Genomic DNA, 56,266 nt, shown 5'->3' with positions numbered 1-56,266 from the left:
GGGAATTTCCTTTGGAATCCAGCCGCGGGCTCCAGACGCAGATGGCGCACTCGCCGGGGACGATCGCCAGGATGCCGCCGCCTACACCGCTTTTCCCCGGAAGTCCCACGCGGTAGGCAAACTCGCCGGCTGCGTCATACATGCCGCAGGTCAGCATGATGGAGCCGATGCGCTTGGCCTCGCTCCTGGAGATCACCGCGCCTTGTACTCCACGACCATCCTGCGCGAGGAAAAGACCCGCCTTGGCGACTTCCACGCAGGTCATCATGATTGAGCACTGCCTGACGTAGTTCTCGACCACTGCCTGTGCGGGCCGCCGCAGGTTGCCGAATTCCTTCAGGAAGTGGGCGAGGGCCAGGTTGCGGCTGCTGCTGGAGAGTTCACTCCTTGCGGCGATCTCGTCGATGAAAGGACCCGGTTGACCGACCTGGCCGGTGAGGAAACGCAGGACCTGAGCGGCGGCGTCGGGAGATCTTTCCATCAGATGGTCGGTGACCACCAGGGCGCCCGAGTTGATGAAGGGGTTCCGCGGGATCCCGTGCTCGACTTCAAGCTGGACCAGGGAGTTGAAGGAGGTCCCTGACGGCTCGCGCAGGACCCTGGACCACAACGAGCCGGAGTCATCGGCGCTGAGGGCCATCGCCAGCGTGAAGACCTTGGAGATGCTCTGGATGGAGAACGGGAGGTCGGCGTCGCCGGAACTGAATACTTCCCCGGACGTCGTGGCAACCGCTATGCCGAAACGGTCGAACGGCGGGGACTGCAGGTGGGGAATGTTTGCTGGAACTGACCCAGCTTCCGTCCGGGGCCGGTGGCTGCGGACAATGTCATCCAGTAGTAGGCCAATCGGCGGCGAATCAAGTGTTGTCATCATTTCTGGCCCACGTGCTCCTTCTGCGTGCCGGCCCATTCCTGCACATGCAGCAGCGCGACCAGCGAATGGCGGGGATTGCCGAAGTCCAGGTCGGTGATCCGGCTGACCTTGCCGATCCGGTAGTAGACGGTGTTCTTATGCAGCTGCATCCGCTTGGCGCACTCGGCCACGTCGAGTGACGCGTCGAAGAAGGCACGCAGGGTTACGGCCAGTTCCGCGTCATCCCGGAGCAGGGCCCAGAGGCTGCGGTGCCGAAAGGCCGCCGTCGTAAAGTTCTCCACGGCGTCGTGGAAGAGGATCTCGGCTTCGAAGTCGTCCACCTCGGCCACCGGGGCTTCGCCGGACCGGCGCATGCAGGCCAGCAGCGCTTCGGATATTCCGGTCACTGAATGGATGGAGAGCAGATCGGGGACGGTGGGGCCGACGGCGGCAAAGGTGCTGATGCCGAGGTGTTTGCTGGCGTCCCTGACGATTGCCTCGGCCACGCTCCGCAGCCCGGCCCCGGCGTTGGCGGACTGGAGCCCGGGAAGGATCACGGCGGTGTCGCCGTGAAACTGCCCCACAATGGCCGAGGGTTTGTAGGCGGCGGCATGGATGGACGCGAGGTTGGCCAGCTCGCCGTGTTTGAGTGCGGCGTCGTCCTCCTGGGCTTCGGACGCGGACAGGCCAATCAGGATCAGGGCCGCAGGACGGTCCGCTGGGATTTTCTCGCTGTGCGCGCTCGCCGCCGCCTCCGCGGGACCCGAAAGGAGGCGCACGATCCGGTCCTCGCGCATGTGCACGGACTGATGGTTGCGGTACCGGATCAGCTCGGCGGAGGCCCGCGCGGCCGAGCCGGTGAGCACATAGTCGACGTCGTCGCCGAAGCCGGCACCGGTTTCCTGGAGCCAGATGTAGCCCATGATGCGGTCACCGGCGAACAGGCTGATGGCGACGCGCTCCCGCAGGCCGTCCTGGGGCCGGGCGGGAACGCGGACCGGCAGGCGCGTCCGGTGCAGCTCGCGGTAGGCGCCGAGGTCCTTGAGCAGGAGTTCGTATTTGCGCGGGCCGCGCCGGGCCAGAATCGAGGCTTTACGCAGTTCGTCAATGGCATTTGAGACCGTGGAGTAGGCCAGGACCTTGTTGGCGGCGTCCTCGATCACCACGTGGCTGGAGGTCAGGCGGGCCGTGGTCTGGGCGATGGCGAAGAGGTCTTCTTCGAGCAGGGTCAGTACTTCGCTCTGGTAGCTGGGCGGCTGGATCCGGTCCTTGGCGATGGAAAGCAGGCGGTCCCAGTCTGCCGCCGGGTCCACCAGCAGCAGGCCGGTTCCGGCGACGCGCAGCAGCTCTGCCGCTTCCGCCAGTTCCTCCTGGCTGCCCTTGACGGCCAAGACCAGGGGAGGGCTTTTCAGGAGGCGCCGCACTGCCGGCAAGGCGGAGCGTCCGCGCACGCCGATCAGCAGGACAAACGCAGACCCGCCGTCGTAAGCTTCGTCGTCGGCGTCAACGATCAGAAAGCGTTCGATCGCCGCGTCCGTGCGGGACGGCCGGAGCATCAGGCTGGCGAAACCGAGGGGGAGATCCGCGAGGATGTCGTCCACTGTAGCTGCGGCCATGGGCTTCCTTCTGACATCGGCACCCGCCCGGACTGCTTTGTCCGGACACCTCATGCTATCCAGCGGCCATCGCCGAAAGTATGGAAAAGCTCCTAAATTACGCGGCCCGTTTTGGGTCTGTGGACCAAGGCGCACAACCGCGGCAGTGCCGCGGCCACCGACGTGACCGTGTCCGCCGCGGCCCTGGCACGGACAATGGCGGTCGTGGCCACGACGTGCCACGGTGTGAAGGGTCGTTGCCAAAAACTGCCAAATCCGCCAATGTTTGCAAAAACGTTTCCTCAGACGGCTGGGGCTCACATTACGGCTGCTGCCAATGGGGGCGTCAAGAGGGAAGACTTGTTTGGCGTGACGCTTGACACACTGAATCGGAACTCCTTACCCTGAGTGCCAAGTCGTTTTAGCAAAACGATTTTTCAACCCCATTCGATCTCTGAGTTTCCGTTCAAGAGAAAGGGAGCCGACAGCGATGTCCTCTCGAAAAACGATCTCCAGGTTTGCCGGCATTGGCAGCCTTTCCGCGGCTGTCCTGCTGGCCGCCACCGGCTGCGGGGCTGGGGGCCCAGCAGCCGCCCCAGGCAACACCACCTCGGCCGTTACCGTCCTCGTCGAGGCCGGCGGCCACGCCGAACTCGCCGGGGTGGCAGAAAAGTGCAAGGCCGAAACCGGCCTCGAAACAACCTTCGTTGAACTGCCCTACGACGGTCTCTTCAACCGGCTTTCCAGCGAATTCTCCTCCGGAACAGTCTCCTTTGACGTCGCAGCGCTGGACTCCGTCTGGCTGCCGAACTTCAAGGATGCTGTCCAGCCGATCGACGAGCTGTTCACCGCCGAGGCCAAGAAAGACATCTTTCCTGCCCTCGTGAAGGAAGCCCAGATGGACGGGCACTTCATCGGTATGCCGGCCTGGACCAACTCCGAAATCATCCTCTACCGCAAGGACCTGTTCGAGGACGCCAAGAACAAGGCGGACTTCAAGGCCAAGTACGGGTACGACCTCGCCGCGCCCACCACGTGGCAGCAGTACCGGGAGATTTCCGAATTCTTCACGAAGGACGGAATGTACGGCACCGACGTCAAGGGCGCCGTGGAGACCGAATGGATGGCGCACGTGCTCCAGGCGGGCTCGCCGATGGTTCTCGATGCCAACAATAACGTCATCATCGATAACGCCGCCCACAAGGAAGCCCTCGACTTCTACACCAGCCTGGTGAAGTCCGCCCCGACAGGCGCGGCCCAGGTGGACTGGGCAGCGGCACAGAACCTGTTCAACCAGGGCAAGACGGCCATGACCCGGTTCTGGGCCCACGCCTACCGCCAGATCCCCAAGGATGCTCCTGTCTTCGGGAAGGTCGGCACCGCGGCTATGATCGGCGGATCCGCCGGGGTCGCCGGCGTCCCCGGTCCGTGGTACCTCTCCGTCCCGAAGGCCACCAAGAACGCCGAGAACGCCAAGAAGTTCATCAAGTGCGCCTACGACCACAACGACCTCGGGATCGAGTCCACCCTGGGCCTGGCGGCGCGCATGTCGGCCTTCGAGAAATACCAGGACAAGCCCGGCTACGAAAGCTTCAAGCCCCTGATCCAGACCCTGAGCGCCGACGCCACGGCCACGCGCCCCTCCACCGCCAAGTGGCAGCAGATCGTGGACACCGTACTGGTGCCGACGCTGCAGAAGGCAGTTGCAGGTGGGGACACCGCCGCGCTGCTCGCCGAGGCCAAGAAAAAGGTCCAGGACCTGATCAAGTAAGCCCTTCGTGGCCGGCGCCGCCTGCAGCGGTGCCGGCCACGAAGATCCACCAAAGTGTCACCGAACAAAAGAGACTCCCGTGCGTATCCCTGATCGCCGCTTCGCGCTTCTCCTGATGGCCCCGGCAGCCGTGTTCCTCGCCGTGTTTGTCGCCTACCCACTGGTCCGGCTCATCACCGACAGCTTTTTCAAGATTTCCCCGGTCGTGGGCGGTTCCCGAGAATTCATCGGCCTCGCGAACTATGCCGAGGCGTTCTCCTCCGAGGCATTCACGTCCGCCGGATGGCGGACCCTTGCCTACACACTGATCGTCGTCAGCCTTGAATTCGCCCTCGGCCTGGGCATGGCCCTGCTGTTCACCATGCTGGGCAAGCAGTCGCAGGTCTGGCGGACGTTCTTCCTCTATCCGCTCATGATCGCCCCGATTGTGGCCGGCCTCCTGTGGAAGTTCCTCATGATCGATAACTTCGGGCTCGTGGGAACCCTGCTGCACCAGGCAGGAATCCTGTCCGACCCGAACCAGATCGGCTGGCTGTCTGATCCCTCGATCGTCCTCTTCTCCGTCGCGATTCCCGACATCTGGCTCACGACGTCGTTCATGTGCCTGGTGCTCTTCGCCGGCCTCCAGAACATCCCCGGGGACCTGATCGAGGCGGCGCGGCTCGACGGCGCCAAGGCACCGTCGCTGCTGTTCCGGATCATCCTGCCGCTGCTGCGGCCCGTGATCGCCGTGGCGCTTGTGGTCCGCGGGATCGACGCTGCCCGCGCCTTCGACACCATCCTCATCCAAACTAACGGCGGCCCCGACTCCGCCTCCGAGACCATGAGCCTGCTGATCTACCGGACCATGATTCGCTTCGGCGATCCCGGCCTGGCCAGCGCCATGGGCACCATCTACCTGATCGCCATGCTTGCCGTCGCCTTCGTAGCCGTGACGACCATCTGGCGACCCGGAAAGGACAGCTGATGAGCGCCCAATCCACCACCAAGCCCGACGCCGGCCCGCCGGCAACCGACTACCGCCCCCGCCGCTCGGGTTTCGTCTCCGCCGGCTCCCGTCCAGGTACTGCCGGGCAGCCCGCGCCGGAACGCACCCGGAAGCGCCGGAGCCGGAACAGGGAAGGTCTCGAAGCCGGCAGACGAAGCACCCGGACGGTGCTGTGGATCATCCTCGCCGCGGCCCTGGTGGTCTACGGGTTCCCGTTCCTGTACCTGGTCCTGACCTCCTTCAAGACCCCGATCGACACGATCGCCGTCCCGCCCACCATCCTGCCCAGGGAGTGGACGCTGGAGAACTACACGTCGGCCCTCGGCCGCAGCGGTGTGCTGGCGTCCATGATCAACAGCGTCCAGACGGCGGTGATCAGCACGCTGCTCTCGCTGGTCCTCGCAGTCCCGGCCGCCTACGGCATCACGCGGTACAAGACTCCCAGCGGGCAGGTCTTCATCATGGCCGCGCTGGTCACCCGGATGGTCCCGCCGGTCGCCATCGGCATCCCGTTGGCTTCCATGATGGCTTCCGTGGGCCTGGCGGACACGCCGATTGCCCTGGCGATCGCGCACACCACGATTTCGCTGCCGCTCTCCATTTGGCTCATGGCCAGCTTCTTCGAGGCCGTGCCCAGGGACCTCGAGGAGGCAGCCACGGTCGACGGCTGCAGCCGGCTCGGCGCCCTCTGGCGGGTGGTGATCCCGGTGGTCTCCGGCGGCATCGCGGTTACCGCGATCTTCGCCTTCCTCGCGTCCTGGAACGAGTTCCTCTTCGCCCTCTTGATGACCGCGGTCCGCTCGCAGACCACACCGGTGGTCATCGCCAACTTCCAGACCCAGTTTGGACTGGACTGGGGATCCATGACCGCACTCGCGGCCGTGTTCTCGATCCCCGTCATCCTTCTCACTCTTCTCTTGCAGCGCAAGATCGTCGCAGGCATGACGCTCGGCGCCGTCAAGGGCTGAGAAACCACAGCACAAAGGGAAGAACCTATGTCAAGCAACAACTGCTACGACGTGACTACGTGGCCCGTCGGCAATCCGTCCGAGGACGTCGGTGAAGTAATCAACAGCATCATCGCTGACATCAAGGACCGGCAGACGGTCACCGATGCGAACAATGGAGGAAAGCCAGGCGCGGTGATCTACATTCCGCCCGGGGACTACCACCTTCGTACGCAGGTGGTGATCGACGTCAGCTTCCTCAGGATCCATGGCTCGGGACACGGCTTTACGTCGTCGAGCATCCGGTTCAACGTTCCCGAAGACGAATGGCCCGACTTGCATGAGCTGTGGCCCGGAGGGAGTCGCATAATCGTCGACATTCCCCTCGGCGGAGATGGGGAGGAATCCAAGGGAGCCGCCTTCTACGTTGAGCGAAGCGGGAGCCCGCGGATCAGCTCGGTCGAGTTCTCCAACTTCTGCATCGACGGGTTGCACTTCAACTCGGATGGCGCGGGGATGCATCCGGAGAACTCCTACGTCAACGGCAAGACCGGTATCTACGTAGCGAACGCCAATGACTCATTCCGAGTAACCGGCATGGGGTTCGTCTACCTTGAGAACGCTCTCACGATCTACAACGCGGACGCGCTTTCCGTTCACGACAACTTCATCGCTGAATGCGGCAGCTGCATCGAGCTGCGCGGGTGGGGACAGGCATCAAAGATCACCGACAACTTGGTCGGAGCAGGCTTCAAGGGTCACTCGATCTACGCCGAGAACCATGGCGGGCTCCTGATAACCGCGAACAACGTCTTCCCCCGAGGTGCGAGCAGCATCCATCTCGACGGCGTCACGCGTTCGAGCGTCACCAACAACCGTTTGCATTCGTTCTACCCTGGGATGCTGATTCTCGCGGCGAATAGTTCGGAGAACCTCGTGGCCACGAATCACTTCTTGCGTGACCATGAGCCCTGGACGCCCTTCCTGGGAGTCGACAACGGACTGAACGACCTCTACGGACTTCTCTGTATCAGCGGCAGCAACAACTCTGTCGTCGGCAACCATTTCTCCCAGATCATCGACTCACAGAGCATCCGGCCGACAGGGGCGACGCCTGTCATCATCCGGCTGATGGCGGGGGTTGGCAACTTCGTCTCCACCAACCACGTGGTGGCGATGGACGTTCACTCCAAGTCAAGTGACTCCTGCTTCTCGGCTCAGGTGGACGCCCTGTTGACGACCGAGGCTTCGGACGGCCTCGCCGTTATGGCCGTCATGGTCGATTCCGAATCAGCTCGGAATACGATCCTTGATTCCGGAAGTGACGCCCAAGTTATCGCAGATAGGGCTGTTAACGCCTTTAGGGCCACACCCACGGTCGGTTTCCCGGCGGCACATGCACTTGCGGCCCAGTAACCCGCTCAGGCCGGGCGAGACGGGCTCTGGGACGAATAGGCCGCGCGTAGAATCAGCAACAAGACCATGAGGACGTGGGAGATCAATGACTAACAAAGCAATCGGCATCAAGGACGTAGCAGCCGCCGCCGGTGTTTCTGTCACCACGGTTTCCCACGTTCTCAATGATGTCGCCTACGCCCGCGTCGGTACCGAGACCAGGGAACGGGTCCAGGAGGTCGCCCGGCGGCTGGGCTACGGGCCCAACCGGCTGGCGCAGGCGCTGCGGACACAGCGCTCCGGGATGCTCGGGTTCATCAGTGAGGAAATCGCGACCACGCCGCATGCCGGCAGGATCATCCTGGGCGCCGAAGAGACTGCCCGGGCCCGCGGATACAACATCATGATCATCAATGCCGCAAGCACCGGCTCCGTGGACACCCGCGAACAGGATGTAGCGGCGTTGCTGGACCGCCAGGTGGACGGCATCCTCTACGCCACGATGTATCACCGCAAACTCAGCGTCCCCAAGAACCTGACAGGCCTTCCCGCCGTGCTTGTCGACTCCGAGGACATCAGCAAGGCCATCTGTTCGGTGATTCCCGACGAAGAAGGAGGGGCGCGGGCCGCCGTCCAGACCCTGATCGACGCCGGACACACCCGGATCGGCATGCTCAACAACACGGACGACGTTCCCGCCACCCACTCACGCCTGATCGCATTCAAGAAAACCCTCGCCGACGCCGGTCTGCCGTTCCACCCGGAACTGGTCCAGTCCGAGCACTCGGAAGTCATCGGCGGATACGAGGCAGCGATGCGGCTCCTCACCCCCGGGAGCCGGCCGACTGCCGTGTTCTGCTACAACGACCGGATGGCCATGGGCGCCTACCGTGCGGCAGGCGAGCTCGGACTGAGCATCCCGGCGGATCTCTCGATCGTCGGTTTCGACAACCAGCAACTCATCGCTGAAAGCCTCTACCCCGCACTGACAACCGTGGCCCTGCCCCACTATGAGATGGGGGCCTGGGCCACCGGGAATCTCATCGCAGCGATCGAAGGCAAGACAGACCTGACCCTGTTCGCCGCTCACCCGACCGTTCTTCCCTGTCCCATGGTTCTTCGCGATTCCGTCGCCTCCCCAAAACATAAGGGCGCTTCGAGTAGAGCAGCACCGGACTCACCTACACGCGCCAACACCTGACATCGAGCGCGTCCAGTAGAGGACGCGCCCAACCTTCCAAGGACCTCAAAATGCACAGCACCCCAGTTTCACCCTGCCCTGAAACGGATGTCGTCGTCGTCGGGGAATCCCTCATCGACATCATCGAGACCCCTGGCGGCGCCGCCGAATTTCCCGGCGGGTCCGGCATGAACGTCGCCTACGGGCTGGGCCGCCTCGGGGTGAACACCGCGTTGCTCACCGCCTTGGGGCCGGACGAGCACGGTAGGCGCATCCACGGGCACCTGGCCGCCGCCGGGGTCCGGATCATGCCCGGTGCGGAACGACTGCCGCGCACCTCCCGGGCCACCGCCGTCCTGGACGGGACAGGCGCCGCACGGTACGACTTCGACCTCGAATGGTCCCTTCCCCGGATCGATCCGACTTTCCTGCCGAAGGTCCTGCACACTGGCTCGCTGGCCGCGTTCCTGCAGCCGGGCGCCGAACGCGTACTGAACCTGCTGGAGCTGTTTTACGGTCAGTGCCTTATCACCTATGACCCGAACATCCGCCCGGCGCTCCTGGGCAGCCACGGGCGGGCCCTGGCCTGGTTCGAGGAATTTGCCGCGTTGTCCACTGTTGTGAAACTCAGCGACGAGGACGCCGAATGGCTCTACCCCGGGCAGTCGGCCCCGGACGTCAGCTCCAGGATCCTGGACCTCGGCGCCGCATTGGCCGTGGTCACCCTGGGAGAAGACGGATCACACCTGCGCTCTGCAATTGCCGCTGTGGATATCACGGCGGCCCCGGCCGCCGTGGCGGACACCGTGGGTGCCGGCGACTCGTACATGGCGTCCCTGATCGCAGGGCTCATCAGCGACGCGCCAGCGCGTTTCGACTCCGAGGACCTGGCCCGCTTGGGCGGCACGGCCGCTTGCGCGGCGGCCATCACGGTGGGACGAAGAGGCGCAAACCCGCCGTCCAGCGCTGAACTCCTGGCAGCCCTTACCCTGACCCCGACTTCGTGAGAGAACAGCGATGACTGAGACACAGACACTGAGTGGAACTGCTGTGGACGGCCAGCCCGTGCCCGGCCGACCCGTCCTGCATTACACCGCGAAGAACACCTGGCTGAACGACCCCAACGGGCTCGTCTTCTGGGAGGGGACTTACCACCTCTTCTACCAGAACAACCCGCACGGCAACGTCTGGGGCAACATGTCCTGGGGACACGCCACCTCAACCGACCTTCTGCACTGGACCGAACACCCGGTTGCCATTGCCGCCGACGCAGATGAGGACGTCTTTTCCGGCAGCATCGTGATCGACACCGCAAACAGCTCCGGACTCGGCACCGCTGACGCCCCGCCGTGGGTGGCCGTCTACACCAGCGCGTACAAGCAGGGCTCACCCCGTGCCGGGACCCAGGCCCAGTCGCTGGCCTACAGCGCCGACCACGGCATGACCTGGACGAAGTTCGCGGATAACCCGGTGCTTGGCCGCGGCTCGGCCCATTTCCGGGATCCCAAGGTGTTCCGCTACGAGGGGCCGGCCGGTTCCTGCTGGGTCATGGTGGCGGTGGAGGCCCAGCATCAGCAGGTTGTGCTGTACCGCTCGGCCAACCTCAAGGATTGGGAATACCTGAGCACCTTCGGCCCTGCAAACGCCACGGGAGGCGAATGGGAATGCCCCGACCTGTTCCCGCTCCCCGTCGACGGCGACCCGGACAGCGTCAAGTGGGTTCTGGTGGTCAATATCAACCCGGGTGCCGTGGCCGGCGGCTCGGGAGGGCAGTACTTCGTCGGCGACTTCGATGGGGTGCAGTTCACCGCAGACTCTGATTCACTCGTTCCAGCGGATGCCGACGGGACCACGGATCTCCGACACTGTCTGTGGCTCGACTGGGGGAGGGACTACTACGCGGCAGTGTCCTTCAGCAACGCCCCGGACAACGGGCGCATCATGATCGGTTGGATGAGCAACTGGGACTATGCAAACCAGACGCCCACCGGTCCCTGGCGGTCAGCGATGTCGCTCGCACGGGAACTGAGCCTGGCCATGGTCGACGGCCAGCCGCAACTGATTCAAAAGCCGGTCCTGCCGGACCTGCCGGAGTCCCGGGGCAGGTCCTTTGAACTTGCCAGTGCCGTGACGGTGGAGGATTCCTCGCACCCGGTGCACAGCTCCTCATACGGCGAGGCGCTGATCATCCGGGCGGAATTCCTGGCGGGTACCGCCCGCCGTTTTGGCCTGGACTTCCGCGAAACCGGGCCCGCCGGCGAGGTCACGGGCCAGACGACGCTGCGTTATGACGCGGCCTCCGGGGAACTGGCCGTGGACCGGACAGCCTCCGGCAACGCGGGCTTCCATCCGCTGTTTCCGTCCGTCGAGTCCTGCCCGGTGACCCTTCGCGACGGCGTGCTGGCACTGGAGATCGTGCTCGATCACTGCTCCGTGGAAGTGTTCGCCCAGCACGGTGAGGGCACCATAACGGATCTGGTCTTTCCGGCGCCCGGCGGGCGAACCGTCTGCCTCGTGGCGGACGGCGGGGACGTCACCCTGAGCAAACTGTCCGTCGTCGCCATCCGTTGAGGCGCGGTCCGGAACCGTAGTGTCGGCGCGGCCCGCGCCGGCGCCGACGGAACCGGTCATCATGGAGTGGTGGTGTGTCACCGCGGACGCGACGTCCGCCGCACCCCGCCACTAGAGCTGACGCACACAGGAGAACGCATGGACACGCCCCCGGAGCTGATCGACTTCACCGCAGGCCACCCCAGTTCCGGTGATCTTGATGTTTCCTGGATCCACGGCTCAGAATCCGCGAAGCACAACACGGACCCTGACATCCAGGTCCACGCCTACGACGAGCACACGTTCATCCTGCGCCAGAACATGGCGGTGAACTATGAGGCGCCGTTCATGTTTCTGCTGTTCGGCAACGCCCGGGCCGTGCTCATCGATACCGGCGCGACCGCATCCCCGGACTACTTCCCGCTGCGCCGCGTTGTTGACGGCCTCGTGGCGGCCTGGCTTGCAGAGCACCCCCGCGAGGGCTACCGGCTCCTTGTCCTCCATACCCATCCGCATGGCGACCATGTTGCGGGCGATGCCCAGTTCGCCGGCCGCCCCGGCACCGTTGTGGTGGACGCGGACCGGGACAGCGCGTGGGAATTCTTCGGATTCACCGGCGCTTCCGGGGGCTTTGGCAATTCCGGCGACGACGGCGACGGGTTTGGCGACGACGGCGCATCTGGCGCCTTTGGCGGCGGCGCGGCTCTGCCCGCGCAGGTGGATCTGGGCGGACGCGTCCTGGAATGCTGGCCCAGCCCGGGGCACCACAACGCGGCGGTCACGTTCTACGATCCCCACACCGGGTTCCTGCTCACCGGGGACACGGTGTATCCCGGCCGGCTGTACATCCAGGACTGGCCGGCGTTTGTCCGCACCATCGACCGGCTGATCGGGTGCTGCAGCACGCATCCCGTCACCCATGTCCTGGGCTGCCACATCGAAATGTCGCGGGAGCCCGGCGTCGACTATCCGATCTTCACCACGTACCAGCCCGACGAACCACCGCTGCAGATGACCGTCGAGCAACTCCGGCAGATCCGCCGGGCCATCGACGAGGTGGGCGGACGCCCCGGCCGGCACGTGTTCCCCGGCTTCATCCTCTGCCTCGACGCGGACTAAGGCAGCGGCAGCTGCCGCCGCCCGGCCTCTAACCCTCAGCGCCCCCGCAGCGACGCCGCGGCCGGGACGCCGGGCGGAAAATCCGGCAGCGCCCCTGCGGGCGTGTGGAAGATCCACAACGAGAGCGCACGGTAGGTGGCCCAGTCGTCGTCGGCCGCCCGCAGGGACGCGATCTCGGTGCCGTCCGGCTGCCCGGTCGTGCGGATGACCTGCAGCCGGACCGGCGCGGCCGCCGGCAGCCGGAGCATGACCGGACCCGAGGCCGGCAGCGTTCCGTGCGGGAAGCGAACCGCAGCCCCGCCGACCGAAATGTCCAGCAGTTCCCCGCCGGTGCCCTCGGCCTCCACCGGCGCGGACACCTCTATCCGGTGCGCATTGCGGCGGGACGTGGCAAACTCGGCGGCCCGGATCCGCCGCGTCCCGAGCACCAGCACCACACCGGCGAGCACCAGCCAGGCGCCCGAAGCCACCGTGGAACCGGGCGACGTGCGCCAGGGCACCAGCCCGGCCAGCCCGGCCGCCGCATACAGAATCACCGCGGTGATGAGGGCAACCATCACGATCAGGATGCGCGGCGTCCGGCCCCGGAGCCGAAGGTCGGCGGCGCCCTTGGGCGTCACCTGGAACTCCAGGATGTTCCGGGACATGAGCCACCAGAGGCAGGCGAGGCCCACCGGGACGCGGAAGATCCGCAGGGCGAAAGCCGTGGGCCAGTGGATTTCGTTGCGCATGAGCTGCTTGGAGCCCCACAGCCGCACGGTGAACATGACCAGGAAGACCCCGGTGAAGAGCAACGGGCCGGCGGTGGAGGTCTGCGCCCCGGACAGCATGATCACCATCGGAATCAGGAAGGCCACCAGTGTGGCGATGCCCTCCAGCCACCACAGCGTGCCGTTGAGGTATTCGTGGTAGTTCCGCCACGACATCCAGCCCTTCGCCGCCCACAGTTTCTCGTGGACGAGGATCTGCATCGCACCCATGCCCCAGCGCCGCCGCTGCAGCAGGTACTGGTCCGGCGTCGCCGGCGCGAGCCCGACGGCGAGCGTCTGGTGGTGGTAGACGGTCCGCCAGCCGCGCCGGATGAGTTTGAGCGTGGTGTGCATGTCCTCGGTGATGGTCTCTGTCGCCACACCGCCCACCTCCGCCAGGGCGCTCAGGCGCAACAACGACGTCGACCCGCACCAGAACGGTCCGGCGCCGGGAACGTTGCGGGACGCCATGAGGACGTTGAAGAAGGTGCCCTGCTCGCCGGTGATGCCGTCGTCGTCGAACGCGCCGCCGTTGTAGAACGACTGCGGACCCTGAATCAGGGCGATCCCGGGGTCCTCGAACCAGCCCAGGGTGGCGGTGAGGAACGTGGGCAGCGGGACGTGGTCGCAGTCCAGGACGGCGATGATGTCGAGGCCGGGGCCGCCAGCGGCCTTTTCCGCGGCCATGAGGCCCAGGGCGTGGTTCATGTTGCCGGCCTTGGCATGGTCGTGGACGGCCCGGCGGACGTACCGGGCACCATAGGCGATGCACATTTGTTCGACCCAGGGCCGGTCGCCGTCGTCGAGGACCCACGTCTCATGCGCCGGGGCCAGCTCGCAGGCCGCGGCGACCGTGGGCGTCAGCACCTCGAGGGGCTCGTTGTACGTGGGGATCAGCACCGCCACCCGCATGCCGTTGGGGGCCTCCGTCACTGGCGCCGGCGGACGGCTGTCAATGTTCCACACGGACCACGCTTTCAGGACGAGGCCGGCCAGCGGCAGGGCCTCGAAGGTGACCAGGATCCAGGCGATGGTCAGGTTCCATTCACCCGACGGCATCGTAAACAGGACACGCCACGTCAGGTACAGGACCAGGGCGGCGATGGCCGCGATGCCGCCCACATGGGCGAGCCGCCGGGACCGGGGTGCCTCCGGACCGGGAGGTCCCAGCCGGGCGGCCCAGCCCGCAAGGCCGGCCCGGGTCAGGGCCGTGGCGTCAAGTGGTACCGGCCGCGCCGCAGCGGATGATTTTCCGGCTGGCAGTCTTTGAGCCGATGCGTTCTCGGCGCGCTGCTGCAGGTCTTCACGAGGCACGTGATCTCCCTCAGCTAGATCCGGGGCTCATTGCCCGATCAGCGTAGCCGCGGCGTGGCACCCGTGACCGGATCCGCCGGAATCCTTGCGCAAAACTGCGGATGGGCGCGTGTATGGGGGCGCTTAGATCTACTGCGTTGCGACGTTTTCCGCGTCCTCGGGCCCGACGAAGTTGCACGAGCCGGGGTGGCGTGCGGGCAACGTGCATGTGCGCCCGGTGGGCAGGTGGACGTTGGCGCACCGGCCGGCCATGGCCACGTCTTCGCGGACATGTGTGACATGCGTGCTGCTCTGATCCTGTGCCGCTGGCTCTCGGCTGGTTTGTTGGGGGCTTGCGGACGCACTGTGGTTTTGGTTGTTCACGGCTGCAACTCCTCGGGATCCGCTGTGCAGAAAGGATGGGAAGGGTGCTTGGTTTTATCCGAAGTCCCCAGTTTCGCACCGATGGGTTAACGCCGGGTTACGGGAGTATAAGGATCCCGCCCCGGCCAAGATGCCCGGGCTGCAACATTACTTTTCGGAAGGCCTATTGACGGACTGTACGATTGTCGTACAATTTAGGGAAGGAGCCATCGCAACGTAGCGGCCGCTCCATCGAGAGTTACGAGGAGGTAACTAGTGAGCATCAATGAAGCTGATATGCAGCACAAGAAGTTGGGCCAGGCCGCTTTCGCAGTTGGCGTTGGCAACTTCATGGAGTGGTTCGATTTCGCCGTGTACGGGTTCTTCGCCGTCATCATCGGCCAGCTTTTCTTCGCGGACCAGAGCCCTGTGGTGTCACTGTTGGCATCCCTGGGCGTTTTTGCAGTCGGCTTCCTCATGCGGCCGCTCGGCGGGTTCATCCTGGGGCCGATCGGTGACAAGTACGGCCGCCGCGCGGCCTTGAGCTTCTCGGTCCTGGCAATGGGCCTGGCCACCACGATGATCGGGTTCATCCCGACCTACGCCGCCATCGGCGTCGCCGCTCCTCTGTTGCTGGTACTCCTGCGCTGCATCCAGGGGCTTTCCGCCGGCGGCGAGTGGACGGGGTCCGCTGCCTTCCTGATTGAAGGAGCCCCCCGCCGCCGCCGCGCCACCTACGCCAGCGTCATTTCGGCAACGGCCGCCCTCGCCACCGTGGCCGGCAGCGGATTCGCGCTCTGGCTGAATAACATCCTGACGAAGGACCAGCTGATGGACTTCGGCTGGAGGATCCCGTTCTGGGCCGCCGCGCCGCTGGCCATGATCGGGCTGTTCGTGCGGCTTCGGCTGGACGACACCCCGGTGTTCAAGGAAATCAAGAAGAACCGTGAGTCCTCCGCGGTCCCTGCGCCGAAGCTCAAGCGCAACCTGAAGGCTGTCGGCCTGACCATCTGTTTCGCGGCGGTCCAGGGCCTCGGCTACTACTATCTGGCTACGTATGTGGTGAACTACCTCGAAGTGACCCTCAAGATCCCGCGGCCCAATGCCCTGATGCTCAGCGCCATCGGCCTGCTGATCTACATGGTCTTCTGCCCCATCGCCGGCATGATCTCGGACAAGTACGGCCGGCGCATCCCCAACCTCGTGGGCACGGTGGGCTATGTCCTGCTACCCATCCCGGTCTTCCTGCTGATGAGCACCGGCAATCCGGCCCTGATCATTCTCGGCCTGGTCCTGCTGGGCGCCATCCAGTGCCTGGTTTCCGTCACCACGGTGGTCATGCTCGTCGAGCTCTTCCCGGCGTCCACCCGGGCCACCGGCAGCGCGATCGGCTTCAACCTCGCCCTTGCCTTTATCGCCGGTCCCGGACCCTACATCGGCGCGTTCCTGGCCGCCAGCACTGCCAACCCCATCGCCCCGGCCTTCTACCAGGTCTTCATCGCCCTGATCGCCGTGGTGGTTCTGCTCAAGTGGCTCCCGGAGAGCAGCAAGCAGGATATTTTCAGCGACGAGATTGACTGGCACGCGAAGACGCCCGGGCCGGTCGAGGCTGCCAAAGTCACTGCCTAAGCGAGGATAGCGAGCATGACGCACAGCGATACGTATCAAGTCAGCATTGTGAAGTTCGGTACCCGATCCACAGTGAAGAGCGACGTGTACCTGAACTTCCACATCTACAAAACGGCTGATGAGCCCATGGACATGGACTACTTCTTCTGGGTGATCCGCAACGGGCAACGTACCGTCGTCGTCGACACCGGCTTCTCCCGGCACGGCGGGGAGGTGCGGAACCGCACCTTCCTGATCGAGCCGGCCGCGGCATTCGCCGCCCTGGGTGTCGATCCCGGGGATGCACCGCAGGTCTTGGTCACCCACGCGCACTATGACCACATCGGAAATTTGGATCTGTTCCCTGAGTCGAACATCATCATGGCCCGCGCTGAATTGGATTTCTGGCTCAGCAGCTTCGCCGCCCGCAAGCAGTTCCAGCACTCGATCGAAACCGAGGAACTGGATTACCTGAAGCGGGCGGCGGGGGAGGGAAGAATCACGACCTTCGACGACGCTTACACGGTTGCTCCCGGAATCCGCATCTCACGCGTCGGCGGCCACACCCCGGGCCAGTCGATCGTCACCGTGCAAACCAGCGAGGGCCAGGTGGTGCTCGCCTCCGACGCCATCCACTACTACGAAGAATTCGAACAGGACCTGCCGTTCATGTTCGTCAATGACGTGCGGGAAATGTATGCCGGGTTCGACACGATCCGGCAGCTGATGGACTCAACCGCCAGCCACCTCGTGACGGGCCACGACCCTTCCACCCTGGAGCGGTTCACCCCCGTCACGGCCGGCCCGCTGGCCGGACTGGCGGCAACCATCGGCAGAAAGGAAGAACTGTGATGACCAACCTGCGTTTTGACGGCAAAGTGGCCGTCGTTACCGGCGCGGCCGGCGGCCTGGGCAAAGCCTCGGCCTGGAGGCTCGCCGCGGAGGGAGCGCACGTCGTCGTCGTCGATATCAACGCCGACGCCGCCGCAGCCGTGGCGCGCTCGCTGCCCACCCGCTCCATCGCCGTTGCGGCCGACGTGGCCCGGGAGGCCGACGTCCACAACTACATGCGGGAGGCGTTGGACGCCTTCGGCCGCGTGGACCTGCACCACCTCAACGCCGGGATTTTCGGCAAGTTCGCGGCCCTGCCGGACGTCGAGGTCGAGGATTTCGACCATGTCATGAACGTCAACGTCCGCGGGCAGTTCCTGGGCCTGCGGGCAGCCTTCCGGCAGTTCGCCGCGCAGGGCACCGGCGGCAACATCGCCATCACGGCGTCCATCGCAAGCCTGACGGGGGCAGCGGACCTGCTGGCCTACCACACCTCCAAACACGCCGTCGTCGGGCTGGTCCATGGCGGCTCGGTTTATGGCGGCCCGCTGGGCATCCGGGTCAACGCGGTGGCGCCCGGAATCGTACCCACCGATCTCTTCGCCGCCGCCGCAACCACCACTGGTGGCAAGAACGACATGGAGCAGCGCGCCAGCACCACCCCGCTGCGCCGGGCCGGCACGGCCGAGGAAATCGCCGGCGTCGTGGCCTTCCTGCTCAGCGATGACTCCGCGTACGTGACCGGCCAGGTGATCGCGGCCGACGGCGGTGCCTCCATCGTGAACACCGTCCGCCCCAGCGGCGGCGCCGGGGCCTGGGACACCACCAGCGTTGACGAGGCCATCTACGGCAACACCTTCCAGAGGACAGGACAATGAGCGAACTCCGTATTGGGTTTATCGGCCTTGGCAACATGGGCGGCCGCATGGCCACCTGCATCACCAAGGCCGGACAAGACGTGCTGGGTTACGACCCCGTCGCAGCAAACATCTCCGCGGCTGGGGCAACCCCCGCCGGCAGCGCGGCAGACGTCGTGGACGGCTCGGACATCATCCTTCTTTCCCTCCCCAAGAGCGCCGTTGTGGAGGCCGTGATGCTCGGCGACGGAGGCGTCCTGGAGCACCTCCAGGACGGGCAGATCGTGGTCGACCTGAGCACCTCCGCCCCCGCCTCCACCCGCATGATTGCCGGCAAAGTGGTCGCCGCAGGCGCGAGCTACCTGGACGCCGGCATCTCCGGCGGTGCGGCCGCCGCGGAAAGGGGCGAATTGGTGCTGATGGTGGGCGGCGAGGAGAGCGTCCTTGAACGCGCCCGGCCGGCGCTGGAACTCTTCTCCAGCAAGATCTTCTACACCGGCGCATCCGGGGCAGGCCACACGACCAAGCTCATCAACAACTTCCTGAACGCCATCACCCTGTCCGCCACGGCGGAAGCGATGGTCGCCGGCAAGAAGGCCGGACTGGACCTCGAGGTGCTGCTGGATGTCATCAACAACAGCTCAGGGGTCAGCTTCGCGTCGCTGAACAGGTTCCCGAAGATCATCAAGGGGGACTACCTCAAGGGTGGCCTCACCAATGCTCTGATGATGAAGGACGTGCTGGCCTACGTCGAGCTGGCGTCGGACCTCGGGGTGGCAAGCCCCAATTCCGCGGGGCCGCTCGCGAGCTTCGGCCTGGCCAACGCCCTTGGCTACGCCGAGCAGATCAGCAACACGGTGGTCGACGCCATCGGCGATGTATCCGGCGGCGTCCGGCTCTTCGACCCGGCTCCGGTCGGCCCTGATGCGCCCGAAGAACCGCACGCAGCGCCGCAGGAAGAGCAGGAACAGCCATGAGGATCATCAACGGACCCGTGCAGGACGGCACGGCAGGCAAGGCCGGTTCGCAGTTCAGCGGCACCGCTTTCCCATACCTGACGATGGCCTCCACGGACGGCGTCACCATCAACACCGTCAACTTCACCCCCGGCGCCAGGACGTACTGGCACCACCACGAAAACGGCCAGATCCTCCAGGTCCTTGCCGGCCGCGGTCTCATCCAGGCAGAGGGAGAGGACAACCCCCGTGTGCTCAACGCTGGCGATACCGTGTGGTGTCCGCCGGGCGAACGCCACTGGCACGGGGCCGCAGCGGACTCGTTCATGACGCACACCGCGATCTCCCTGGGCCCGACCCATTGGGCCGAACCGGTCGAGGAATCCGACTACACCAAGACCGCAGACCTCCGGAAGGACTAACCATGGACACCAACGACACCCACGCCACCACGTACGAAGAGGGACTGGCCACCCGCAAGGAGGTCCTTGGCACGAGCCATGTGGAGCGCTCCCTCGGGCAGGTGTCCGAGTTCAGCCGACCCATCCAGGAACTGGTCACCGAGTACTGCTGGGGCGCCGTCTGGACGCGCGAAGGCCTTGACCGCCGGAGCCGCAGCATGATCAACCTCGCGATGCTCACGGCACTGAACCGGCCCCATGAGCTCGGAGTCCACGTCCGCGGCGCCATCAACAACGGTGTCTCGGAACAGGAAATCCAGGAGGTTCTCATGCAGACAGCCATCTACGTCGGCGTCCCCGCAGCCCTGGAGTCGTTCCGGATCGCCGAGAAGGTGCTTAACGAGATGAAGGTGAGCGAAACGCCATGACCACGATCGCGTTTATTGGCCTCGGAAACATGGGCACACCGATGGCGCAGCGCCTGCTGGCGGCCGGCCACACCGTGAGGGGATTCGACGTCGCCGAGGACGCCAGAGCCAGGCTGGCGGAGGCAGGCGGGACCGGCTGCACCTCGCCGGCGGAAGCCGTGGTTGGCGCGTCCGCCGTCATCCTGATGCTGCCCAACTCCGACGTCGTCGAAGGCGTCATCACGAGCCCCGAAGTGAACGCCGAGCTGGCCGCCAACACCTTGGTCATCGACATGAGCTCAAGTGAACCGCTTCGCAGCAAGGCCCTCGAACAACACCTGCGTCAAAAAGGCATCCCCTTCATCGACGCCCCCGTATCCGGCGGCGTGAAAGGGGCAGAAAACGGGGCGCTGACCGTCATGGCAGGCGGAACGGACGAGGACGTGGCGGAAGCCTCCGCCATCTTGGACTGTTTCGGAACCGTCAAGCGTGCCGGGCAAGTCGGGGCGGGGCACGCGGCGAAGGCGCTGAACAACCTCATGTCCGCTACCCACCTGCTGGTCAGCAGCGAGGCAATCCTGGCCGGGCAAAGCTTCGGCGTGGACCCGGAGCTCCTTTTGCAGATCGTCAACGGCTCGAGCGGCAAGAGCGGCTCCACCGAGAACAAATGGCCCAACTTCATCCTTCCCGGCACCTACAACTCCGGCTTCGCCCTGAAACTGATGCTCAAGGACATGAAGATTGCGGTGGACCTCGCCGACCAGGTCCACGCCGCGTCGCGGCTCAGCCACGCCGCCGTCCAGCTCTGGGAAGAAGCGGCTGCAGAACTGCCGGACAATGCCGACCACACTGAAATAGCCCGATGGGTGGCTGCGACTTCACAAGAGTCCGCAGTCAGCCACCGGTAGGATTGCACAGATCCGCGCGCAGGAAGAAGGAACACGATGACCGTGACCAATTCATTGGCCGACTCATGGGCGTCCGAGCCGCTGGGACGCGTGGCTGCGCCGGTGCGCGAACAAGTTGCCGACCGGCTCCGGAGCGCCATCACCGGGCTTCAACTCAAACCGGGCCAGCGCCTCGTGGAGCGGGAACTGATGGAGCAGCTCGGCGTCTCCAGGACCACCGTCCGGGAAGCCATCCGTGAGCTTTCCTCCGAGGGGCTGGTGACTGTTGTTCCCCAGAAAGGCGCAATCGTCAGCCGGCCCACGCGTTCGGAGGCCGAGGACCTCTACGAGGTGCGCGCCACCCTGGAGTCACTCATTGTCCAGCGGTTCATCGAACGCGGGACGGACCCGGAGATCGGTGACCTTCGGACTGCCACTGCGCACTACCGCAAGGTGACGGAAGAGCATATCGATGACATGCGGGCCGTGCTCGCGGCCAAGGACGGCATCTACGCCGTGCTGATCGCTGGTGCCCGTAGCGATCCGCTGCGCCAGCTCATCGAGCAGATCCAGGCCCGGGTGCACGTACTGCGCGCGGCCTCCCTCTCCCACCCCGGCCGCGCCATCGAGGCCGTCGAAGAGATGGAGGCGATCGTCGCGGCCGTCGCCAAGCGGGACGTGCCGCTGGCCACCGCTCTCTACGCAGCCCACGTCCGGCGTGCCGCACGCACGGCCCTTGCCGACTTCGACGACTAACCCCCACCGACACCACAGCAACACCGCAGCAACGAGAGTTGCTCCGCCATGCCCGAAACGGGTCAGCCAAGGCAACTCACTGGCCGTCCGACCCATCCCAGAGAAGGAAAAACCATGGAGCTGACAGCCCGCCAGCAGCAAATCAAACAAGACTTCATCAGCATCCGCGGAACGTGGGGCGACTCGTGGGAGGCCATCCTGGCGCTCAGCCCCGAGTTCCTCGCCGGGTACCTGTCTATGTCCTCCGTTCCGTGGAAGAAGAACCACCTGGAAGACAAGGTCAAGGAGTTCATCTACATCGCCGTGGACAGCGCGGCAACCCACATGTACCTCCCGGGCGTCCGGCAGCACGTCCGGGCCGCCCTGCGGTTTGGTGCCACTTCGGCGGAGATCATGGAGGTGGTGGAACTGGCCAGCACCCTCGGCGTGCACGCCATGAACGTCGGAGTGCCCATTCTCTGCGAGGTTCTGGACGAAACGGGGGCGCGGCCTGCCAGGCAGCCCCTCACCGAGTACCAGGAACGGGTCAAGAAGGAATTCACGGAGAACCGCGGCTACTGGAACAAGACCTGGGACGACACCCTGGAACTCGATCCGGAATACCTTGAGGCGTACACCGAGTTCTCCTCCGCATCCTGGAAGTACGGGCCGCTGGAGCCCAAGGTCAAGGAATTCATCTACATCGCGTTCGACATTGCCGCCACCCACCTCTACGAGCGCGGCACCAAGCTGCACATGGAGAACGCGCTCCGCTACGGCGCCACGGTGGAGGAGATCCTCGAAGTCATGGAGATCGCCAGCGTCATCGGGATCCACGCAGCCACCACGGCAGCCCCCATCATCCTCGAAGAAATTGCCGCGTTCGAAGCCGAAAAGGCCGCGTTGTAAGTCCACAACCCAGGCAGCACGCGGGCTTCGGTCCGGGCCGCCGTCTGATCGGAAGGCAGGAAGATGTTCGTCAGCCTGGAGGACGCCACGGAAGTCGGGATCACCGCACTGAGGGGGCTGGGGTTCTCTGCTGCCGATGCCGACACCACTATCCGGCACCTCCTCGACTGTGAACTGAGGGGGTTGTCGTTCAGCGGACTGGCCCGGATCCTCAGCATCGGTGAGCGGCTGGCGGTGAAGCCGATGGATGGCGAGGGCGCCATCCGGATCACGCGGCAGACACCGTTGTCAGCCCAGCTGGATGGCGGGGACAGGCTGGGCTACGTAGTGGCGCAGCAGGCCGTGGAGATCGCCATCGACAAGGCCACGGACGTGGGCCTTGCCGTGGTCGGAGCGAACAACACCTGGTACACGGGGATGCTGTCCTATTACGCGGAGATGATAACGGCCCGAGGGCTCGTGGCCGTGATCGCCTCGAACGCGTCGCCCTGGGTGGCGCCCTTCGGCGGGACGGAGGGCCGGTTCGGCACCAACCCGTTTTGCCTCGGGTTTCCCAGCAGCTCAACACCGGTGATCTGGGACATCGGGATCTCGGAAATCATTCATGCCCAGGTGGTCCTTGCGCAGCGGCTGGGGCGCGAACTGCCGCCCGGCGTCGCCTACGACGCCTCCGGCCAACCGACCACCGATCCTGCGCAGGCCTTGTCCGGCGCCTTCACGGCCTGGGGCGGACACAAGGGCAGCGGCCTGGGCGTGAGCGTCCAGTTGCTGGGCATTCTTGCCGGGTCGCCGGTTTCCCCCAAGCCGCTGGAGGACTTTGGCTTCTTTGTCCTCGCCCTGCAGCCCGACCTGCTGACTCCGGGGGACGAATTCACGGCGAAGGTCTCGGAGTTTTCCGAGGCCATGCGGACAACCCGGCAGGCGGATGGGGCAGTCCCTGTCCGGATGCCCTTCGAACGGTCGGCCGCGCGGCGGGCTGCGCAGCTCGCCGCTGGAGGGTTCGACATCGATCCTTCCGTCCTCGATGCCGTCCGCGCCCTGGCGGCCCAGCGCTAGCGCGGCGGCGTGCCCGTGTTTACCGTGCCTGTGTTTACATTGGCTCCGCAAGGTGGATCTGCACATTTCCCAGTCCCCGGAAGGGCTCGAGCTGCTCTTCGGTTGCTTCATCGTCCGTAATGAGATGCCACGGCCGCTCCAAGGCGGTCCACCAGTGGGAGGACTCCAGGCCGAGCTTGGTCGAGTCGGCCACTACATAGATTTCGCGGGCATTGTCGACCATGATGCGCTTCAGCGATGCCTGTTCCGGGGTTCCCTCGGACAGGCCGCGGGCCGAGGTGACGCCGTCCGCGCTGAGGAAGGCGGCGTCCGCGGTGATGGCGGACATGACCTGCTCCGCCAGCGGCCCCACCATGCCGGAGCTCACGTGGCGCAGCGTCCCGCCGATGACGATCAGTTCAATGCCGTCGCTGTTTTCGAGCAGCTGGGTGGTGGTCAGCCCGTTCGTGACCACGGTGATGCCCGTCCTGTCCGCAATCCGGCTGGCCACGGCGCCCGCCGTCGTCCCGGCGTCGAGGATGTTCACGGAACCCGGCGCGACGAACGTCGCGGCGAGACGGCCGATGGCGGCCTTCTGCCGCGTCGCGATCTGCTCTCGCTCGCGGAGGCTTTTTTCGCCTGGACCGGCCGCCCGGGCGCCGCCGTAGGTGCGCAGGATCTGGCCCGCCTGGGCCAGCTGTTCCAGGTCCCGCCGGATCGTGGACAGGGAGACCCGGAAACGACCGGCCAGCTCTTCTACGCTGACCGGCCGTTCGGAAAGGACTGACGCGATCTCGCGTCGTCTATCTTTTGAGTTCACTTAGAGATTCTCGTCGCGCGACGGCGCCAAGTCCACCGCCTGACGCAAAGCTTCGAGCAGCGACTCGTGGTCTGCGATGTTCTTGCCCGCGATATCGAAGGCGGTGCCGTGGTCCACGGAGGTGCGGACAACGGGCAGGCCCACCGTGATGTTGACGCCGTTCTCGAGCCCCAGGACCTTGACCGGCCCATGGCCCTGATCGTGATACTGGGCGACGACCAGATCAAAGTCCCCCCGTCCGGCAAGGAAGAACAGCGTGTCTGCCGGGAGCGGCCCGAAGGCGTCGATACCTTCGGCCTGGGCCTTTTCGATGCCCGGCTGGATCTTCTCGGCTTCCTCGCCGTAGCCGAAGAGTCCGCCCTCGCCCGCGTGCGGATTGATGGCGCACACGGCGATCCGGGGATTCTTGATGCCCGACGCGATCAGGAGTTCATGGCCCCGCTTGATGGTTCGGTAGACGAGGTCACCGTTGATCTTGGCGATCGCGTCAATGAGGCCGATGTGGGTGGTCACGTGGATGACGCGCATTTTGGGGGCGGTCAGCATCATGGACACTTCGTCAGTGCCGGTCAGCTCGGCCAGGAGCTCGGTGTGGCCGGGAAATTTGTGCCCGGCGGCGTGGAGAGCGGCTTTGTTGAGGGGTCCCGTGCAGATGGCGTCGACCTGGCGGTCCATGGCCAGGGCCACGGCCTTTTCGATGAAGAGGTAGGAACCGTGTCCGGCCGCGGCCGACAACTCGCCCCAGGGCAGGTCGGCAGGAATGCAGTCCACGTCGAGTACATCAATGGTGCCCTCTTCGAACAGCGCCTCCGCCGGGCTGGTGACCTTGCGCAATGTCAGCGGGCTCGACACGATGCGGGAAGCCAGCTGCATCCGGCCGAGGTCGCCGATGACGAGCATGCGGGCCTTGGACCGCAGCTCGGTATCGGCAAGGGCTTTCACGATGATTTCCGGACCAATACCAGCCGCATCACCCATGGTGATGGCGACAATCGGGCGTCCCATTATTTGCTACTCATTTCAGTCGTTGTACGTGTGAGGAATTGTGCTGCTCGGAGCAGTGTGCCGGCGTCGCCGAATGCTCCCGCTTTTGTGACCATCAGGGGGAGTGGGTCGCTGAGACGGCTAGCGACGACCCCCGGCTCGATTTCGCCGAGCACCGTGAAGCTGGTGACGCCGATCTCGGCCAGGACGGCGGTGGCCGTCTCGCCTCCCGTGAGGAGGAGGGAACCGCACTTGCCGATGCCCGCGGCTGTGGCCAGCGCCAGAGCGCGCGCCACGGCGTTGGCCTGCGATTTGTCCAAGGTGCCGGATGGATCCGGTGTCAGCACCACATCGCCACGGTCCAGGGCCTCGAGAAGCTTACGGTGGACCGCCGCGCCGGACAGGTTCCCGTGATCCAGCGTCACGTGGCTGACGCCGGCCGCCACGAGTTCTTGAATCTGCAGCCGCGCCAGAGGGGAGTAGCTGCCGATCACCAGCAGGGTCCGGCCAGCGCCCGGACCGGTGGCCAGTTCGCGGCCGCTGGCTTCCCTGCGCTCCGCGACGTGGCCCGCTAAACCGCCCGAGCCGGCCAGCAGTGCGGGGACGTCCAGGAGGCCAGCGGCGTCGGCGATAGCCCGGAGGTCCGCATCGGATTCGGCGTCTACGACGGCGGCTTGGATCCCGCGTGCGTGCATCTCGTGCAGCAGTTTCGCCAGGTCCTCCGGCTTCCGGCTCGGGCTGCGGAGGATGGACTCCGCGCTGAGGCCCCCGGCGGCAAGCGCCCGGCAGACATCGCCGCCGAACATGCCCTCCGTATTGGGCGCGCCATTGACGTGCACGATGCCGTTGACCGTTGTGCGTCCGGTTGCCGGGAAGGCAGGGGCAACGATCGCCATGCCGCCATCCGCGACTCCGGCCGCCGCGGCTGCCACCTCGACACCAACGTTCCCGCGCAGCAGGGAGTCGAACTTTTTGAAGACCCGCCGGCCCAGCCCAACGGCCCGTCCGACGGCGTTTTCGACAACCGCTGCCGCCTGGGCGTCGGGCATGTAGCGGCTTTCGGTGTTGATAGCCAGGATTTCGGAGTCAGGCCATTCTCCGTCCAGCGTCAGGAGGACCGAGCTGGAATGAGTCGGACCGTATGCCGCTGCGGCGTCTGCTGCTCCCGTCAGGTCGTCCGCGATGATGGCCCACCTGGCCAGTGCATGCTTGCTCATACCGCGTGCGCCGCTACTTTCGTCTCGATGACTTCCTTGGCCTTGAGGCGCTTGGCGTACCGCGCGACGATCAGCGGGCAGCCGATGGCCGTCACGACGACGGAGGCGGCAACGAGCACCGTCGCCGGTCCCGCTGCGGGCAAGTAGGCGGGGTTCGCTGCTGCCACGAGCATCGGCACCGTGGCCGCGTTGCCTGCGGTGGTGGCCGCGGCCAGTCCGGCCAGGCCGGATCCGCCCGTCAGCTTGTCCGCGAAGAACAGCACGGTACCTCCGCCGATGAGGACGAACAGCCCGAGTCCGACGCCGAGGAGCCCGGCGCTGAGCACCTTCTCCAGATTCAGGCCGAAACCGAGGGCCAGGGCGAAGAACGGAATGAGCACCGGCGCCGCTGCGGACAAGAACTTCCGCATCGCCGGATCCAGCGCGCCGAGTACGGCGCCCAGGACCAGCGGGATGATCGCACCGACGAGTGCCTGCCACGGGAAGGCCGAGAGGCCAGCCACGCCGAGGGTCAGCATCGTCAGGAACGGCCCGGATTCCAGGGTCATCACGGAATAGGCGGCGACATCCTTGGGCTTGCCGTACTGACCCATCAGGGCCATGTACATTCCGCCGTTGGTGTCGTTGAGGGCCGCCAGGATTGCCAGGACGGACAGGCCGGTGAGCAGGCCGCCGTCAATGGGGAGTTCGCCCAGGAACCGGCCGGCGACGATCCCCACGATCACGGCGAAGAGGACCTTGCTGCCAAAAAGCACACCACCCTTCTTCAGGATGTAGGGCGTGGCCTTGATGTCGATGCTTGCGCCCATGCAGACATAGAACACGGCAAGGATCGTGGTACCGCCGGTGAAGAGCGCCCCGGTGAAGGAGCCGAAGAAAGCCGCCGAGCCTGGAGCGAACGTCGCAAGAAGGGCGCCGATCAGCAGCGGGATCAGCATCATTCCGCCAGGGACTTTCTCCATGGTGGCCTTGATTGGAACAGACATTTTCAACCTCGTTGTTGTTGGAAAGACCGATCCTCCCGGAACCGATCTTAATGGATCCTAGAACGATATGCATGTTTCACGCAATAGATTTGCGCGAAACACGCAAGATTTCTGGAAGGTGCGGACCCGGCCCGGCCGGTGTCGACACGGAATCCGGGCGGGCCTACCGTGGTCTCATGACTGAGAACGCCGTGGATGGGGCCCTGGCCGGTGAGGGCGGTAACGGTTCATGAGCGGCGGGGTGAGTGGTTCCGGCAGTGCGTTCCGGCGCCGGGTGGAGCGCGCCGCGGAACTGCGTGCGGTGCGGGCCTCGGGCAGCACCGCCCAGGAGAACGATGCGCTCAACGCGGCCGAGGACGAACTCCGGCAAAAGCGCGCCAAGATCGACGACGCTGCCAAGGCCGAATACCTGATCCGGGACGCCATGGCGCAGGGCAAGTTCGACAACCTCAAGTACGCCGGCAAGCCCATCCCGGGGCTGGGTGAAGCGTACGACCCCGACTGGTGGGTCAAAGGCCTGATCCAGCGGGAGAACATCTCCGGCCTGGGCCCGAGGGCGATCCTGCTCCGCACCGAGGACGCCGAGCTCGATGCCCGGCTCGATGCCCACTTCAGCGAAAAGCAGGTCCGCGAGATCGTGGAGGACTTCAACGCCCGGGTCATCGATGCCCGGCGGCAGCTTCAGGGCGGACCGCCGGTAGTCACCAAGACGCGCGACGTCGACGTCGAGCTGGACCGCTGGCGGGGCCGCCGGGCTGCCGCGGCCGCCACCGCCCCACCCGAGCCGGAACCGAAGCGCTCCTTGTGGCGGCGGCTCTGGAACGATGCCGGCTAGGCGCTGCGGCGGTGGCCACGGCTACACCGACTACCCTGCCCTGAATTAGGTCCGTCCGTTCAGCATCGCAGCAAAGAGAATTATTAGGAGAAACAATGTCTGAACAGAAACTTGTCCTGGTGGTCGGCGCAACGGGGTCAGTCGGCGGCCAGGTCGTCGACCGGCTTCTTGCCAAGGGTAAGAAGGTGCGCGCAGTTGTCCGTCCGGCCTCGGACGCGCGCAAACTCGAGGCCAAGGGCGTCGAGATAGTACGCGGCGATATGCTCGACCTCGATTCGCTCGTCGTCGCGATGACCGGCACCGCGGCGGTAATCACGACGGCGGCCGGTTACACCGGGAAGAACAAGAACGCGCACGAGATCGACACGCGTGGCAACGCTAATCTCGCCGTCGCCGCCAGCAAAGCCGGTGTGCCGCGCTTCGTGCTGACCAGCATCCTCACGAGTGACCAGACACCCAACGTGCCGCATTTCTGGCACAAGAAGCTCGCCGAGGACAAGCTTGAAGGACTCGGCGTCCCCTTCGTCGCGCTGCGTCCCGGAGCATTTTTCGATCAGATCGCCCAGATTGGCGGTGACCCGTTCGAGAAGGGCCGCATCATTTGGCTCGGCTCCAAGAGCGTCCCGCTGACGTTCGTGCTGTCCAGCGACCTCGCGACGTATCTCGCGGAAGCCGTCGACGCGGACATCGCCGACGGGGAACGCATCGATCTCGGCTGGACGCGCCCGATCAGCATGCGGGAAGGCGCTGATCTGGCGTCGCGGCTGGCGAACAAGAAAATTAGCGTCGTGTCCGTTCCCACCGGACTGCTCCGCGGCGTAGGCAAGCTTGCGGGAAAATCTGCCCCGCGAATGAGCGACATGGGAGCCATGGCGGCCTGGTTCGACAGCGGCCGATACGTGGCAAATACGAGCCGCCAGGCAGAGCTTTTCGGTCCCGTGCCAACTCCGGAAGACGCAATCGCCCGCTTCGCCGCCCGGCTAGGCCACTGAGGAGCGCAGCCCTGGGGCCCTCCGCGCTGTCCAGATATTCGGATGGTCCTGTGGCTGGCCGCTCCTGCCGCAGCATGCCGATGCAAGGGGGCCGTGGCTTCGCCGGCGCAATCGGCGTAGCCTGCGCTTAGTCGCGCGCATGGCGTACCTGCGCGTCGGTACGGAGCGGGCGGTGCCTATGAAGATGTTCGGAACACAGGACAGCCAAACCCCGCGGCCAGGCGCGTCAGCTGGACCGGGGCGGCTCGCATCACCACGGGCGCAGTTGCGCCTCGCCGCCACGCTGGCGTTCGCCGGCTTCGCGGTGTCCGTGACTGCCGGGCTGCTCCATGCGGACACGGCCAGCGCGAACGACCACCCGGCGACGTTCGCCGAGTACGCCCGCAGCGGCATCTGGACGGCGGTCCACCTGGGGCAGTTCGCTGGCATGGCGCTTCTCATCTCGGGGCTGCTGGTCCTGTTGGTGGTCCTGAAGGCGCCGGACGGGGCCTTGGCCTGGACTGCCCGGTTCGGGGTTGTGGCGGCGGTCGCCGCGCTGGCCCTGTATGCCTCGCTCCAAGCCGTCGACGGGGTTGCCCTCAAGCACGCCGTGGACGCCTGGGCTGCCGCCGCGGCACCGGAGAAGACCGCCCGGTTTGCGACCGCCGAGGGCATCCGGTGGCTGGAATGGGGCATGCGCAGCTACCAGAGCTTCCTGCTGGGCTCTTCCCTGCTCCTGACCGGCGCCGTGGTTGTCGGGGCCCGCCGCGTCTCTGGGCTGATCGGCTACCTTATGGCGCTCTCCGGGCTGGCGTACGTTGCCCAGGGCTGGATCATCGGGGCAGAAGGCTTCTCCTCGGCGAACGCCATTCCCACACTGGCGGGCATTGTCCTGATCCTGGTGTGGTCCGGGTGGCTGCTGGTTAGCGCCTGGTTCGGGAAGGACGCTCCGGCCCGCGAAAGGAGACGTGGTTAGCAGCCCCCCGGTCCCGGCCCAATTCGCCGGAAGCCTGCCCATGCGCCGGAACGTTCCGGCGGTCTCGCAGGTTTCGGGCGATTTCGCGTGTCGGGGGAGGAGGCGTCAGTCTGTGGCGCCCTGGTCGGCGTCGAATCCGGCTAGGAGACGCCGGGATGCCGTGCCCATATGGGAGCGCATGGCTGCCGTCACGGCGGCCTCGTCCCGCGATTCCAAGGCGCGGAAGATCTCCCGGTGCTCGGCCAGGGCCGCCGCCGCGTGCCCTTCATCCGTCAAGGCGCGGTCTACCCAGATGCGCAGCAGCGAGCGGATGCTCTGCAGCAGTTCCTGAAGGACCTGGTTGCCGGAGGCGGCGGCAATCTCGCGGTGGAAGGCGGCGTCGGCCTCCACGAACGTTGCGAGGTTGTCGAGGCTGTGCTCCATTGTGGCCAGATTTTCGCGCATCCGGTCCAGGGCGTCATCGGTAATCCGCTGGGCCGCCAGCTGGCCGGCCTGAACCTCGAGCCCGCCGCGCAGCTCCACGAGTTCGCGTGTGCGCGGGGCGCCCAGCATGAGGCCCCAGCTCAGCGTGCGGGGGAGGAGCTCGGAAATGCCGTCGCGGAGGTAGGTCCCGGAACCGGGGCGGACAATGACGATCCCGAGGATCTCCAGCGCGGCGAGGGCTTCGCGGACCGCGGAGCGCCCGACCCCCAGCGATGCGGCGAGCTGGCGCTCGGCCGGCAGGCGTGTTCCGACGGCGATCTCCCCGCTCGTGAAGTAGCCCAGAAGCCGTTCGGCGACTTCGGAGACAACCGATCCTTGCTCCATGGAACCGAGCGCGGCACTGATTTTGGCCGTGGAAGCGGCGGAATTAACGGACACCTTCCCAGCGTAACAACCAGGACCGGCGCAGCCGCGCAGACTTTACCCTCACACCTAAACATGTCAACCGGTTGACCAATTTGGGGTGAAAGCTCTATGGTGTTAATCACACGCTTAGTACCGGCCCCGCCAGCTTTCCCGAACTAGGCACTGAGACACATCCCAAGGCATCCATCGCAGGCCGCCGCTGGGAGACCAACATCTAGGAGTCAATGTGGACACCACACAATCGGTGGTCGAAAGATCTGCAATCAAGAAGGTGGCATACCGGCTCGTGCCGTTTGTCGCTTTGATGTTCTTCATCAATTATCTGGACCGGACGGCCATCGCCTTTGCCGGCCCCAACGGCATGAACGCCGATCTCGGCCTCTCGGCCGCCCAGTTCGGCTTCGCGTCCGGGGTCTTCTTCATTGGCTACATCCTGCTTGAAGTTCCCAGCAATCTGGCCCTGCACAGGTTCGGCGCCCGCCGCTGGCTCTCCCGCATCATGGTCAGCTGGGGCATCGTCTCCCTGCTGTTCGTCTGGGTCAGCAGCGTGGAGGGGCTCTATATTCTGCGCTTCGCTCTGGGTGTGGCCGAAGCCGGCTTCTTTCCCGGCGCCATTCTCTTCCTGAGCCTGTGGGTCCCGTCCCGTCACCGCAGCAAGATCCTGGCCCTGTTCTACTTGGCTCAGCCGCTGACCACGGTCATCGGTGCACCACTTGCCGGTTGGCTCATTCAGCAGGAAGGCCTCTTCGGCCTCGAGGGCTGGCGCGTGATGTACCTCGGGGTCTCGGTTCCGGCCATCGTCGTCGGCATCATCGCCTGGTTCTACCTCGCCGATTCCCCGGCCAAGGCCAAGTGGCTCAACCCGGACGAGAAGACGTGGCTGACCAACGCCCTGGAGACGGAAAAGAAGGAAACCAAGGCGAGCCACAAGCACGTCAGCGCCCGCACTGTCTTCTCCAACGGCAGGGTCTGGATGCTGTCCGCCATCTACTTCGGCTTCATCTACGGCCTCTATGCCCTGGCGTTCTTCCTGCCGACCATCATCGCCGGCTTCGAAAGCCAATACGGCTCGAAGTTCGATGTGCTCCAAAAGGGCCTCATCACGGCCATCCCGTACGTGTTCGCGGCCCTTGCCCTGTACTTCTGGTCCAGGGACGCCACGAAGCGCGGCGTCAAGACCTGGCACATCGCCTTGCCCGCCCTCATCGGCGGCCTGAGCGTCCCGCTGGCCCTGTTTGCCGGCTCGCCGGCCGCGACCATCGCCGTCATCACCGTCACGGCCATGGCCATCTTTGCCGCACTGCCCAACTTCTGGACCGTTCCCACCCAGTTCCTCACCGGAGCGGCGGCCGCAGCCGGCATCGCCCTGATCAACACCGTGGGCAACCTGGCCGGCTTCAGCGCCGGCTTCGTTACCGGCTGGCTCAAGGACTGGACCGGCGGCTACACCGTCCCGATGTTCGTCGTCGGCGGCTTCCTGCTCCTTTCCGCCATCCTCATGGTGGTGCTGAGCCGCTCCGGCCAGATCAGCGAAGGCGTACCCGCTGAAGCCCTTGATCCCACGGGAGCCGGACACCACGCCGAACCGTAACAGACCCGGGGGCGTCCCCCTTACCCGGGGACGTCCCCGCACCACCCCCACCGACGAACCGCCGCAGACATGTCCGCCGCCACCAGTCGGCGTCCCAAGAACAATTTCCCTCAGCTAGCCTCTATATTTTCCGGGAGACACCGCATGACCCGCCTGTTCAATGAACCTTCAGCCTTCGCTGACGAGATGATCGAGGGCTTCGTTGCCTCCCACAGCCGCTGGGTCAAGCGCGTCTCCGGAGGTGTGGTCCGCAACACCCGCAGCACTCCCGGCACCGCTGCCCTGGTGATCGGCGGCGGCTCCGGACACTACCCGGCCTTTGCCGGGCTCGTGGGCCAGGGCCTGGCCCACGGTGCCGCGATGGGCAACCTGTTCGCTTCCCCGTCCGCGCAGCAGATCTACAATGTGGCGAAGGCCGCCAACAACGGCGGAGGTGTGCTGTTCGGGTACGGCAATTACGCCGGTGACGTCCTGCACTTCAACCAGGCCCAGGAACGGCTCTGCAAGGAGGGAATCGACTGCCGGAGCATCGCTGTCACGGACGATGTCTCCTCCGCGCCGCCGGCCGAACGAGCCAAGCGCAGGGGCATCGCCGGTGACCTGACGGTTTTCAAGGTGGCTGCTGCGGCCGCGGAAGCCGGCTACTCCATGGACGCCACGCTGGAGATCGCCGAGCGCGCCAACGACCGGACCCGCTCCTTCGGTGTTGCCTTCACCGGGTGCACGCTGCCCGGCGCCGACCACCCTCTCTTCTCCGTTCCCGAGGGGCGGATGGCCGTGGGCATGGGCATCCACGGTGAGCCGGGCATCGGGGAAACTGACATCCCGACGGCGGACGAACTCGCCGAGCTGCTCGTCGGCAGCCTCCTGGCAGAGGTTCCCGACGGCGTCGAGGGCGGTGTCGCTTCCGGTGGTGCACGGCGCGTCGTCCCCATCCTCAACGGCCTGGGCAGCGTCAAGTACGAGGAACTCTTCGTGGTCTACCGCCGCGTCGCCCAGCTCCTGGCTGCGGCCGGACTGGACGTCGTGGACCCGCAGGTGGGTGAACTGGTCACCAGCTTCGACATGGCCGGAACCTCCCTGACCCTGTTCTGGCTCGACGGCGAACTCGAATCCCTCTGGCACGCCCCCGCCGACGCGCCGGCCTTCCGCCGCGGTGCCGTGACCGCGGAGGCCCTCGAGACCACGGACTTCGCCGATCTCGCCGAGATCGAAGCACCGATCCCGGCAGCCTCGGACGAATCCCGTGCCGGGGCCCTCCGGGTACTGGCCGCGCTCGGCGCCGCGAAGGACGTGGTGGACGCCAATGCCGAGGAGCTCGGCAGGATCGACGCCATCGCGGGCGACGGCGACCACGGCATCGGCATGGAACGTGGCGTCGGGGCGGCCGTCACGGCCGCCGAGGACGCGGTCGCCCGCGGCGCGGGAGCCGCCACCACCCTCCACCTCGCAGGTGACGCCTGGGCAGACAAAGCAGGCGGCACCTCCGGTGCCCTGTGGGGCATGGCCCTGCGGGCCGTCGGCGACGCCCTGGGCGACTCCAAGACTCCCGACGCCCGCGCTGTCGCCGACGGCGTGGCCGCCGCTGCCGCCGCGATCATGGACTTCGGCAAGGCAAAACCCGGCGACAAAACACTCGTGGACGTCCTGGTCCCGTTCCGCGACTCCCTTAGCGCCGGCGTCAACGCCGGGCAGTCCCTCACCGATTCCTGGGGCACGGCGGCAGGGGTTGCCGAGCAGGCGGCCGAAGACACCGCCCAGCTGCTGCCGCTCATGGGACGCGCCCGCCCGCACGCCGAGAAGAGCCTCGGCACCCCCGATGCCGGCGCCGTCTCCATGGCGCTGATCGTACGAGCCATTCACAACACACTCACCAAGGAGAACGCATGAGCGCCAAACTGCGCCTGGTCATCGGAGCCGACGACGCCGGTTTCGACTACAAAGAGGCCCTGAAGGCCGACCTCGAGGCCAGTGACTTCGTGGAATCGGTCCACGACGTCGGTGTGGATGCCACCAGCCACACCCCGTACCCGTCCGTGGCGATCGCGGCTGCCGAACTCATCGCCGCCGGCAAGGCGGACCGCGCCCTGCTGGTCTGCGGCACCGGGCTCGGCGTCGCAATAGCCGCAAACAAGGTCCCCGGGATCCGGGCCGTCAYCGCCCACGACAGCTACTCCGTTGAACGTTCAATCCTGAGCAACAACGCCCAGGTGCTCACCTTCGGCCAGCGCGTCGTCGGCCTCGAGCTCGCCCGCCGTCTCGCCAAGGAGTGGCTCACCTACACCTTCGACGAAACCTCCGCCTCGGCCGAAAAAGTCACACTAATTAAGGACTACGAGGGTGTCACTTCCTGCTAACCCCGCCGCCGGCCGCGCCGCCGGCACAACGCAGCCCAAGGCCATCATCGGCGTCAGCCTGAAAATGTACTTCGGCTACCAGCGCACGCTCGAATACTGCCGCGAGGTGGCCACCATCGCGTTCGCGCATCCGGCGGTCCAGAGCGGCGACATCGAACTGTTCGTGCTGCCCACCCTGCCCGTACTGCCCGAAGCGGCCCGCATCCTCGGAACCGCCGGGGCAGCCGCCGGAGCCCAGGACATCTTCTGGGAAGACCAAGGACCCTACACCGGGGAGGTGGGCGGCCGGACCATTGCTGAACTCGGCGGCCGGTACGCCGAAGTGGGCCATGCCGAGCGGCGCCGGATCTTCGGCGAGGATGACAGGATCATCGGCCTGAAGACTGCCGCGGCCTACCGCAACGGCCTCACCCCTGTCCTGTGCGTCGGCGAGTTGCAGCCCGGTTCCGTGGAGGAAGCCATCCGGCGCTGCACCGCGGACATCGACGCTGCCCTCAACCGGGCACGGTCCCTCGGACCCGCGGCCCGGACCATCGTGGCCTACGAACCGCAATGGTCCATCGGCGCCCCCGAACCCGCGTCACCGCAGTACATCAGCGCCGTGATCGCCGGCCTGGACACGCACCTGCGCTCCCTGCCGGGGCAGGCCGACAGCCGGGTCATCTACGGCGGCAGCGCCGGACCCGGCCTGATTGGCCGGCTCGACGACGCCGTCGCCGGGCTGTTCCTGGGCCGCTTTGCCCACGACCCGAAGGCCCTGAAGACCATCCTGGACGAGACCGCCGAACGGCTGGGCCTGCTGTCCGGAAGGGCAGCAGCATGAGCACCATCGGCCCAGGATCTGGAAACCGTTCAAGGATCGGATCTGGTTCAAGAATTGGATTGAGCAGCTACGCCTTTTTCTGGCAGCTCTCGGAGAAGGTTTCGGAGCCCATCAGTCTCCACGAGGCGCTGGAGTGCACCGGGGCCCTCGGCGTGGACCTGTTCCAGATCTGCGACTACGCACCGCTCGAAGCCATGGGCGAAGCGGAATTGAAGGATATCCGGGCCACGGCTGACTCGCTGGGGATCGCGCTGGAACTGGGCACCAAAGGCATTCACCCGGAACACCTCCGGAAGTTCCTGCGGATCGCCGGGATCCTGGGCGCGCCGCTCTTGCGGACCATGTTCAACGTCCCGGGCCACACCCCGGACGTGGACGAGGCCGTGGCGACCTTCAAGGAGGTCCTGCCCGAGTTCGAGGCCGCCGGGGTGAAGATCGCGGTGGAAACCTACGAGCAGGTCCCCACGGCCCGGATCCTGGAGGTCATCCGCCGTGTGGACAGCCCCTACCTGGGCATCTGCAGCGATCCCGCCAACACCGTGGCGGCGTTGGAGTCACCGCGCGACGTGATTGACGCCGTCGCGCCCTATGTCCTCAACATGCACATCAAAGACTTTGCGTTCAGCCGCAAGGAGGGGTGGGTCGGGTTTACATATTCCGGCGCACCGCTCGGCGAGGGCCTTCTGGACTATGACTACATGGCCGGAAAGCTTCAGCCCAAAGAAAGAAACATCAACCAAATTGTCGAGCACTGGCTGCCGTGGCAGGACTCCGAAGAGGAGACCATCCGCCTCGAAAAGCAGTGGACCCAGCAAAGCCTCGATTTCCTAAGGAGCAAGTGAAATGTCAGCAGAACAATTGACCGTCGCCGTCATCGGGGCCGGAGGCAAAATGGGGCTGCGTGTTTCAGCCAACCTCCAGAAGAGCGCCCACAAGGTCTTCTATAGCGAGAACTCGCCTGCCGGACAGGAGCGCGTCCGCTCCGAGGGACGGGAAATCAGCAGCACCGAGGACGCCATCAAGGACGCCGACGTCGTGATCCTCGCCGTCCCGGACACCGTACTGGGCGTCGTTTCCCAGGGTGTGGTTCCCCAGTTGAAGTCGGGCGCCATCCTGCTCACCCTCGACCCGGCCGCCGCCTACGCCGGCCTCTTGGCCAAGCGCGACGACGTCGTCCAGGCCGTGGCCCACCCGTGCCACCCGTCCGTGTTCCTGGAACGCACCACCAAGGAGGAATGGGCCGACACGTTCGGCGGACAGGGCGCCCCCCAGAACGTCGTCGCCGCCATCGACGAGGACGCCTCCGAGGCCGCCCGCGCCGCCGCCGAGGCGACTATCAAGGTCATCTACGCCCCCGTGATCGACGTCCACTGGGTCACCGTGAAGCAGCTCGCCATCCTCGAACCCACTCTCGTGGAGACCGTGGCCTGCATGATCGGCACCCTGCTCAAGGAAGCCCTGCACGAGACCGTGCACACCGCCGGCGTCCCCGAGGAAGCCGCCAAGGCCATGCTGTTCGGACACGTCCAGATCGCCCTGACCAACGCCCTGCGCGGTTCCAACCCGTTCTCCGAGGCCTGCGAAATCGCCATCCAGTACGGCAAGGACACCATCATCAAGGACGACTGGAAGAAGATCTTCGACGACTCCGAACTCGACTACGTGATCGCCAAGATGCTCAAGCTCGACGCCGTCAGCCGCTGACCCGACCCACTCCGCCGCCGGCCCAAGGCCGAATTCGCCGGAAAGCTGCGAGCCCGCCGAAACGTTCCGGCGGGCTCGGGAGCTTCCGGCGAACTCGCGGGCCGCGCCGGCGCCGCGGCCGGGGAAGGGAACGTCAGATGGTGCGCGGCGCCTTGGCCAGGTTCTCGGCCAGCTCGGCCGCGTTCTGCCGGATCACGTAGGCGGGCCGGTCCCGTTCCATGCGCCAGCTTTCGGAGAGCGGGCCGACGTTGACCGTGTCGTAGCCGAACTCGTCATAGAGCCTGGTCACGAGCTCGGCCGCTTCCGGGAAGTCGCTCGCCGTGGCCAGGGCCCGGCGGTTGGGCGTGCCGGCCGGTGTACCGTCCTTGGTGATCTGGGAGTACAGGATGTGGTTGAAGGCCTTGGCCACCTTGGACTGGGGCAGGTGCTCCTGCAGCAGGCCGGAGGTGGTGGCCCCGCCGGCATCCAGAGCCGGGAAATGCCCGTCCCGTTCCCAGTAGTAGTTGTTGGTGTCCAGGACGATCTTGCCCGCCAGCGGCCCGGCGGGCACATCCGGGAGGCTCCTGAGCGGCACGGTGACGACGGCGAAGTCGCCTGCAGCGGCCGCCTCGGCCGGCGTTGCGGCCCGGGCCTTGGGCCCCAGTTCCGCGACGAGGTCCGCAAGGGTTTCGGGCCCGCGCGAGTTGCTGATCACGACGTCGTAGCCGAGCTCCACGGCCTTGCGGGCGAGCTGGCCGCCAATGTGTCCTGCACCGATGATTCCGATTGTTGTCATGTCGGGGGCAACATCCGGGCAGGCGAAGATATTTCGCCGGGAATGTGTGCGCCGGGAACCTCAGGACGCTGCGGGTCCCGGTTCGTCGTCGATGTCCGGACCTTCTGCCGGGTCCTGGGAATGGGCGCGGTCGTCAAAGGGTTCAGCCGATGCATCACCCTCGGCGGGGGTCTCGCTGTGGGCGCGCTCCGGCGCCTGTGAGTCGTCGCTCATGTCCGCTCCTCTGCTGCGAATCCTGCGGTGGGTTGTCGGCTATTGAACATCTAGCTCCCGCGGCAAGAAGGCTGTCAAGACCTCCCGGATCCTTGGGGATTCAGAACGGTGCCCGGCCGCCGGGACGGCTGTAATCCCGTTTGGGTTCCTTGCGGGGGTACAGGGCATAGTCGCGGGACCGTTTGCTGGAGAGCGCCAAAAGCAGCAGGATGTCCAGGGTCAGGCCGGGGAGATTGGACTGCAGCGTGATGTCGGGGCCGCCGTGGAAGACGTCGACGGCCTGGAAGCAGATGGCGGCCGTGCTGAGCGCCATGGCCACCGTTCGGGCCCAGTTTCGGCCGAGGAACACAAACCAGGCCAGCAGGATCTCGGCCAGGACAAAGAGCACGACAACCACCGTTGCGGCGGTGACGGCCAATTCCGCCTGTGCCTCCGTGACGCCCGGACCGGCTGCGGGTTGCACCAGTGAGCCTACATGCGCGTCCTTGAACAGCACCATGGACAGGGCCAGCAGGGCGGCCGCCGCCGCGCGGGCGCCGACGAAGAGCGCCCCGACAATGGTGGTCGCCGGGCGCCTGTTGCGGCCCTCGCCCGGGGGCGTGACGGACGCCGCCGACCCCGCTGCGGTGTGCCGGAGATCGACTATCGGGAGATTGCCGTCGGTGGTGATGGTGTCGCCCCCGCCGTTGCGCGCGTGATACCCCGTCGAAAAATCCCGGATCACCCGGAGCCCGGCCGCGGGGTCGGCTTCGGTGATGGCTCCGACCACATGGTCGCGTTCGGCGTCGGTGTTCTCGTCGATCTTGTGGGTGATCTGCAGGGTGAACAGGGACAGCCCGACGCTGTGGTCATACGTGCCGGCCGCGAGCCATTCGACGGCCAGCCCGCCCGGCAGCAGCCAGCCGGGCGGACAGCGCCAGAAACGGACGTGGTGCCGCTTGCCCGGCGTGCCGTCGACTTCCCGCTGGTAGGCAAAATCCTGCTGGCGGCCGAACAGGAACAGCGGACTGACCGGGGCCTCGAGGTAGCTGCGGCGCAGGAGGGTGGAGGAGACGATCCGCCGGCTGCTGGCGAGGGTCACGTCATCGGCCATTGTCCAGCCCGCGGACCGCATCACGCCATGGATCTGCGGTTCCGATCCCAGCAGGGCAATGTTCACGGGATCGCCCAGCAGCCCGTCGCTGGTGCGCGCCCGCCCGATGAAGTAATTGGGAAGGTAGAGCCGGGTCAATATCCGGTGCAGCCGGGGGAGCACCAGATACGCGAGCAAAGCCCAGAAGATGAAGAGGAACCAGACCTGCGCCCAGCCCCACTGGAAGCTCAGCTGCACCAGCAGGGAGGTCAGCCATACGGCCGCGACGCCGCCCACCACGAAGAACACCGTGTCCAGCACTGAGTAAGGCACCGCTTCGGCGGGGGCCGCGATCTCAACGGCTGCCTTGGTCATGGACGTCTTCCTGCTCGCGGCCTTCGCCTATGAGCGCCGGCTGCTGGGCTGAGACCGGCCCGAGACCTCACCGCCGGACTGTCAGAAGCTCGTTGTCTGTGTCAGATAGCCGTAGTAGCGCGAGGCGATCGGGTGGACAGGATCACCGCCGAAGCCGTAGTCGTGGTGCCGCTTCGTGTACGACTTCGTCAGGTGCAGATACTGATCCATGATGTTCTCGGCTGAACCCGTGCAGGCCTTCTGGCTGATGCACAGGGCCACGGACCCTGCCACGGCCGGGCTGGCGAAGCTGGTGCCGTTGCTTACGCTGTAGCCGCCGGGCGCGGTGGAGACCATGCACATTCCGGGCCCGGAGACGGTGTGGGCCTTGTCTTCGCTCGTGGTGGCGAAGTTGGAGAAGAACGCCGGCTGGTCATCCTTTTGCCCGTACTTCGAGAAGTCGTCGGGGCCGCAGGCCGGGGCGGCGTCGCCGCCGGCCTTTCCGTCGAAGTCGCCCATGGCGGTGGCGGTCAGCACCTGGTCGTAGGTGGCCGGCACTGTGTTGGCGAAGTCCTCACCGGCGTTGCCGGCCGCGACAGCGTAAGTGACGCCGGCCCGGACCGAGCGGCAGATGGCGTAGTGCATCGGGTCTGTGCCCTTGCCACAGTTGGGTGTGTCCGCGGCGCCGCCGGCGATGCTGATGTTGGCCACGGCGATGTCGTTGTTTTCGTCGTTGTCCTTGTGCGTCGCGGTCACCCAGTCAATGGCGCAGATCAGCATCTCCTCGGAGATCAAGCCGGAGTCGTCAACCACCCGGACGGACCACAGCGGGGTACCAGGGGCGGTCCCGATGACGCCCAGGCGGTTGTTCCGGGCGCCGATCACACCCGCGACGAATGTCCCGTGCCCCAAAACGTCAACGGGGGTCACGTCCACGGGCGAGCCGGACTGGCAGTCAACGCCGCCCTTAACGTTCAAGTCCGGGTGCGTGGCATCGATGCCGCTGTCGATCACGGCGACGTTGACATTGATCCGATCCGGCCCCTTGTCGAGGGCCTTCCGGACGTCTGAGTCGGTACCGGCGATCCGCTTCCGCCAGAGGGGTGTCTGCTGGGTGGCCGCGGGCCCAAGATCCCGTGGTTGCTGGAATGTCCGGCCCGCAGTGACGAAGTCGACGCTGGGGTCGGCCTGGAGGCGTTGTGCCTGGGACGCCGTCATATTCGCCGAGTAGCCATTCACGGCGTTGCGGTAGACCTTCGACGTCGCAAATCCGTACGCCCTTTGCTGGGCGGCCGCCGCGGTGCCGGCGTCCACGCCACCGTCCTTGAGCACCACAATGTAGTTTTGCTCCGGCCCGGCGGCGTTCGAAGGAGCTGCCGCCACCAGGCCACCTCCAGCCACCAGGGCAAGGGCCGCCAGCGAGGCCAGTCCGCGCCCGAACCAGAATGTGTCCGGTCGGGGAAGGGAGCGGCGCCGGTGTCTGCGCGGGATCCGCGCCACCGATGTTAGCTGCGGGTTGGATGCCTTGCGGCTGGCTTGGCTGAACATCGTGGCCTCCCATTAAGCGAGTTCGCTAATTCGAGTGCCCCCCGCCCATATCTTAAGCCTCCGACCGCGTCTTACACCCGGGCCCTTTGGAAAAACTTGTGCCGCACTTCGGCTGCTGCCTCAGACGAGGCTGTCCTCCTTTGCGGGTGCGGGCGCGTTTTCCGGTACCCGGCCGGCCGCGTGGGCTGCCGTCGAGGCATACGCGGCGTGCGCGGTGTGCACGGCATGCGCCGCGCGGACGTGGTGGCCGAACGGGTTGAACCGGCTGAAACCCAGTTCGGCAAAGGCATACGCGGTCTCGGCGTGCTCGGACCGGTCGACTCCGGCGAGTTCGTCCTCGCGGCTGACGCGGAATCCCAGCGTCTTGTGGATGGCGAGTCCGATCACTGCGGTCCCGAGGCCGGACACCGCCACCGTGATGAGGACGGCCACCACCTGCGCGATGACCTGGTGGAGGCCGCCGCCGTAGAACAGCCCGCCGCCGGCACCGTCCACCGGGAGGGCAATGAAACCCAGGGCGAGGGTGCCGATCAGGCCGCCGCCGAGGTGGACGCCGACGACGTCGAGAGAGTCATCGAAGCCAAACTTGAATTTCAGGTCTACGAACACGGCGCAGGCCGCACCGGCCAGGAATCCCAGGCCCAGCGCGGCGAGGGGGCTGATGTTGGCGCACGACGGCGTGATCGCCACCAGGCCGGCGACGGCGCCGGACGCCGCGCCCAAGGAGGTGTGGTGGCCGTGGCGGACCTTCTCCGTCACCAGCCAGCTGATCATCGCTGCGGCGGGGGCGGCCAGGGTGTTCACCCAGATCAGCCCGGCCTGCTCCACGGTGGTGGCGGCGCCGGCGTTGAAGCCGAACCAGCCAAACCACAGGATTCCCGCGCCGAGCATGATGAAGGGGATGTTGTGCGGGCGGTGGCCGGGGTCCTTGCCGAAGCCGTGCCGGTTGCCCAGGATCAGGACCAGGACCAGCGCCGCGGTTCCGGACGCTATTTCCACCACGGTGCCGCCGGCGAAGTCGATGACCTGGCCGAAGACGGCACTCACGCCACCGCCGGCACTCATGAGGCCGCCGCCCCAGACCATGAAGGCCAAGGGGCAGTACACGAGGGTGATCCAGATGGGGACAAAGAGGGCCCAGGACGTGAACTTCGCGCGGTCCGCGATGGCGCCGCTGATGAGGGCCACGGTGAGGATGGCAAATGTGGCGCTGTAGCCGGCCTTGATCAGGTCCGGCGAGCCGATGAGGCTGCTCAGGCCGAAGCTCGCGAACGGGTTGCCGAACACGCCGAGGACGCCTTGCCCGGTGCTCATCGAGTATCCCCAGAGGACCCACACCACCCCGACGATCCCGACCGAAACGAAGCTCATCATCATCATGTTGAGCGATGCCTTGGCCCGGGTCATGCCGCCGTAAAAGAGGCCCAGTGCCGGGGTCATCAGCAGAACCATCGCTGCCGACACAATCATCCAGACGCTTCCAGCAGTGAGCTCCACCGGCGGGTCCCTTCTCGTCAGTCTTCCGTACCGGGACACGTCGCCGCCGGCCCCCCGATCCGGACTTAATCCTCGCGGAGCCATGTTTCCGGCAGTGGGGCGAAAAGTTGCGGGCACGTTACGGGAATCGCGACGGCGTGAAGTTCGCGTGACGGGCATGTTTCAGGAATGTAAACGGAGCCTCACGTGCCCTCCGGCCTGTCGAGCGGAATCTCAAGGCAGCGGACGGACGCGTTCCAGCTGCCCAGCGTGCCCAGATGGCCGCTCAGCCGCTGCATCCGGGCGGCAATATCGGACGCCGACCCCCGGGCCAGGCGGGCCTGAAATCCGGCGATGATCGTCGGATGCAGTCGAAGCGTTCGGGGTGCGTCGGTGTCGAGCAGGAACACAAAGGACTGGTCATTGCGTTCGACGGGGTCCACAGCGTAGTCGTCAATAAAGTCCCCGGCGCTGTAGATGATGGGACGGTTCCGGTGGATCCCGACGCCGCGGAATATGTGCGGCGAGTGGCCGAACACGACGTCGGCCCCGGCCTCGATGAGGTCCCGGGCTAGGTCCTGATGCCCGGCCGGGACGTCGTGGCCCCAGTTGCCTCCCCAATGGGCTGACACGATGAGGAACTGGACGCGGGCCTTGGTCCTGACGACCAGTTCCAATAGTCCGTCCCGTAATGCCGCGCCGCGCCGGCCGCGCTTCTCCGCGGGAACATGATCCACCGGAACGTAGTAGACCCCGGGAGCCGCGGGGCCGGCCGCCCAGCCGGGCTCGTTGTCCGTGAAGGCAATGAATCCGACGGCGACGGCGCCCACGCGCCACACGGCCGGGCGGCGGGCGGCCTCCCGGTCCGGGCCGGCCCCGGCATGCAGGATGCCGCAGCCGTCCAGCACCGGCAGCATCTCCCGGAACGCGTCCTGGCCGAAATCCAGGACGTGGTTGTTGGCGAGCGAGACGACGTCGATTCCGGCGGCGCGGAGGCTGGCGACGTTCTTCGGGTCCGAGCGGAAGTGGAAGACCTTGCCGGGCTCGGGCTCGCCGCCGGACGCCAGAACACACTCGAGGTTGGCGATGCGAACATCCGCCTGCTTCAGGAGCTCCAGCGTGTCACCCCACGGATAGGCAGGCCTGGCCGTTGCCAGGTGCCGGTTCACCAGCCGGCCCAGCATGACGTCTCCCAGCAGCGCGATCAGCATGGCCCGCCGGCCTGTCAGATCAGGTCAGGTCCGGGGGGCTAGCTTTGGTAGCCCTCAACCTCGCTGACCGGCCGCACTTCCGCCTCGTCGGGGTTCTCGCCGTAGTCCTTTTTGGCACGCCGTTGGCGGAGCAGGTCCCAGCACTGATCCAGCTGTTCTTCCACCTGCTGCAGCCTGAGGATGTCCGGGGCTCCGGTCCCGCCGGCCTGGGCGGCCTGCGAGCCTTCGCGGAGGCCGTGTTCCTCCTCCACCAGGGCCTTGATGCGCTCCAGGATGTCTTGGTTGTCCACGATGTCCTCTTTTCGTCCGACGGCGGCGGGTCGCTTTATTTTCTCCGGGTCCCTTTCCAGCCTACGGAGGGGACGGGGCCGTGAACAGGGCTCTGCACCCAGTTACAGCACGCGGCACGGCGCCGGGTCCGGGTCCGGAACCTGCGGCCTAGCCCAGGAGTTCGTCCGGGTAGCACCAGCGCCAGTCCTCGCCCGGCTCGACGCTGCGCATGACGGGGTGGCCGCTGAGCTGGAAGTGTTTGTAGGCATGGGTTCCCGGGGAGGAATCACAGCAGGCCACGTTCCCGCACTGCAAGCACATCCGCAGGTGAACCGTCGTCGTGCCCTCACGTTCGCACGCTTCACAGAAGGGCCCGGGCGGGACGACCGGATCGGGGGCGGACTCCAAGTGCGGGCACACGCCGCGGGGCCGGGCAATTCCCTCGCCTCCGCGGCCGCCGTCCGCGTCCGGTTCTTCCAGTGCGGCGTCCAGCATGGACTCTTCGACGTCGAGGCGGTCAAGGACGTTGAGCAGGACCTCGTGCGCGTATCCGCCGCCGCGCCGCAACTCGAGGACCTTGGCCCGCTCGGCGTCCAGCATCGCCAGCCGGAGTTGGGCGTAGCGCTGGCTGGGGGTGGCGGCTTCCGCGGACGGCCGTCCCAGCCGCTCCCACGCGGCCAGCCCGCGCTCCTGGGTGCGCCGCTTCAGCATCGCTACGACTTCCGGCGGGTCGGCGTCCGAGCGCAGTTCCTGCAGCCGCTGCACGCCCGCCGCCGTCGCCATCTGCATCAGCGACGCCTCATTGAGCGCGTCCTCGCGCGCGTCCGGTCCCCTAAGATGCAGCCGCCGGACCAGGGCCGGGAGGGTCAAGCCCTGCAGGGTCAGCGTGCCTGCCACCACCACGAGGGCCATCAGGATCAGGACGGACCGGTGCTCCAGCCCTGCCGGCAGGACCAGGACGGCGGCAAGAGACACCACGCCGCGCATGCCGGCCCAGGAGACGATCACCGGAACTTGCCAGGTCGGCGCGGGATCCTTGCGGCCGACCGCGGGAATGAGCCGCGGCAGGTACGTTGCGGGGAAGACCCAGACCGGGCGCAGGACCAGCACGGCCAGCAGCACCGCGGCGCAGCCGAGCCAGATCCGTTCCGGGCCCAGCGAGTCATCCCGGACGCCCTCGATGATGGTGCGGACCTGCAGCCCGATCAGGAGGAAGACGGAATTCTCCAACAGGAACTGGACCGTGTGCCAGTTGCTGCGCTGGCTCAGCCGCGCGGCCCCGTTCGGCATGGACGGCGCTTTGGTTCCCATGATCAGCCCGGTGACGACGACGGCCAGTACGCCGGAGGCGTGGATCGCTTCCGCCGGGAGGTAGGCCACGAGCGGGGCGACCAGCGAAATGGAGGTGTTGATGGCCACGTTGCGGATCCGTTTGCGGAGCGCGGTGAGCACGAAGGCCGCGGCAATGCCCACCACCAGGCCCCCGCCGGCCGCAAGGACGAAGCCGCCGGCGATCTCCGCCGCGGAAACGGTGCCCGCGATGGCGGCGATGGCGGCGCGCAGGCAGACCAGAGCCGTGGCGTCGTTGACCAGCGATTCGCCCTCCAGGATGCTGACAATCCTGCGGGGCATGCCCACCTTTCGGGCAATGGCGGTCGCGGCGACGGCGTCAGGCGGCGCGACGACGGCGCCCAGGGCCATTGCAGCTGCCAGCGGGATCTCGGGGAACAGCCAGGCGACCACCAGCCCGATGCAGACGGTGCCGAAGATGACGTAGCCCACCGAAAGCAGCCCGATGGAGCGGCGGTTGGATTTGAAATCGAACAGCGAGGTCTGCAGCGCCGCTGCGTAGAGCAGCGGCGGCAACAGCCCGAACAGAACGAGCTCGGGGTTCAGCTCGATGGGCGGGACAAACGGGAGGAACGAACACGCCACCCCGGCCAGCACCAGCAGGAAGGGGACGGAGACGTTGATCTTGCGCCCCAGCGCGCTGCAGGTACAGACAATGGCGACGAGGGCCAGCACCCCGAGAGCGACTTCCATTGGCCCATTCTCTCAGTTTCACGCCCGGCGTTGGCGGCTTCCCTGCAACGCATCATCAGCTTGCTTACGACTTGGCGGCTTCCTAGAGTTAAGACTGCAAGCCAAGTGAGACTCTGCGCTGGCGCCGGGCACAGACGAAAGCTGCCCGGCCCGCGCCCCGGCACGAGGGAGGACACATGTCAAAGCACAATATTTCGGGCAAGAAAGTCGCGTTCCTGCTGACAGACGGTGTGGAGCAAGTGGAGCTGACCAGCCCGTGGGATGCCGTGAAGGAAGCCGGAGGCGTGCCGACCTTGGTCTCGCCGAAGAGCGGAGAGCTGCAGGGCTATGACGGCACGGAAAAGGGGCAGACGTTCGCCGTCGACCTCGCCGTCGCGCGGGCCGACGCCGCCGATTTCCACGCCCTTGTCATCCCCGGCGGCGTAGTCAACGCCGATCACCTCAGAGTCGACAAGGACGCCCAGGCGTTCACCCGGGCCTTCTTCGAGCAGCACAAGCCCGTCGCCGCCATCTGCCACGGCCCGTGGCTGCTCATCGACGCCGGAGTGGCCAGCGGCAGGAATCTGACCTCGTATCACACGCTCCAGACGGACCTCAAGAATGCCGGAGCGATCTGGACTGACGAGCAGGTCGTGGTGGACCAGGGCCTGGTGACCAGCCGCAGCCCGCGTGACCTCCCGGCCTTCAACGCCAAACTCCTTGAGGAAATAGCCGAAGGCGAACACGCAGGCCAGACGCCGTAGCCACCTTTCCGCCCGCTGTAGCGGCCGACGGCGGTGCGCAAACGCCGCCGCATCCTGCTGCCCGGTTCCGCCGCCTGACACCTACCCACGCTGCCGGTTTTGCGGCAGGATATGCCCTGTAACATGCACCGTCGCCGTTGCCGCTCCGGCCGGCGCCCCCAAGCATCAAGGAGTTTCGGACATGACTACGCTCAATCCCTACCTCGGCTTCCGCGACAACGCGAAAGACGCCATGACCTTCTACCAGTCGGTCTTCGGCGGGGAACTGACCATGAGTACCTTCGCCGAATACCACGCCAGCGAAGACCCGGCGGAGCAGGAAAAGATCATGCATGCCCAGCTCAGGACGGACGCCGGCATGGTGCTGATGGGCGCGGACACGCCCAACAGCATGGATTACACCCCCGGCAACAACTTTTCCGTATCCCTGAGCGGGTCCGACGAAGCTGAGCTCCGCGGCTACTTCGACAAGCTGGCCGAGGGAGGCACCACCGCGATGCCGCTGGAAAGGGCACCGTGGGGCGACATCTTCGGCATGTGCAAGGACAGGTTCGGCGTGGACTGGCTAGTGAACGTCGGTTCCGAGCCCGCCTAGGAAGGGCCGGCGCCGGCGTCCCGGCCAACGCGACTTGGCGCTATCCTGATTGCAGCCAGGACAGTGCCGGCTCGAGTCCATCCTCCTGGCCCAGAGAGGCATGAAATGACCGATAAGCTGCACCTCAGTCCGGAAGATGAATTTCCCGAGGACCTCAGTAAGGTCGCGGACAAGGATCTTCAGGTCCTCGACAGCCAAGTCGGGCGCCAACTGGACTATGAGTACGTGGTCGAGGGGGAGCCGAATCCGGAGACGGAATTCCGGCACTATGACCTCGATGAGGAGTTCGAAGAGCGGGACAAGCGGGACACCTGATCCGCCGGGACCATCCCGGGCGGGTCGGTGGTTCCGGCACGGCATCCGGGATTTAGTCAGCAGGCTTACTAGACTGGGCTGACCACTCCATTAAGAAACGAGCCCTCCATGACCCCGGCTGCTGCCACGCGGTCCCTGCCGTCCCAGTGCTGCGCGCCGCGGTCGCGCCCAGCATGACAGAACCGGTCCGCCTGGAGGTCTCGGCGGCGGGCCACGCCGGCCACGTCTTCGCCTCGCGCGAAATGGCCGGCGGGTCCGCGCCCGCCGTCGTGCTCATCCACGGAATCGGCGCGTCACACCGCTACCTGCGCCGGCTGCACCGGCTCCTGGCCGGTTCGATGGAGACGTACTCCATCGACCTGCCGGGTTTCGGCGCCACGCCCAGGCCCGGAAACACGCTCTCCGTTGCCGCCCACGCCCGCTACATCCTCGGCGCCATGGAACAGCTGGGTGTTGCGGAATTCGTGCTGGTGGGGCACTCGATGGGAGCCCAGATGGCCCTGGAGGCGGCCCTTCAGGAGCCGGGGCGGATCTCGAATTTGGTCCTGATGGGTCCCGTGGTGGACTCCAGACGCGGCACCGTGGCGCAGCAGGCCCTGGCGCTGGGCCGTGACTGCCTCTTCTACGAGAGCCCCTCCTCGAATGCCTTGGTGTTCACCGACTACCTGCGCTGCGGCCCTTCCCGGTACTTCAAGACCCTGCAGGTCATGATGGAGTACCCCATGGAGCAGAAGATCGCCGGCGTCAGCGCACCGGTCCTCGTGGTGCGCGGTGCCAACGACCCCATCGCGGATGCGGACTGGAGCCGCCGGCTGGCCGGGCTCGCCCGCCGCGGGCAGTTTCTGGAGGTGCAGGGAACCGGGCACGTCGTCCAGCACAACCGGGCCCTCGAAGTGCGGGACGGGATTCTGGCGTTCACCGGCCTTGCAGCGGCGGCGGGCGAGCCGCTGCCGGGAAGTCCGGTCTGACCGCACTGGCTGCTCAGGGCGGGTTTTAGACCTCGAAGTGCGTCCGGGTAGGGCCTTGACCGAGTGATTCGACCACGCCGGACGCGACGACGTGCAGCTTGATGTTCCGGGCGCTTGATGCCGATTTCAGGAGCTCGAACGCCTCGTCCTGGCTGCAGCGGTTCTGCGCCATGATGATGCCGACGGCAACGTCGATCACTGTCCGCGTTTCCAGGCTGGCCTTGAGGTTGGCGGCCGTCTCGCTGCTGTGCGCGAACCGGACCGCGAGCCGCAGGGCCATGGATGTCTGGTGGACGAAATCACGGGCCAGATCCGTGGCACGGTCATCGAACCGGCCCGGCCGGTGCGAATACAGGTTCAGGGCGGCGCGGGTTTCGCCTTCCAGCAGGAACGGCAATGCCAGGATGGACCGGAAGCCGTGTCCGCGCACCGTCGCGGCGTACTGCGGCCAGCGGCCATCAAGTTCAAGGTCCTCGACGTGGACGGTTTCCTGTTCCCGGGAAGCCGTCATGCAGGGGCCGTCGCCGAAGGTGTACTGGATTTCGTCCATGGCCTGCGCGGCGGGGCTGCTGCTGGCGACGGTAGCCGCCTTCCGTTGCCGCAGGAGCGTGATGCCGCACAGGATCTCGTCCCCGGGCTCGGACAAGCTGCGCGCGGACACCCGAGCGAGGCCGCCGAGGAAGTCCTCGACGTCGGAGCTGCTGAGCACCAGTTCATGCAGCTGCTGGTTTATTGAATTTGCGGTTGACTCGCTGACCACTTGTCTGTTGTGCCGTTTCACTCAGGTCAAGACGACCCGGCGGTGCTTCCCACCGCGGCAAGTGGCGGATGCGGCAGCGGCCGGATCGAAGAACATCCAACGGCTCGCTGCAAAACCGTACCGAGAGAGTATATACATCCGGACCTCTGCCGCGCAGCCGGGGCGCAGGCGCAAACTCGGGCACAAAGGCCCTCACAGGGTTTCGGCCGCGAGCGGATAGTTGGAGGCAGCGGCCACCTGGTCCTGTTCGGGTTAGGGGAACCCGTAGGAGCGCACCAGTTTCAGCAGCACACGACTGATGGCCGATGGCCCACGCTTCGACTTGAAAGCCATAGCCCATGAGCATCTTTGAAGACAGGGTCGACGCCGGCAGGCAGCTCGGCCGGCGTCTGGCGGAATTGCGGGGCCAGGACATTGTGGTCCTGGGCCTGCCGCGCGGCGGCGTGCCCGTGGCCTTCGAAGTCGCTGCCGCCCTGGACGCTCCCTTGGATGTGATCGTGGTGCGGAAACTTGGGCTTCCCTACCAGCCCGAACTCGCCATGGGTGCGATCGGGGAAGGCGGTGCCAAGGTCCTGGACGAGCAGGTCCTGGCCCATTCACGGATCGGCGGTGACGAGCTCCAGGCCGTGGAAGATCACGAACGCGCCGCGTTGGAGAACCGGCTCGTCCTGTTCCGGAAGGGCCGGACCCGGCACGACCTGACCGGGCGCATCGCGGTGATCGTCGACGACGGGATCGCCACCGGCTCCACCGCCCGGGTGGCCTGCCGGGTCGCCCGGAAACAGGGCGCGGCACGCGTGATCCTGGCCGTTCCGGTCGCCCCCGCGGAGACCCTCGCTAACCTGACGGAACCGGACGAAGTGGTCTGCCTGGCGACGCCGCGCCAGTTCACCGCCGTCGGTTACCACTACCGGGACTTCTCGCCGACTGACGACGACGAGGTGCTGCGCCTGCTCGATCTTGCGGCCAAACGCGTCGAAGCCGCGCCGCCGCCCTTCTGGACCTCGACGGCGACCCGCGCCGACAGGTCCGCCGACATCGACGAGGAAGTAGAGATCCCGTCCCGCGCGGTGCGGCTCCACGCGCAGCTCCATCTTCCGGTGCCGGCCCGGGCCGTGGTGCTGTTCGCACATGGCAGCGGCAGCAGCCGCCACAGCCCCCGGAACCGATATGTGGCCGGGCTCCTGCAGCAGGCTGGTCTCGGTACGCTGCTGCTCGACTTGCTGACCACCGCGGAGGAGCGCAACCGCGCCAACGTCTTTGACATCGAACTGCTGGCCCGCAGGCTGTCATCGGCAACGGACTGGCTGTCCACCCGCGCAGATACGGCCTCTTGCGCGGTGGGTTACTTCGGTGCGAGCACGGGCGCCGGGGCCGCGCTGTGGGCGGCGTCGGAGCCGTCGGCACGGATCTCGGCCGTCGTGTCCCGCGGTGGCCGCCCCGACCTCGCCGGCCCGCGGTTGTCCGCCGTGACAGCGCCCACGCTCCTGATCGTGGGGAGCCTGGACCACGAGGTCCTGGAGCTCAACCGCCGGGCGAAGGCGATGATGCGCAGCCCCAGCCAGCTCGCCGTCGTGCAGGGGGCGACGCACTTGTTCGAAGAGCCGGGCACGCTGGCGGCGGCTGCCATCCTGGCGCGGGACTGGTTTATCGACTACCTGCTGCCCCCGAACGGTGCCAGCGCGCGGGCCGCGGGCGTCTGAAAGCGGGCCGCGGGCTGGGAGGGCCGAACCTGGGAAGACCGGGTCACAGATGCCGCTGGCCCTGCCTCCGGCGGCCCTCTGCCCTGGACCGGATCCCCAGGAGCATCCGCCGTTCCATCAGGAACTGCACAGGTTCCAGCAGTGTGCGCAGGGCCAGGCCCTCCGCCAGGGGCGAAAAGTCGTACCGGGTGCGGGACAGGAGCCTGGTGGCCTGGGGACCAGCAGGCCGCAACACGAACGTCCAGCCGATGTCCAGCCGGCGCCCGGTGGGACGGACCCCGGCCGGCGACATCGTCCCCGTGCGCAAGTCGATGGTTCCGCCGAGCCCCAGCACTGCCCCGGACTGGAGAAGCCTGACCGGCAGGCCGCCGTCGGGGGACAGCGGAACGATGTCGCCTACTTTCAGGCGCTGCAGCTCCGGGAGAATCCGGTCCGCACTCCGGATGCCCAGACCCGCGGCTTGTTCGAGCCAGTCGTAGGAGTAGAAGCCGCCGCGTCCGGCGCCCATCTGGACAAGCCACGGCCAGACCTCTGACACCGGGGCCGCAATAGTCACCGCACGGGTGCTTTGCATGCGCGGGGCGGGCACGATCTCGTCCCCGGCGAGCGGGCCGGCGGCTTCCTGAGTGCTGGCCCCCCACCGCAGGAGCCGCGGCCGGACAGCCAGGACGTAGGTTGCGCCGGCCGATGCCGCAGCCAGCGCGGCGAGCGGTCCGCGCAACCGGCCGGGAGCACGCGCGGCCGGCCGACTTGCCGGCGGGGGTGCTGGGTGGTTCATCCCCGGGTCCGGTGGACCCGATGGGTGTCCGCGCCCACGACAACGCGCTGGTCACGGTTCATGGCTACCAGCCTGCCGCCCGGTCCGGGGACTGCCTAGGGCCGAAAGTCACGCGGGGCTGGGCACCGCGGCCGCCTCCCCTTAGGGTGGAACGGTGACTGCCGGCACCGGAGCAGGTGCCGGCCCATTGGCCGGACCATGACGTTCAGCCGAGCCTGCCACCCGAGGAGTTCCTGATGAAAGTTGCTGTTACCGGAGGAAGCGGAAAGCTGGGCCGAAGCGTCGTGCGGCGGCTCAGCGATGACGGGCACGAGGTGACCAACCTGGACCGGACCGGAGTGCGCGGCCGCGGCTTCACCGAGGTGGACCTGCGCAACTACGGCCAGGTGGTGGACGTATTCCTTGGCCTGGAGGACCGACATGCCGGCTTTGACGCCGTCGTGCACCTGGCCGCGATTCCTGCACCGGGCCATGCCCCTGATGCCGCCACCTTCGAGAACAACATGCAGTCCACCTACAACGTGTTCCAGGCCGCCCGCCGGGCCGGGATCAAGAAAATCGTCTACGCGTCCAGTGAGACTGTGCTGGGGCTGCCGTTCGACGTCGACCCTCCCTACATCCCGGTGGACGAGGACTACCCCGCCCGGCCGGAAAGCACGTACTCCCTGGTCAAACACCTCGAGGAGCAGATGGCCATCCAGTTGACCCGCTGGGACCCGGACCTGAGCATCACCGGCCTGCGGTTCTCCAATGTGATGGACCCGGAGGACTATGAGGAGTTCCCCTCCTTCGACCACGACACGAGGGCCCGCAAGTGGAATCTCTGGGGCTACATTGACGGCCGCGACGGGGCGCAGGCCGTGGCCCGCGCCCTGGAGCACGGCAAGCCCGGCTTCGAGGCGTTCATCATCGCCAACGAGGACACTGTGATGAGCCGCTCCAGCGCCAGCCTCGCCGCCGAGGTGTTCCCCAACGTCAAGGTGGTCAAGGATCTGGCCGAGCACGAGACCATGCTCTCGATCGACAAGGCGAAGCGGCTGCTGGGCTACGCGCCCGAGCACACCTGGCGGAACTACCACCCGCTGCGCACCACCCCCACGGAAGACTGACCCCAACTTGAGGAGTTCCATGCAATACCGCACCCTGGGCAACAGCGGCGCCGTCGTCTCCAACTACGCGCTGGGCACCATGACTTTTGGCGCCGAGGCCACCGAGGAGCAGTCCCGCGCCATCCTGGATGACTACTTCGCGGCAGGCGGCAACTTCATCGACACCGCCGACGTCTACAGCTCGGGGGTGTCGGAGGAAATCATCGGCCGGTGGCTGGCGGACCGGGCAGAGGTCCGGGACCGGGCGGTCGTGGCCACGAAGGGCCGCTTTCCGATGGGCCAGGCCCCCAACGACGTCGGAACCTCCCGCCGGCACCTGGTCCGGGCACTGGATGACTCGCTGCGCCGTCTGGGCGTAGAGCAGATCGATCTCTACCAGCTGCACGCCTGGGATCCGGTCACTCCCCTCGAGGAGACCCTCCGGTTCCTGCACGACGCCGTCACCAGCGGCAAGATCGCCTACTACGGCTTCTCCAACTTCCTGGGCTGGCAGTTGACCAAGGCTGTCCATGTGGCGAAGGCCCACGGCTGGAGTGCCCCGGTGACGCTACAGCCCCAGTACAGCCTGCTGGTCCGTGAGATCGAGTCGGAAGTTGTGCCGGCCTCGCTCGACGCCGGGATCGGACTGCTGCCGTGGTCGCCGCTGGGTGGCGGGTGGCTGTCCGGCAAGTACAAGCGCGACCAGCCGCCGGCCGGGGCCACCCGTCTCGGCGAAAACCCGAAACGGGGGATGGAGGCCTGGGAGGCCCGCAACGCCGATCAGCGCACCTGGGACGTGATTGCCGAGGTGGAGGAAATCGCCGGGCGCCATGGCGTGAGCGCGTCCCAGGTGGCGCTGGCCTGGCTGGCGGAGCGGCCGGCGGTCACTTCGGTGATCCTGGGCGCCCGCACCACCGGGCAGCTGGCGGACAACCTCGCGGCAGCGGATCTCCGGCTCACCGCGGGCGAGACGGAGCGGCTGACCGAGGTCAGCCGGCCGCGCGTCGGCGTCTATCCGTACGGGCCCATGGCCCAGGAACAGCGCAGCCGGAAGCTCGAGGGCGGCCGCTAACCAAGCAACGCGGGGTCACTTMGCGCCGGTCCGGGGGGCGGATGGGCGCGAAGTGACCCCGCGTCAGTTCCCGGGGGAGGCGGGGCCGCCGGCGTGATAGCTGGACCAGATGTCGCCCATTTCCTCGGTGGACTGCTCCACGATCCTGCTCATGGCGGCGTGCGCCGCGTCCGCCTCGCCGCGCTGAATGGCGCTGGCCACATCCACGTGGAGCTGCAGGGCTTCGTGGTGCGGCAAGTGCGGCATGAGGCCGTGCTCGGTGCGCCCGGTCAGCACCTCGGTGACCAGGTTGTGCAGCTGGGAGAACATGGCGTTGCCGGAGGCCCGGAGCACCGCCGCGTGGAAGTCGATGTCGAGCCGCAGGAACTCGTCCCGGTCCCCGCGCTGGCCGGACGCCCACAGCCGTGCGGCCAGCGAGACGAGGTCGCTCCCGGCATCCCAGGATGCCCTTTCGGCGGCGAGGCGGGCAGCCTGCGGTTCGATTGCCCCGCGGAGCTCGTTCAGGGCCTGCAGCTGCTCCAGCCGCTTTGAGGACGCCAGCCGCCAGCGGATTACCTGGGGGTCGTACGCGTTCCACGATTCTTCCGGCTGCACCACCGTCCCCAGCCGCCGCCGCGACTCCAGCATCCCCTTGGAGGACAGCACGCGGGTGGCTTCCCGCACCACGGACCGGGAGACGTTGTGCTGGGCCTCAATCTCGTCCAGGCGCAGGATCGAGTGCGGCGCCAGCGTCCCTTCGGCGATCGCAAGCCCCAGATTCTGGAGCAGCACGGCATGCAGGTCTGCTGTTGGCTCCGCCTTTGGAGTTTTCATAAATAAATCATACTGGGGGCCACAAGGGCTTGTATAAATCTGCTTTATTTACCTAAGATCGCTTCCAGAGCAGATGTAAAGATGCATTTGCAGCCGGCTGGACCGAGACGCCCAGCCCTGAAAACCAAAGGAAGTCGTAATGAAGCGACGTTCGATTGCGAAGTACGCGGCTGTCGCCGCGGTCCTGTCCCTGGGGCTGACTGCCTGCGGCGGCGCCAGCGGCAGCGCCGACGCCAAGACGTCCGGCACCGTCCGGGTCACCCTCGCCAACCACGTCTGGACCGAGGGTATCAAGGCGGCCATTCCGGAATTCGAGAAGTCCAGCGGACTCAAGGTCGAACTGACCCAACTGGGTGAAGACCAGCTTTCGGACCAGTACAACGTCAAGCTCAACGCCGGCAGCGACGAGATCGACGTCATGATGTATCGCCCGCTCCAGGAAGGCAAGGCGTTCGCGAAGAACGGCTACCTCGCGGACCTGACGTCCAAGGTCTCCTCGGACGCCACGTGGGACTGGAAGGACTACCAGGAGGGCCCGGTCAAGGCCACCACCGCTGAGGGCAAGGTGGTCGGCGTCCCGATCATCACCGAGCGCGAAGTCCTCTACTACCGCAAGGACCTCCTCAAGGCCGCAGGCCTGGAGGTTCCCAAGACCATGGACGAGCTCGAAGCGGCGGCCAAGGCCATCAAGGCTTCCTCCCCGGGTACGGCCGGCTTCGTGGCCCGCACCGGCAAGTCCGCCGCTGTCACCCAGTTCTCCAGCTTCCTGTACAGCTTTGGCGGCGACTTCACGGACGCCAGCGGCAAGTCGGCCGTCAACTCCGACGCCGCGAAGAAGGCCTACGCGTTCTATGGCGGCCTGATCAAGAACTACGGCCCCGCCAACGTCAGCACCGACATGAGCTGGCCCGAGGCCATGGCAATCTT

At 66.4% G+C, this 56,266-nt stretch carries 54 protein-coding genes (2 of these 54 running past the window's edge); 35 read left to right on the top strand and 19 right to left on the bottom strand.

From position 1 onward, the window contains the following. Together AC1DZQ_RS00790 and AC1DZQ_RS00785 are read right to left on the bottom strand one after the other, a co-directional pair. On the bottom strand, window positions 1-874 hold the 5' portion of the coding sequence (locus AC1DZQ_RS00790; RefSeq protein WP_476961675.1) for a glutaminase. Its footprint begins 59 nt before the window's first position; 874 of the gene's 933 nt are visible here — the first part of the coding sequence; the start codon lies at window positions 872-874; the stop codon falls past the left edge of the window. Next, window positions 871-2,469, bottom strand: coding sequence for a PucR family transcriptional regulator (locus tag AC1DZQ_RS00785; protein ID WP_476961674.1), 1,599 nt, complete (start codon window positions 2,467-2,469; stop codon window positions 871-873). Before AC1DZQ_RS00785 ends, AC1DZQ_RS00790 begins: the two co-directional genes overlap by 4 nt. A 469-nt stretch (window positions 2,470-2,938) precedes the next feature. Between AC1DZQ_RS00785 and AC1DZQ_RS00780 the strand changes: the two genes are divergently transcribed. From AC1DZQ_RS00780 to AC1DZQ_RS00745, 8 genes are all read left to right on the top strand, one after another. Continuing rightward, window positions 2,939-4,219, top strand: coding sequence for an extracellular solute-binding protein (locus AC1DZQ_RS00780; protein WP_476961673.1), 1,281 nt, complete (start codon window positions 2,939-2,941; stop codon window positions 4,217-4,219). 79 nt (window positions 4,220-4,298) lie between these two features. Next, entirely contained in the window at window positions 4,299-5,186 is an 888-nt protein-coding gene (locus AC1DZQ_RS00775) for a carbohydrate ABC transporter permease (protein ID WP_476961672.1), read from the top strand. Further along, window positions 5,186-6,175 (top strand): carbohydrate ABC transporter permease, encoded by a 990-nt coding sequence (locus AC1DZQ_RS00770; protein WP_476961671.1) that lies wholly within the window; start codon window positions 5,186-5,188, stop codon window positions 6,173-6,175. Before AC1DZQ_RS00775 ends, AC1DZQ_RS00770 begins: the two co-directional genes overlap by 1 nt. Window positions 6,176-6,202: 27 nt before the next feature. Next, the gene (locus tag AC1DZQ_RS00765) at window positions 6,203-7,570 is read left to right on the top strand and encodes a right-handed parallel beta-helix repeat-containing protein (protein ID WP_476961670.1); all 1,368 of its coding nucleotides are present in this window, start codon (window positions 6,203-6,205) and stop codon (window positions 7,568-7,570) included. An 85-nt stretch (window positions 7,571-7,655) separates the two neighbouring features. Further along, window positions 7,656-8,750: a LacI family DNA-binding transcriptional regulator gene (locus tag AC1DZQ_RS00760; protein WP_476961669.1), complete on the top strand. Its 1,095-nt coding sequence runs from the start codon at window positions 7,656-7,658 to the stop codon at window positions 8,748-8,750. A 50-nt stretch (window positions 8,751-8,800) separates the two neighbouring features. Further along, the gene (locus AC1DZQ_RS00755; RefSeq protein WP_476961668.1) at window positions 8,801-9,736 is read left to right on the top strand and encodes a carbohydrate kinase family protein; all 936 of its coding nucleotides are present in this window, start codon (window positions 8,801-8,803) and stop codon (window positions 9,734-9,736) included. Between the two features lie 10 nt (window positions 9,737-9,746). Then, window positions 9,747-11,300 (top strand): glycoside hydrolase family 32 protein, encoded by a 1,554-nt coding sequence (locus AC1DZQ_RS00750; protein WP_476961667.1) that lies wholly within the window; start codon window positions 9,747-9,749, stop codon window positions 11,298-11,300. A 138-nt stretch (window positions 11,301-11,438) separates the two neighbouring features. Further along, entirely contained in the window at window positions 11,439-12,398 is a 960-nt protein-coding gene (locus tag AC1DZQ_RS00745) for an MBL fold metallo-hydrolase (RefSeq protein ID WP_476961666.1), read from the top strand. Window positions 12,399-12,433: 35 nt separating this feature from the next. On the opposite strand, the gene AC1DZQ_RS00740 is transcribed toward AC1DZQ_RS00745, so the two are convergent. Continuing rightward, window positions 12,434-14,461 carry a glycosyltransferase family 2 protein gene (locus AC1DZQ_RS00740; RefSeq protein WP_476961665.1) on the bottom strand — a complete coding sequence of 676 codons (2,028 nt, stop codon included), beginning with the start codon at window positions 14,459-14,461 and terminating at the stop codon, window positions 12,434-12,436. A 618-nt stretch (window positions 14,462-15,079) separates the two neighbouring features. Here AC1DZQ_RS00740 and AC1DZQ_RS00735 point away from each other — a divergent pair. The 10 genes from AC1DZQ_RS00735 to AC1DZQ_RS00690 all read left to right on the top strand — a co-directional run bounded on the left by AC1DZQ_RS00735 (window position 15,080) and on the right by AC1DZQ_RS00690 (window position 23,450). Continuing rightward, window positions 15,080-16,432, top strand: coding sequence for an MFS transporter (locus AC1DZQ_RS00735; RefSeq protein WP_476961664.1), 1,353 nt, complete (start codon window positions 15,080-15,082; stop codon window positions 16,430-16,432). Between the two features lie 15 nt (window positions 16,433-16,447). Beyond that, window positions 16,448-17,263, top strand: coding sequence for an N-acyl homoserine lactonase family protein (locus AC1DZQ_RS00730; RefSeq protein WP_476961663.1), 816 nt, complete (start codon window positions 16,448-16,450; stop codon window positions 17,261-17,263). Next, window positions 17,263-18,120 (top strand): SDR family NAD(P)-dependent oxidoreductase, encoded by an 858-nt coding sequence (locus AC1DZQ_RS00725; RefSeq protein ID WP_476961662.1) that lies wholly within the window; start codon window positions 17,263-17,265, stop codon window positions 18,118-18,120. Before AC1DZQ_RS00730 ends, AC1DZQ_RS00725 begins: the two co-directional genes overlap by 1 nt. Further along, a complete protein-coding gene (locus AC1DZQ_RS00720) occupies window positions 18,117-19,076 on the top strand; it encodes an NAD(P)-dependent oxidoreductase (RefSeq protein WP_476961661.1) in 960 nt (319 codons plus the stop codon). The genes AC1DZQ_RS00725 and AC1DZQ_RS00720 overlap by 4 nt, the downstream gene beginning before the upstream one ends. Further along, a complete protein-coding gene (locus AC1DZQ_RS00715; RefSeq protein ID WP_476961660.1) occupies window positions 19,073-19,477 on the top strand; it encodes a cupin domain-containing protein in 405 nt (134 codons plus the stop codon). Before AC1DZQ_RS00720 ends, AC1DZQ_RS00715 begins: the two co-directional genes overlap by 4 nt. A gap of 2 nt (window positions 19,478-19,479) precedes the next feature. Next, the gene (gene pcaC / locus AC1DZQ_RS00710; protein ID WP_476961659.1) at window positions 19,480-19,884 is read left to right on the top strand and encodes a 4-carboxymuconolactone decarboxylase; all 405 of its coding nucleotides are present in this window, start codon (window positions 19,480-19,482) and stop codon (window positions 19,882-19,884) included. After that, complete coding sequence (locus AC1DZQ_RS00705) at window positions 19,881-20,771, top strand: NAD(P)-dependent oxidoreductase (RefSeq protein ID WP_476961658.1); 891 nt, start codon at window positions 19,881-19,883, stop codon at window positions 20,769-20,771. Before pcaC ends, AC1DZQ_RS00705 begins: the two co-directional genes overlap by 4 nt. A gap of 42 nt (window positions 20,772-20,813) precedes the next feature. Further along, on the top strand, window positions 20,814-21,506 hold the full coding sequence (locus AC1DZQ_RS00700) for a GntR family transcriptional regulator (protein WP_476961657.1): 693 nt from the start codon (window positions 20,814-20,816) through the stop codon (window positions 21,504-21,506). 114 nt (window positions 21,507-21,620) lie between these two features. Then, window positions 21,621-22,394, top strand: a complete 774-nt coding sequence (locus AC1DZQ_RS00695) for a carboxymuconolactone decarboxylase family protein (protein ID WP_476961656.1) — start codon at window positions 21,621-21,623, stop codon at window positions 22,392-22,394. Between the two features lie 63 nt (window positions 22,395-22,457). Then, window positions 22,458-23,450: an Ldh family oxidoreductase gene (locus AC1DZQ_RS00690; RefSeq protein WP_476961655.1), complete on the top strand. Its 993-nt coding sequence runs from the start codon at window positions 22,458-22,460 to the stop codon at window positions 23,448-23,450. A gap of 34 nt (window positions 23,451-23,484) precedes the next feature. On the opposite strand, the gene AC1DZQ_RS00685 is transcribed toward AC1DZQ_RS00690, so the two are convergent. The 4 genes from AC1DZQ_RS00685 to AC1DZQ_RS00670 are packed head-to-tail and all read right to left on the bottom strand — an operon-like array spanning window position 23,485 to window position 27,436. Further along, window positions 23,485-24,249: a DeoR/GlpR family DNA-binding transcription regulator gene (locus AC1DZQ_RS00685; protein WP_476961654.1), complete on the bottom strand. Its 765-nt coding sequence runs from the start codon at window positions 24,247-24,249 to the stop codon at window positions 23,485-23,487. Further along, on the bottom strand, window positions 24,250-25,254 hold the full coding sequence (pdxA, locus tag AC1DZQ_RS00680) for a 4-hydroxythreonine-4-phosphate dehydrogenase PdxA (RefSeq protein ID WP_476961653.1): 1,005 nt from the start codon (window positions 25,252-25,254) through the stop codon (window positions 24,250-24,252). It abuts the gene before it with no gap. Beyond that, window positions 25,254-26,450 carry a four-carbon acid sugar kinase family protein gene (locus tag AC1DZQ_RS00675; protein WP_476961652.1) on the bottom strand — a complete coding sequence of 399 codons (1,197 nt, stop codon included), beginning with the start codon at window positions 26,448-26,450 and terminating at the stop codon, window positions 25,254-25,256. Before AC1DZQ_RS00675 ends, pdxA begins: the two co-directional genes overlap by 1 nt. Then, the gene (locus AC1DZQ_RS00670) at window positions 26,447-27,436 is read right to left on the bottom strand and encodes a 2-keto-3-deoxygluconate permease (RefSeq protein WP_476961651.1); all 990 of its coding nucleotides are present in this window, start codon (window positions 27,434-27,436) and stop codon (window positions 26,447-26,449) included. Before AC1DZQ_RS00670 ends, AC1DZQ_RS00675 begins: the two co-directional genes overlap by 4 nt. A 229-nt stretch (window positions 27,437-27,665) precedes the next feature. Here AC1DZQ_RS00670 and AC1DZQ_RS00665 point away from each other — a divergent pair, with 229 nt between their 5' ends. The 3 genes from AC1DZQ_RS00665 to AC1DZQ_RS00655 all read left to right on the top strand — a co-directional run bounded on the left by AC1DZQ_RS00665 (window position 27,666) and on the right by AC1DZQ_RS00655 (window position 30,218). Then, window positions 27,666-28,271, top strand: coding sequence for a DnaJ family domain-containing protein (locus AC1DZQ_RS00665; RefSeq protein WP_476961650.1), 606 nt, complete (start codon window positions 27,666-27,668; stop codon window positions 28,269-28,271). A 95-nt stretch (window positions 28,272-28,366) separates the two neighbouring features. Then, window positions 28,367-29,263: an SDR family oxidoreductase gene (locus tag AC1DZQ_RS00660; RefSeq protein ID WP_476961649.1), complete on the top strand. Its 897-nt coding sequence runs from the start codon at window positions 28,367-28,369 to the stop codon at window positions 29,261-29,263. Window positions 29,264-29,441: 178 nt separating this feature from the next. Beyond that, the gene (locus AC1DZQ_RS00655) at window positions 29,442-30,218 is read left to right on the top strand and encodes a hypothetical protein (RefSeq protein ID WP_476961648.1); all 777 of its coding nucleotides are present in this window, start codon (window positions 29,442-29,444) and stop codon (window positions 30,216-30,218) included. 105 nt (window positions 30,219-30,323) lie between these two features. Here the strand turns inward: AC1DZQ_RS00655 and AC1DZQ_RS00650 are convergent, their stop codons facing one another. Next, entirely contained in the window at window positions 30,324-31,079 is a 756-nt protein-coding gene (locus tag AC1DZQ_RS00650; protein ID WP_476961647.1) for a FadR/GntR family transcriptional regulator, read from the bottom strand. A 214-nt stretch (window positions 31,080-31,293) separates the two neighbouring features. Here AC1DZQ_RS00650 and AC1DZQ_RS00645 point away from each other — a divergent pair, with 214 nt between their 5' ends. From AC1DZQ_RS00645 to AC1DZQ_RS00620, 6 genes are all read left to right on the top strand, one after another. After that, complete coding sequence (locus tag AC1DZQ_RS00645; RefSeq protein ID WP_476961646.1) at window positions 31,294-32,658, top strand: MFS transporter; 1,365 nt, start codon at window positions 31,294-31,296, stop codon at window positions 32,656-32,658. A 144-nt stretch (window positions 32,659-32,802) separates the two neighbouring features. Continuing rightward, the gene (locus AC1DZQ_RS00640; RefSeq protein ID WP_476961645.1) at window positions 32,803-34,548 is read left to right on the top strand and encodes a dihydroxyacetone kinase family protein; all 1,746 of its coding nucleotides are present in this window, start codon (window positions 32,803-32,805) and stop codon (window positions 34,546-34,548) included. Continuing rightward, window positions 34,545-35,015, top strand: coding sequence for a ribose-5-phosphate isomerase (locus tag AC1DZQ_RS00635; RefSeq protein ID WP_476961644.1), 471 nt, complete (start codon window positions 34,545-34,547; stop codon window positions 35,013-35,015). The genes AC1DZQ_RS00640 and AC1DZQ_RS00635 overlap by 4 nt, the downstream gene beginning before the upstream one ends. Beyond that, window positions 34,999-35,838, top strand: coding sequence for a triose-phosphate isomerase family protein (locus AC1DZQ_RS00630; RefSeq protein WP_476961643.1), 840 nt, complete (start codon window positions 34,999-35,001; stop codon window positions 35,836-35,838). The genes AC1DZQ_RS00635 and AC1DZQ_RS00630 overlap by 17 nt, the downstream gene beginning before the upstream one ends. Beyond that, window positions 35,835-36,680: a sugar phosphate isomerase/epimerase family protein gene (locus tag AC1DZQ_RS00625; RefSeq protein WP_476961642.1), complete on the top strand. Its 846-nt coding sequence runs from the start codon at window positions 35,835-35,837 to the stop codon at window positions 36,678-36,680. Before AC1DZQ_RS00630 ends, AC1DZQ_RS00625 begins: the two co-directional genes overlap by 4 nt. Window position 36,681: 1 nt before the next feature. After that, complete coding sequence (locus tag AC1DZQ_RS00620) at window positions 36,682-37,542, top strand: phosphogluconate dehydrogenase C-terminal domain-containing protein (protein ID WP_476961641.1); 861 nt, start codon at window positions 36,682-36,684, stop codon at window positions 37,540-37,542. A gap of 133 nt (window positions 37,543-37,675) precedes the next feature. Here the strand turns inward: AC1DZQ_RS00620 and AC1DZQ_RS00615 are convergent, their stop codons facing one another. From AC1DZQ_RS00615 to AC1DZQ_RS00580, 8 genes are all read right to left on the bottom strand, one after another. Further along, window positions 37,676-38,317 (bottom strand): NADPH-dependent F420 reductase, encoded by a 642-nt coding sequence (locus AC1DZQ_RS00615; protein WP_476961640.1) that lies wholly within the window; start codon window positions 38,315-38,317, stop codon window positions 37,676-37,678. A 60-nt stretch (window positions 38,318-38,377) separates the two neighbouring features. After that, window positions 38,378-38,530, bottom strand: coding sequence for a hypothetical protein (locus tag AC1DZQ_RS00610; protein WP_476961639.1), 153 nt, complete (start codon window positions 38,528-38,530; stop codon window positions 38,378-38,380). A 100-nt stretch (window positions 38,531-38,630) separates the two neighbouring features. After that, window positions 38,631-39,977, bottom strand: a complete 1,347-nt coding sequence (locus AC1DZQ_RS00605; RefSeq protein ID WP_476961638.1) for an LssY C-terminal domain-containing protein — start codon at window positions 39,975-39,977, stop codon at window positions 38,631-38,633. 81 nt (window positions 39,978-40,058) lie between these two features. Next, window positions 40,059-41,504: a S8 family peptidase gene (locus AC1DZQ_RS00600; protein WP_476961637.1), complete on the bottom strand. Its 1,446-nt coding sequence runs from the start codon at window positions 41,502-41,504 to the stop codon at window positions 40,059-40,061. Window positions 41,505-41,624: 120 nt separating this feature from the next. Then, window positions 41,625-43,001, bottom strand: a complete 1,377-nt coding sequence (locus AC1DZQ_RS00595) for an ammonium transporter (RefSeq protein WP_476961636.1) — start codon at window positions 42,999-43,001, stop codon at window positions 41,625-41,627. A 182-nt stretch (window positions 43,002-43,183) separates the two neighbouring features. Next, a complete protein-coding gene (locus AC1DZQ_RS00590) occupies window positions 43,184-44,191 on the bottom strand; it encodes a CapA family protein (protein WP_476961635.1) in 1,008 nt (335 codons plus the stop codon). A 38-nt stretch (window positions 44,192-44,229) separates the two neighbouring features. After that, on the bottom strand, window positions 44,230-44,481 hold the full coding sequence (locus AC1DZQ_RS00585; RefSeq protein WP_476961634.1) for a DUF2630 family protein: 252 nt from the start codon (window positions 44,479-44,481) through the stop codon (window positions 44,230-44,232). A 148-nt stretch (window positions 44,482-44,629) separates the two neighbouring features. Then, window positions 44,630-46,504 carry a Na+/H+ antiporter gene (locus AC1DZQ_RS00580; protein ID WP_476961633.1) on the bottom strand — a complete coding sequence of 625 codons (1,875 nt, stop codon included), beginning with the start codon at window positions 46,502-46,504 and terminating at the stop codon, window positions 44,630-44,632. A gap of 176 nt (window positions 46,505-46,680) precedes the next feature. Here AC1DZQ_RS00580 and AC1DZQ_RS00575 point away from each other — a divergent pair, with 176 nt between their 5' ends. The 4 genes from AC1DZQ_RS00575 to AC1DZQ_RS00560 all read left to right on the top strand — a co-directional run bounded on the left by AC1DZQ_RS00575 (window position 46,681) and on the right by AC1DZQ_RS00560 (window position 49,125). Then, on the top strand, window positions 46,681-47,247 hold the full coding sequence (locus AC1DZQ_RS00575; protein ID WP_476961632.1) for a type 1 glutamine amidotransferase domain-containing protein: 567 nt from the start codon (window positions 46,681-46,683) through the stop codon (window positions 47,245-47,247). A gap of 181 nt (window positions 47,248-47,428) precedes the next feature. Further along, on the top strand, window positions 47,429-47,842 hold the full coding sequence (locus AC1DZQ_RS00570) for a VOC family protein (protein ID WP_476961631.1): 414 nt from the start codon (window positions 47,429-47,431) through the stop codon (window positions 47,840-47,842). A 105-nt stretch (window positions 47,843-47,947) separates the two neighbouring features. Further along, window positions 47,948-48,157: a hypothetical protein gene (locus tag AC1DZQ_RS00565; protein WP_476961630.1), complete on the top strand. Its 210-nt coding sequence runs from the start codon at window positions 47,948-47,950 to the stop codon at window positions 48,155-48,157. A gap of 173 nt (window positions 48,158-48,330) precedes the next feature. Continuing rightward, window positions 48,331-49,125 carry an alpha/beta fold hydrolase gene (locus AC1DZQ_RS00560; protein ID WP_476961629.1) on the top strand — a complete coding sequence of 265 codons (795 nt, stop codon included), beginning with the start codon at window positions 48,331-48,333 and terminating at the stop codon, window positions 49,123-49,125. Between the two features lie 25 nt (window positions 49,126-49,150). On the opposite strand, the gene AC1DZQ_RS00555 is transcribed toward AC1DZQ_RS00560, so the two are convergent. Next, entirely contained in the window at window positions 49,151-49,885 is a 735-nt protein-coding gene (locus tag AC1DZQ_RS00555) for a GAF and ANTAR domain-containing protein (RefSeq protein ID WP_476961628.1), read from the bottom strand. 338 nt (window positions 49,886-50,223) lie between these two features. Here AC1DZQ_RS00555 and AC1DZQ_RS00550 point away from each other — a divergent pair, with 338 nt between their 5' ends. Further along, on the top strand, window positions 50,224-51,588 hold the full coding sequence (locus AC1DZQ_RS00550) for a phosphoribosyltransferase family protein (protein ID WP_476961627.1): 1,365 nt from the start codon (window positions 50,224-50,226) through the stop codon (window positions 51,586-51,588). A 43-nt stretch (window positions 51,589-51,631) separates the two neighbouring features. Here the strand turns inward: AC1DZQ_RS00550 and AC1DZQ_RS00545 are convergent, their stop codons facing one another. Beyond that, complete coding sequence (locus AC1DZQ_RS00545; protein ID WP_476961626.1) at window positions 51,632-52,366, bottom strand: SRPBCC family protein; 735 nt, start codon at window positions 52,364-52,366, stop codon at window positions 51,632-51,634. A gap of 236 nt (window positions 52,367-52,602) precedes the next feature. On the opposite strand from AC1DZQ_RS00545, the gene AC1DZQ_RS00540 reads away from it, so the two are divergent. Beyond that, a complete protein-coding gene (locus AC1DZQ_RS00540; RefSeq protein WP_476961625.1) occupies window positions 52,603-53,475 on the top strand; it encodes an NAD-dependent epimerase/dehydratase family protein in 873 nt (290 codons plus the stop codon). A 19-nt stretch (window positions 53,476-53,494) separates the two neighbouring features. Further along, a complete protein-coding gene (locus tag AC1DZQ_RS00535) occupies window positions 53,495-54,526 on the top strand; it encodes an aldo/keto reductase (RefSeq protein WP_476961624.1) in 1,032 nt (343 codons plus the stop codon). Between the two features lie 63 nt (window positions 54,527-54,589). On the opposite strand, the gene AC1DZQ_RS00530 is transcribed toward AC1DZQ_RS00535, so the two are convergent. After that, window positions 54,590-55,339, bottom strand: a complete 750-nt coding sequence (locus AC1DZQ_RS00530) for a FadR/GntR family transcriptional regulator (protein ID WP_476961623.1) — start codon at window positions 55,337-55,339, stop codon at window positions 54,590-54,592. A 139-nt stretch (window positions 55,340-55,478) separates the two neighbouring features. Between AC1DZQ_RS00530 and AC1DZQ_RS00525 the strand changes: the two genes are divergently transcribed. Continuing rightward, window positions 55,479-56,266 carry the 5' portion of an ABC transporter substrate-binding protein gene (locus tag AC1DZQ_RS00525; RefSeq protein WP_476961622.1) on the top strand. Its footprint extends 508 nt past the window's final position, so only the first 788 of its 1,296 coding nucleotides appear in the window; the start codon lies at window positions 55,479-55,481; the stop codon falls past the right edge of the window.

This window comes from Arthrobacter sp. P1_C12_2 (assembly GCF_056406415.1).
This window is presented reverse-complemented; position numbering and strand designations above follow the sequence as displayed.

Coding starts and splice junctions, on each gene's coding strand:
- AC1DZQ_RS00705 (WP_476961658.1), top strand. CDS start 19,881: ATGACCACGATCGCGTTTATTGGCCTCGGAAACATGGGCACACCGATG.
- AC1DZQ_RS00675 (WP_476961652.1), bottom strand. CDS start 26,450: ATGAGCAAGCATGCACTGGCCAGGTGGGCCATCATCGCGGACGACCTG.
- AC1DZQ_RS00560 (WP_476961629.1), top strand. CDS start 48,331: ATGACAGAACCGGTCCGCCTGGAGGTCTCGGCGGCGGGCCACGCCGGC.
- AC1DZQ_RS00600 (WP_476961637.1), bottom strand. CDS start 41,504: ATGTTCAGCCAAGCCAGCCGCAAGGCATCCAACCCGCAGCTAACATCG.
- AC1DZQ_RS00570 (WP_476961631.1), top strand. CDS start 47,429: ATGACTACGCTCAATCCCTACCTCGGCTTCCGCGACAACGCGAAAGAC.
- AC1DZQ_RS00610 (WP_476961639.1), bottom strand. CDS start 38,530: ATGAGCGACGACTCACAGGCGCCGGAGCGCGCCCACAGCGAGACCCCC.
- AC1DZQ_RS00780 (WP_476961673.1), top strand. CDS start 2,939: ATGTCCTCTCGAAAAACGATCTCCAGGTTTGCCGGCATTGGCAGCCTT.
- AC1DZQ_RS00770 (WP_476961671.1), top strand. CDS start 5,186: ATGAGCGCCCAATCCACCACCAAGCCCGACGCCGGCCCGCCGGCAACC.
- AC1DZQ_RS00625 (WP_476961642.1), top strand. CDS start 35,835: ATGAGCACCATCGGCCCAGGATCTGGAAACCGTTCAAGGATCGGATCT.
- AC1DZQ_RS00745 (WP_476961666.1), top strand. CDS start 11,439: ATGGACACGCCCCCGGAGCTGATCGACTTCACCGCAGGCCACCCCAGT.
- AC1DZQ_RS00605 (WP_476961638.1), bottom strand. CDS start 39,977: ATGACCAAGGCAGCCGTTGAGATCGCGGCCCCCGCCGAAGCGGTGCCT.
- AC1DZQ_RS00535 (WP_476961624.1), top strand. CDS start 53,495: ATGCAATACCGCACCCTGGGCAACAGCGGCGCCGTCGTCTCCAACTAC.
- AC1DZQ_RS00590 (WP_476961635.1), bottom strand. CDS start 44,191: ATGCTGATCGCGCTGCTGGGAGACGTCATGCTGGGCCGGCTGGTGAAC.
- AC1DZQ_RS00540 (WP_476961625.1), top strand. CDS start 52,603: ATGAAAGTTGCTGTTACCGGAGGAAGCGGAAAGCTGGGCCGAAGCGTC.
- AC1DZQ_RS00575 (WP_476961632.1), top strand. CDS start 46,681: ATGTCAAAGCACAATATTTCGGGCAAGAAAGTCGCGTTCCTGCTGACA.
- AC1DZQ_RS00725 (WP_476961662.1), top strand. CDS start 17,263: ATGACCAACCTGCGTTTTGACGGCAAAGTGGCCGTCGTTACCGGCGCG.
- AC1DZQ_RS00760 (WP_476961669.1), top strand. CDS start 7,656: ATGACTAACAAAGCAATCGGCATCAAGGACGTAGCAGCCGCCGCCGGT.
- AC1DZQ_RS00665 (WP_476961650.1), top strand. CDS start 27,666: ATGAGCGGCGGGGTGAGTGGTTCCGGCAGTGCGTTCCGGCGCCGGGTG.
- AC1DZQ_RS00545 (WP_476961626.1), bottom strand. CDS start 52,366: ATGAACCACCCAGCACCCCCGCCGGCAAGTCGGCCGGCCGCGCGTGCT.
- pdxA (WP_476961653.1), bottom strand. CDS start 25,254: ATGGGACGCCCGATTGTCGCCATCACCATGGGTGATGCGGCTGGTATT.
- AC1DZQ_RS00660 (WP_476961649.1), top strand. CDS start 28,367: ATGTCTGAACAGAAACTTGTCCTGGTGGTCGGCGCAACGGGGTCAGTC.
- AC1DZQ_RS00550 (WP_476961627.1), top strand. CDS start 50,224: ATGAGCATCTTTGAAGACAGGGTCGACGCCGGCAGGCAGCTCGGCCGG.
- AC1DZQ_RS00730 (WP_476961663.1), top strand. CDS start 16,448: ATGACGCACAGCGATACGTATCAAGTCAGCATTGTGAAGTTCGGTACC.
- AC1DZQ_RS00620 (WP_476961641.1), top strand. CDS start 36,682: ATGTCAGCAGAACAATTGACCGTCGCCGTCATCGGGGCCGGAGGCAAA.
- AC1DZQ_RS00750 (WP_476961667.1), top strand. CDS start 9,747: ATGACTGAGACACAGACACTGAGTGGAACTGCTGTGGACGGCCAGCCC.
- AC1DZQ_RS00530 (WP_476961623.1), bottom strand. CDS start 55,339: ATGAAAACTCCAAAGGCGGAGCCAACAGCAGACCTGCATGCCGTGCTG.
- AC1DZQ_RS00580 (WP_476961633.1), bottom strand. CDS start 46,504: ATGGAAGTCGCTCTCGGGGTGCTGGCCCTCGTCGCCATTGTCTGTACC.
- AC1DZQ_RS00755 (WP_476961668.1), top strand. CDS start 8,801: ATGCACAGCACCCCAGTTTCACCCTGCCCTGAAACGGATGTCGTCGTC.
- AC1DZQ_RS00720 (WP_476961661.1), top strand. CDS start 18,117: ATGAGCGAACTCCGTATTGGGTTTATCGGCCTTGGCAACATGGGCGGC.
- AC1DZQ_RS00715 (WP_476961660.1), top strand. CDS start 19,073: ATGAGGATCATCAACGGACCCGTGCAGGACGGCACGGCAGGCAAGGCC.
- AC1DZQ_RS00670 (WP_476961651.1), bottom strand. CDS start 27,436: ATGTCTGTTCCAATCAAGGCCACCATGGAGAAAGTCCCTGGCGGAATG.
- AC1DZQ_RS00785 (WP_476961674.1), bottom strand. CDS start 2,469: ATGGCCGCAGCTACAGTGGACGACATCCTCGCGGATCTCCCCCTCGGT.
- AC1DZQ_RS00615 (WP_476961640.1), bottom strand. CDS start 38,317: ATGACAACAATCGGAATCATCGGTGCAGGACACATTGGCGGCCAGCTC.
- AC1DZQ_RS00695 (WP_476961656.1), top strand. CDS start 21,621: ATGGAGCTGACAGCCCGCCAGCAGCAAATCAAACAAGACTTCATCAGC.
- AC1DZQ_RS00690 (WP_476961655.1), top strand. CDS start 22,458: ATGTTCGTCAGCCTGGAGGACGCCACGGAAGTCGGGATCACCGCACTG.
- AC1DZQ_RS00765 (WP_476961670.1), top strand. CDS start 6,203: ATGTCAAGCAACAACTGCTACGACGTGACTACGTGGCCCGTCGGCAAT.
- AC1DZQ_RS00565 (WP_476961630.1), top strand. CDS start 47,948: ATGACCGATAAGCTGCACCTCAGTCCGGAAGATGAATTTCCCGAGGAC.
- AC1DZQ_RS00640 (WP_476961645.1), top strand. CDS start 32,803: ATGACCCGCCTGTTCAATGAACCTTCAGCCTTCGCTGACGAGATGATC.
- pcaC (WP_476961659.1), top strand. CDS start 19,480: ATGGACACCAACGACACCCACGCCACCACGTACGAAGAGGGACTGGCC.
- AC1DZQ_RS00655 (WP_476961648.1), top strand. CDS start 29,442: ATGAAGATGTTCGGAACACAGGACAGCCAAACCCCGCGGCCAGGCGCG.